The sequence below is a fragment of the Legionella bononiensis genome, assembly GCF_016786215.1.
Lineage (GTDB): Bacteria > Pseudomonadota > Gammaproteobacteria > Legionellales > Legionellaceae > Legionella > Legionella bononiensis.
Map to the genome: position 1 here is coordinate 519,043 of NZ_JADOBG010000022.1, position 57,671 is coordinate 576,713.

The window sequence follows — 57,671 nt, forward strand, 5'->3', positions numbered from 1 at the left end:
CCCGTAGCCCTAGTCAGTTACTCTATATACATTAATCCAATAATTGTGACTTTGGTGGCCTATGCTCTTTTCTCACTAGATCAAATCGGAGTCGAACTACAAAACCCGTTCTCAATTGACAATTTGAGTCATCTGCCCCTGAATGATATTTGCAAAACCATTGAAAATAACGTAATCGAACTTAAAAAGAGCACGATAACTCATGAAACCATTGGATTGGAGTATTGATAAGGGAATTGAGGAGCAGATCCTGAATACGTATCAATAGGGCCAGAGTAAATTGATTTTACATTGATCTCATTAGCCTAACCAAAATCAATTTTTATATTAGAAATTATGGGGGAGTTTACTTTGGCTTGACATTTGAGTAAATGCACACGCAGGTTGAAAAATACATAGTCTATATGTTAAAATATTAAGCATATCTGGCCGTTTTAATTAAAGACTATAATGACTCAAGAATATTTATTAAAAACCATATGCAAAACATTGCCCTCCAAAGATGCTTGTAACGTATCATTCATATACTCTAAAGAGCAAAATGTAATAGACTATTCTGTTCTCTCTCACCAAAAAAAGGAATTATTGGGTGATGGTCAAATTCGAATCAAAGATGGGTATGTTGTCCTGCAAGTAATAGTTAATCAAGAGCCAGATAAATATTGTTATGTAGGAACTGCACTTGTTGAAGCGTTATTAGAGATATTGATAATGGAGCAATTACCTTTACACGTAAAGCTAGTTTCCCTTGAGCCTAGTTCTGGTTTTTTCACAAAGTTGGGGTTTGAGAAAGATTGTTCTGTAGAATATAACACCCCTAAAGGATCTAAATCGCAAAATATGATGATAGCAGGTCAACGACTTGAAGAGCTGCACCAAAACTTGCTCACACCAAACGCTAAAAGTGAATCATTAACAAAACAATTTGCTGACCGAAATAAACTCAGACACCACTCTATATTTGTTGTTCGGCATTATGATAATCCGCCAACATATTTTGCTTCTGACTTTGGTCCAAAATAGTAGATGTTGTTTTTGTTACACACTCAGGTACGCGCTTTGTGCACGTTCAGGGTCTGACCCCATTTGTTGGTACCGCCTGGATAAATACCATGAAAAAAGCTAGAGTTCATTTTAGAAATCCTTATCAAACCAGACACATTATTGAGCCAACAGAAACCCACACAGAAAACTGGCTTTAATTCCCTAATTTAAATGAGTTTGTCATGGTTTTTGCTGGTCTGAAATGGTTTTATTGATTTGAGTTAGGGCGGTGGCTATTTAACTTGTTAATTAAGTTATTGCTATTTAATAATTTTTAGTTTTTACACATTTTTGCTTCATCAAAGTCACCATACAGTGCATCGTGACGATAACCTTCACCTGTTTTTTTTCTATTAGCTCTCGTTCTTTACTTGGGCGAAGTACTCTCACAATAAATGTACTTGCAGGAAATCCAGTTGAACCTAATACAAATATTTCGGCTCCAGCAACCACATATTCTGAATTTGGAAATCTCGAGTGCATCCCGGCATCTTCTTCAATGAGGATCCGATATCCTAGATGAGTTAACAGTGCAACTGCTGGAGGTGTTAATGCAACTCGTTTTTCATTTTCTCAAGTCTCTTTAACTACTAAAATTTGATTAAAATGCATCATATTTATCTCTATGAGATGTCATTAATAAATGCAGGATATACAGCTAACGGTAGGGTATCAGGCCATCTTGCCTCAACAGCTACGAGTACATTCTTCGACATTTCTTTTAAATGAGGGAGGATATTGTTCTTGGTTGCCACATCCACAAAAGATTGAAGACGTGATAAAAAGCGTGGTCTAACGGTATTATCTTCTGCGTTCCACAATGAGCCTTCAGGCACAGGACCTGATGGTCCTATCCTTTCCTGAAGTAGAATGCCTTCAAGATAAGGTAAGGTTTGTTGTAGAACCCAAAAACCACATGCTTTAGTATAAGCATTGTTATATGCCAAATCGTCATGCGCCGCGGGAATAGTGCGTTTTAGTTCCGCCCTGTAAATGATCTCCAAGGATTCAATAACATCAATAGGGATTGCTTTAGCGCACCAACAGGTAGGCATGCTCATGCGCAAATAAGTGCCATCTAACAACGCATTTCGAACATAGTTCCACTCAAAATCAATCAATTGAAGGTCTTTGCCCTCATGGTCAAAAACATTATCAGGACAAATATCACCATGAGTCAAAACAGTAAATGGACTTGGGCCTACCATGGTAGTAATGATATCTACTGCTTCGTCAATTAATGCCTGTGTAACAGGTAAATTTAATTGCTTATTTGCTGACTCAAGTTTTGATAACAAGTCCTTTAAGATAAAATCAAGTTCCTCCTGCACTGTTTCTGCATTTACATGGATTCTGTGTAAAATCTTTTCATAAAGTTCTGTATGGCCAAACGTAGTTGCATGAAAACTACCTAATGCTTTCATAAACCGGGTTAATGCAGCAATGGCTTTCTTTTGATTTGGAGCAGTTAAAGAATCAACAAGGCTAACGTGCTGTTGGCCTAAATCTTCAATAAGAATAAAACGATGTTGTTTGCTTGCACCATAAAATTTAGGGACATTATGAGTTGGTTGAGGAATGTTACTGAGAAATTCAAGACCTGCCCAGTCACGAGCAAATCGAGCATAAGCTTCTTTGTCATCTGCATCGGTTTGCTCTGGCAAAGATTGTTTTAAGATAATACTGTCTGGAACTCCATTTTTTGGACTTTCAAGTGTTATTCTTAAAACACTATTTCTTCGTTCAGGTTCACTTAAAAAATCAATTGACTCAATATTTGGTTCTGTCGCAAATCGTGTTAGCAGTAAATTTTTAACTTCTCGTAAAACTTCAGGATTAATAAGTTGTTTAACCATAACTAAATAATTGGAGTCTTCACTAAATAAAGTGTTGATAAACCCAGATTTTTCATAACACCTTATCGCGTTAACATTAAGTATGTGAGGGTCGACAACTGCAGCAGAAAAACCAGTAAGAAAATCCTTGATAAATTGATTAATTATCCTACCTCCAAAGCTTTTCCCACGCATATTTTTTTCGGCTATAAATAAATCAATCCCCACTAATTCTGCTTGTTTGTATTGCTTAAAGAGTAAGTTATGCTGTCCATGAATCCCTTCAGGAAAACCATGTTCCAACGGGTAGTATTGAATGAAGCCAATAGGAATTTCATCCTTATAAATAATAAAGCTTGGTACATTTACCTGGCCTAAAATTCTTGGCTCATATTTTTCTCTAATTGCTTCTAAAGACCAATGTTGTCCTCTTGCGTACCATTGGTTAACACACGGCTCTTGAAACCACTGATAGATAAGAGATAAATCATGTTGATTGAGCGTTTTAAATTTGAACATAATTAATTGGTTCCAGCTCATGGGTAGATTTATTCTAACATCGCCTACAAAGAATCAGGCTCTTTCAAAGAGTTTTCTTTTCAGAAGTAGGTCTACACCCCACCCTTTTCACATCTTCTGCAGCAAGCAGATTGGGTAGCGATTCAACCTGCTAAAAATAGTTAAGATCAATGAATGATATCGGGAAGGTGTCATCCGAAAAATGTTCCATCCCAACCCAAGTTCTTTTCTAAGTCCAGGTTAGTCGTTTGCGGGTTAGTAAAAAAGAAATTTCTATTTAATTTTAAGGGACTATAAAAAAATGGGTTTTGATGTCCAGATTCTTTTATTTCTAAATCAGAAGTAATAATCAGTTCCTGTCCATTTTCGAACATACCAGGCTCAAAATATGATTCTAAGAGGAGAGAAGATGTATTAATTGATTTTTCTTTGATTTCAATCTCGGTAATAGATGCTGATCCCTCAAACGAATCATGATTGGTATAAAATGGTTGTTCTTTAACGGGTGAATAAATGTTCTCATTAAATGAATCTGATATATGAACCTCTTGATTAAAAGCTAGTTGAAATTCAATATCGATATTTGTATTTGTATTTGTATTTGTATTTGTATTTGTATTTGTTATCAGACTTTGGTTATTACTAGTACCAAAATCAATGTTGCTAACAAAATCCTCTCCATTTGATGCGATATGATTCACTTGACAGTCGACCATTGAATTTGCAAATATTTCAGGACCATAATATTGAAGTTTTCTTAAAGCACTTATGTATAATTGATTGTTAAATAGTTTCACTTCATAAGTTGGATTATTTATCAATTTAGTAATCGTATGAATTCCAAATTCATTTAAGATTGTTGCCGGGAGGTTTTTTAAATCAAATGCTAATGATTCGCAAACGCTAAAACTTGATGCATTCGTTAAAGGTAGTTGAGTAATAAGATCCCAATTAATGACTGCTGCTTTGTGTTTTTTCATATTGTTTATAGGTTGAGAGATTGAATTTTTTCTCTTCTTGGTTTCTAACTCAAGCTCTTTCTTGTTAACCTCAGCTAGTTCGGGATTGATTTTTTTCATTTCATTAAAAATAATTTTATTAGATGATGCACGTGAAACAGATTTATTAAGGTCTTCTGAAGAAATAGTTTTCATAACAGGCTGCTGTAAAGATCCGAAATTGACAGCTAAACCACAGAACCATGCTTTAGTTCCTGGCGATTGGTTTGCCCATATATCTTTTGCTATATAAGAATTATTTTTCAATGCTGAAAAGAAGTTATTTTGAAAATCAACAAACGTGATGCATAAGTTTGGTTGCTCTCCAGAGCCAAAATTTATACTGTTTCCACACAACCATTGCTTAATAAGAGGTGTGTTTCTCCATATAAGAGATGCGATAGCACTGTGTTTCTCTAAAATGAAAGAAAAGTTATTAATTAATTCTGCAAGTTCAGGCTCACGAATGATGATTTGATTTGTCACATGGCATTCATAATGGACAGATTGACCTTGATACCATGCTTGTAAGGCAGGATTTTGGTTCCAAATTTCATTGGCTATTTTGGTAGACCCGTTGTTACATGCCTCCTTAAAAGTCAACAGAACAACCTCTGTTAAAATATGATGATTTGTTGCTTGGCCACCCACATTAACTGGATGACTTTGATATAATTTTTGTAAAGCAGGATTTCTTTTTAACATTTGATGGGCTATGTAATTATTATTATGCTTTATTGCCGAAAAGAAATTATTGCTAGCTGATTCAGGGGAGATGGTATATATGTCATCTCCGAAATAGATAGGCAAGCCACTATACCAGTCTCTAAGACTGGCTATGTTATCCCACATATACTTAACGAGGTATGTGCTTTGTTGTTTTATACTCGATTCAAAATTAGCTACAATTTCATCGTGTGAAGGAAAAATAGTCTGTTGTGTATCGTCAAACGTTATTATGCCACCTTGGTACCAGGTTTGTAGCATAGGGTTTGCATTGAACAATGCTTTAGAAATGAATGAAGGTCGAAGATTAGCTAATTTAAAAATGTTGAGCAGTTCATCAAATCTAATACAGCGCATTTCCGGAATGTGATCGTTTTCACTGATATTAACGAATTCGCAACTAAACCATGCACGCAAAAGTGAATGTTCATTCCATAGTTTATTACTCAAGAAAGTTGCATGTCCAGTTATGCTTTGTCGAAAGATGCGAATTGCCTCATTAAGTGAAATTGTAAATATTTTATCTGCATTATTATCACGTATATTCACAGGCTGACCAGTTAGCCACATTTGTATTGAAGCGTTCTTTTCTATTATTATTTTTAATGAGGCATTATTTTGATTTATTAAAGCAAGATTGAAATTATTTAAAAGTTCTTGGAATGAAATTATTTTAGTTGTCACATTTTTTTTAGGTTTAATTGATATTTCTTCACCGCTCAACCATGATTTTAGCGACGAATTCGCCTCGAGAATTTCATTTATAATAAAATGGCATCTGCTGTTTTGTGCTGCTTTATAGAAAGATTTTGCTTCTTGCAATGTAATCTTGTATTTCTTTGATTGTTCTTTGCTATTTGTGCTTGTACAGATTTCTTCACCATTAAACCATTTTTTAATGAGAGAGTGATTCATCCACAGTTCTTTAATTAAGAAAGCGCATTTACTTTTTATAACTAAATACATAAAATCCAGCAGTTTTTCAAAACGAATGCTGTCAGATTTTTTGTTAGTCCCGTCAGACAAATCATCAACTTCTGGACAGTACCAACTACGTAACGCGGAATTTCCCTGCCAGACAGCTTTTATGATAAAGGGGTTGCCAATCAAGATATGTTCTTCGAAAAAATTAATCGCTTTTTTTAAAGATTGAGTTTTTTTAACTTCTGTTCCATTTTCAATAAGAGTAATTTCTTTACCAGCTAACCAATCACGTAAAATAGGATTAATTTCCCATAATTTTTCTACAAAAAAATGTATTTGATTAGAAATGCCAGAATTAAATGAGTCAATAATTTGATTGAATGAAATCCTTTTGTGTTCCGTTTCACTAAAAGGTACCAATTTATTTCCATACCATTCTGCGAGAGATGGATTTGCATCCCATAGAGCTTTAGCAATAAAAGATGATTGATAAAAAACATGTTCAAAAAAGTGAAGCAGTTCAGTAAAGGAAATAGTTTTAGTTATAACCTCCCCATTGAAATCAATGCCTAAATTAGTTTCCTTAGTACTAAACCATGAATATAAAGTCGGATTTTTTTCCCAAAGTATCTTAATAATATAAGTACTGCGACTCGCTAAAGTGGATTTAAAATTTGTAATTTGATCATCAAATGAAAGAGAGGACAGACTAGGAGTTGATTCATCACCAAAATTTATGGTTTCACCGCAAAACCAGGATTGCAAAAAAGTGTTCTTCTCCCATACTGCTTTAATAATTTCTGTTCGCTGGGTCGTTAAAATAGATTTAAATCTTTGAATTAGTGTATCGGCGGATAATTTTATTTCTTCTGGGGTTCCATTCATATCTATCGAATGGTCACCAAAATATTCCTGTATATACAGATTATTATTCCACATTTCCATAACGGCTTTAATTTTACGTTCATTCAGGAGTAATTTGAATTGAGTAATCAGCTCATGGCGCTCATCTAAAAAGTCATCCTCACTAATAACCTGATACTCTTGACCTGTATCTTCAAAAATTTCATGGGGACCATTATTATTAAGTGATTTATTGATGACTACTGATTTATCTTGCATACAAGCCTCGATTGTTTAAATAAATGATTTTTTCGTACAATGAGCCTATTGCAAAATTAAAAAAACAGTGATCACATGACTCTCATCATGCCTTTTTTAAAATTTCCCCTTTGCCTCAGTGGCCAACTATACAGCAATAAATCTTTTTTTTCTCCAAAATAACTTTTTTCGAAGCAATGCTAACGCCCTGATTTTTGGAAACAGGTAAGAAATAGAGGTTTGAGGTGACCAGAAACCAAAGATCAATGGGGCCAAACTCTGACCCGATTGATCTCTATTAGTCATAAAAGATCCAGATCAGTTTTTGAAGTCAATTTAATATAGAAAATTCTATTATCTATGTGAACTTTTATATCTTGGGGTTTTAGAACAACAAAAGGGCTTCAAATTACATATCAACATCAGACAAATTACCTACGATTAATCTCACTTGTCCATGTATTCTGTTTAATTTTTGTTCTTCAAATCGAAAATAAGCGATTACTTCTGCTTCAACTAAGAGGCCTTCATTATTAGTACCTCTTGGATAGTATAGTGCAAATACTTCATCACCATCTTCAAGAACATGCTTATAGTCAATTTTATTGATTTGCATATTTTGCTTTTGTTCTTTGACGTGGGAAATATAATCATCATAACTCATTTCAACACCATTGATACATTGAGTGTAATTAGGATGAAAATATTGTTTTATAACCGTACTTACATCGTTCCTAGGGTCGTAGACTGATTCCCAAATGTTTTTAAGTAAATCAATATTAGACATAAATGATTACCTTAATTTGAAAAGAATTTATCTTTGGTTATTCTTAGTGATTTTAAACTATATTGTCAAATCAAGTAGCATTCTTTGATGATGGGTTTGGGAGACAACTAACTTATTACGAAATTAAATTTCTGTTTTATATGATCTAACAGCTCAATTGTGTCATTAATAACCATATTTGGCTTCGAGTTAACAATCCAATTACGATGTTCATCATTTTGAGCATGAGTAGAACCTAAAAAACCGATAACATTCATGTGAGCTTTTTTTGCAGCCATAATTCCAAAAGCATGATCTTCAATAACAAGACATTTTTCAGGGGTTACAGACAACTTATTCGCTGCTTGCAGAAAAACGTAAGGTTCCGGCTTCCTATGTGATTGTTCCTCAACGCCAAAAATTACCTCATCATTAAAATACTTATCCAAACCAGTAATATTTAATGTTCTTTTTATGTATTCAAAGTCACCATTTGATGCGATACATTTTTTTAATTTATTGTTCTCGATAAAATCTAAAATTAGTTGAATGTTATGGACTGGCTTTAGAAGCAATGGATAATTTGCCTCCGTTTCTTTTCCTATTTTAGGAAAATCTATTTCCATATTAGATAAACCAAATTCATCTATAAGAATAGCCTCGAGTGTTGTTCCGTGGCTTACTCCTGATAATAATTTTAAAGACTGTTCAATGCTCATTTCATGACCAAGGCGAGTCATTTCGGCTACAAAAAACTTATGCCATATAATCTCGCTATCGACAAGAACCCCGTCATTATCAAATATAATTAGTTCTATTTCATTATTCACTCAGAACGCCCCTCTTATCAAATAATCTAAGCATTATAGCTGGTAGCAGCTTCTTTAGATAAAATTGAACTTTAATGAATTACAAAATAATAGGATTTTAGGACATCAAAAATCAAAACAAATTTCTATAATAGTTTATAGTAGTGATCGGTTAGATCTACAATTTCTATGCTGATCGAGACACTATCAAGATCCAAATCATTTACAATTTTTTCTAGAAAATTGAGTATTTTTTTTCCAACCATATCTTTAACATCAGCTGTTCTCCCTGGCAGGATTTTTATTGTTACATGGATGAATACATTATTCGCAGTTTCACCAACCAAATACTCCCTATAAGGTAATACTCTACTTTTACAGCTAGAAATTTGAGTGGGAAGAAAATTCGACAATATACTATGCAACTCAAGAAATATTGATTCAAATGACAGTTTTAATTTAATTTCTTCACTACATTCAAAAATAAGATGTGGCATACTGTAAGTCACTATATAAAGTGTATCTATTCTACCAATAAACTAGCAACCTAAAAACAATGTGATTAAATCAAAGTTTGGGTTTTGGGACAAAGTACTCATCTCTACTAAAGTGGTTTTAATTTAAACATAACAGGTTACCTGACTCCTTTTAAAATTGAATTGAAATAAAGAAATGATAAAAACTGAACGACTTATTATTCGACCACCTCAACAAGGTGATGCTAAACCTCTTAACGATGCAATTAACCGATCTCTAACAGAAATTTCTCGATGGATGCCTTGGGCTTCAGATCCCAGCTTAAAACCAACAGAAGATTTTATTGAAAGAGGCATTAAACAATGGAGTAGAAAAGATCAAACGGAGTTTCCGATGATCATTGAACTCAGATCGAATAACCAAATAATTAGTGCCAGCGGATTCAATGAAAAAAGTCAACCTGATGTACCTATGTTCGAAATTGGTTACTGGATAGACAGCCAATATTCAGGAAATGGTTATATAACTGAAGCCGTTAATGCAATAACACAATTTGCATTTGATAAGTTTAAAGCTGTTCGCGTACAAATCTGTACACAATCAGATAATAAAAAAAGTATATCTGTTGCCAAACGATGTGGATTTATTCAAGAAGCCATTTTAAAAAATTATCGCTTAGACTGCTTAAGTAAGAAGGCATGTGATGAGGTCATTTTGGCTTGCTTTTCGAAAGAGCAACTTTCTTTTTTAACACAAATGGTAATTGAGTAGTCCAACTATGAGATTTTGGAATGCTGATCTAGACATTGGGGTCATTATTGAAAGTGCGAAAAGTGATTTACATAAATTATTAATGTATTTTTATCTATAATAACGCAATATTCAGCTTTATCTTAATAAGATATCTATATGACAAAAAAGAAAAAATCATTAAATAAAGATACCGTTCTTCAATCAATAGTTGATGAATTAACTTCCGCTTACCATTGCCATACGATTATTTTATATGGCTCACGTGCTCGAGGAGATTCAACCGCAACCAGTGATTATGATGTTGCAGGGATTACAAAAACAGGCGAAAAACAACGAATCGCTCGTTTTGACGAAACACATCGAGTTTATCATGATATTTTTGTCTTCCCAGAAAGTGCTTTTGATGAGATTTCCGATGAACATTTATGTATGTCGGATGGCGTCGTTGTTATTGAAAATGACTCTTTTGGCACAAAGTTGTTGAAACAACTCGCTGCTGCTATCACATCACCTGAACTTATCAGCCCTGATGAAATCGTAGCACGTAAGGTCTGGTATCAAAAAATGTTAGCAAGGGCATCCACTAGAGATTTAGAAGGTAAATATCGGCACATCTGGTCAATTTTTACAATTCTAGAAGATTATTTTGTTTTTAAACAATTGCGTTATCAGGGACCCAAAAAAGCATTTAAATATTTAGAAGATCACGATCCGGAGACTTTATCATTATTTAATGAGGTTCTATCTAATACTAATGATATTGATATCCTGGAAAAATTGATTAAAAAAATAACTCATTAAATCTCATTGCCAGTTTAGCTCAATATACTGGGTCCATAATTACGGGGTTTTTAGACTTTATTAAATTCGTAGATCAATTATTTTTAAATCTAGAATCTATAATGAAAACCATATAATCCAAGCACCTTGGTTAACCACAAAACAAGATCGTCATCAACTGGATAACTATTGCCGGGTTCAACATATTTATATCTATAAGTTACCCCTTTACCATCTGGGACATAGCCTCGTTTCACATAAATTTTCTGTGCAGCACCATAGCCACCATCACTCCCTGCATAGAGACCAACTCCTATACCCACTTTTTCATTTCTTTCTGAGGCTGCTTTTTCAGCCTGATCAAGAAGCAGATTTCCTATTCCTATATTTCTAAATTGCGGTAGTACATTCAAATCCATAATTTCAGGGATTTCAGATTTGGAGAAAAATTCGTATTTAGATTTCCAACTCAATGTTACATATCCAGCTAAATCATTATCCACATATGCCACCCATACTAGACGAGTATTCTTTGTTTGTTCGCGAAAATAGTTATCAAAAATACTTATGGGTTTGAACCAATTTGCTTTTGAAAAAGCGTCAAAAATTACAGTAATTTCCTCTTTTTTGAATTGTCTAATTTTGATATTCGGTGACATTCATTTAGTCCATTTATTAATTGCTAATCTAACTGATTAAGAGGGCAATGAATCTTAGCAAATATACTTATTAGGAATAACAACCTAAAGATTATTTTTAAATAATGGGGTTTTGGGACACATACTATTGGCACATTGAACTGCAAAAAAATCGGGGGGGTTGTGTTCCGTCCTACCCACTCTTTACAAATAACTGAACATTATCCAATGTATATTGCGGTATAATTTATGGCTTCTTATGGGGCCAAGCCTTGAATTTTGAATTGATATCACACCCCTCAGATATCTTTCAACTCAAAACTCAAGGCCTGACCCTCTGTGTGTTCTGATATTAATTACAATAAGACGAACTATCCAAGTTCTCATTGATTTTGCAATTCTTTTTTATTTCACAAGGCTTTGTCGCATGGACAATGAGAAGCTCAGAATGAAATATTCGATCCCATCACACAACTTAACGAAGCCCTGTGTACTACAATTAATTATGAGGTAACTTTATGGACTGATAATGAGCGTGCCAGAAAATAAGGAGGCACATTTCGGTTATACGGATCTTAAAGGTTTCGAACAAGACCGTTTGATTGACATGATGACTGCTTATTTAACGCAAGAATCCGGAAAATATAACTTAGAAGTAAATTCTGGCGGTATTTGCCATGGTTTAACAGCTGTTTTTTGTAAGTATAGCGCTGAAGGAAAACAAGATGACTTTATTAAAACAATCTTGGCTATTAATAAAAAGGGAGAAATAATTGAAGCATTAAAAAACGGTCGCGTTGATGATGCTGTTCGACTGAATGTCGAAGCAAATAAATACATTGATGATAGCCAAATTAATAAATTTATACGTGATGTATTATGGACATTTTCACCGGAATCATTTAATAAAAAATACTCTCAAGATGACTCACTAGGTCTATTAACCGTTCAGACACCAGTTAAATCAGAACACTTACATGAAGGTATGAGTGCTGCGACAACGCCTAAACCCTTACAGCAGCTTTTTAAGTTAGGTTTAGTTGCTAAAACAGAAGATTGGGGCCCAATATTCGATAAAATGAAAGCACCAAATACACAGTGGACCATTAGTTATCCGTTGCATACCATTGCTGTTTCAGTAATTGATAATAAATTTCATGTTTATGATCCAAATAGCAGAAAAATTGTGGTTTGTGATGATGGACAAGCAATGGCCACACTGCTAGCTAAAAGTTTTAGTTTTAGTTTGAATGAAAAGGATGCATTAAAACAAATGCCATTAACCGTCAATATCGTAGCTCACCCTGATAAAAAAATTGATTTTCAGTTTCCTGATAAAAGCAAAGATATCTTAGATAATTGGCTTAAAGATGAACCTGCGCGCGTCAATCAAATTGATTACGTAGAGGTTACCTTAGAATATAATTCCTTAACAATGGCTGCCATGCAAAATGATAAGGAAATGATTGCTCACTTATTTGAACATGGTGCGACTGACTCCTCTCTTGCTTTAAAAATTGCGGCAGAACATAACCGACTTGATTCTTTAGACATTTTATTAAATGATAAATACCGTACCCAGTTAAACGGAATAGATATTCGAACCACCTACTCTAATGCTTGTAAAGCTGCATTACGAAGTGGGCGCATTGAAGCATTTGAGCGCCTTTTGGAAGATCCAGAGATAAATAAGTACTTTATAAATGGTATAACAGTTACAAGTACATGTACTGAATCTGAGCGTAAAAGTGCTGAATTTAATCGCGGTATTTATTTAGAAAAAGTGGCTTGCTCTGGCAATCCACAATGCATTGAAAAGTTAATTAAGGTACTAAAAGAAAATAAGGTAACGGAAAACGAAATTGCTGATACAATAAAAAATAATCAAAAAAAAATATTTAAAGCAGCTGAAGAGTCTAAAAATTCACAATGCATTCAAATGCTAAAGGAACTTGCAGGAATCAGCCCAAAATCAATACCAGCTGTGATAAAAAATCCAAATTTTTTAATTGAGTCCTTAAACTCATTTTCTGTTTTTTTTAAAAAGGAATTTGATAAACTACTGGATTTAATATCAACAACAAGATGGCTTAAAAAACCTGAAAAACCCGATCCCATTACGCCTGAAAAATTAGAAGCTCAAAAAATTTTTAAAGCAGAAGCTAGATGGATAAGTACAGATGCTCAACAAAAATTAACCCCAGAACAAAGCGATAAAGAAACTGCTACTACTAGTTCGAAAATGTCTAACTCTTAACTGTAGGGTGCAAACAAATAAATCCGAAAAATTTCCAATTGGCTATTAATAGAATTAAAGTCAATCTATTATATCCCATACTCTAAATAATATTGTGAATTATCATCGACTGTACACAATAATGTCATGGAGAATAAATGGGAACTTCTTGCAACCCCTCTTAGAAAATAGTACACCCACTCCGTCTATGAGATTTTACATTTTTCATATCACCGATACTTTCGTCATTGGCTTTTGCGAGACAATTATTAAACGAGTCCATGCCTGAGAGATTTTGATAGGCTAGATACTGAACGTCATGTATTAGAGTAAGGAGCTTATCATTAAGCAACGATCTTGCTGTCCCAAGATCGTCAATCTGTTCATCGTATAGACTCATAAAGTCCGTTTTTATACTCTCATTCTTGACATTGATTGAATCTGCAGAGTTGTCTAAAAGATAGTTTTTTACTAATTTACTCATTCCATCTGCATATTTATGACCATCCCTGATTTCGAGCAGTTGATAGGCATCCAATATAAAATTATAAAGTTCACCAATATAATAACTAGTAAAAATTACTTTTAATTCTTCTGTCTTATCTTGTTTAATAGCCATTTCCAAATGGTGACACAAACAATCAGAGGAATTAATGCACATGTTGAACCCTATTTAAAACATATGAGAACCAATTGTATCTAAAACAAGCCATAATGGCAAATAATATTCCAGATTATCGTGTAGCAAACAGGTTGAGTTATGAGCCAACATTAGCCTCACACGCCATCTGTTCGATCATTGAAAGCATGTCAATAAGCCCAATGTTCAGGGTTTTTATCAAAAGATGAATGCTTGAATGTGGCCTGGTAGATGCCGCCCTCACATACCCATGCCTGACTGGATTGTTGTATATAATTTAGGTGATACTCATAATCTTATTCATCACAAATAAGATGCTACCAAAACCAAGTTGCCAGATACCTTTTTCGTTTTTTTCATCCTGATAGGATTAATATATTCTTTAGAATTAATTTGCTGCGAGAAATATCCTTTTATTAGTCGTAGCCGTAAAGAATAATTCCTATTGTTCTCTGGTAAGGTCATCATCATGTGGAACTGATCGGGAAGAACAACTATTCCATCGATATCATTTGAGGAGCGTTTTATGGAAGACTATAAACTGCTTAAACATTGAATCATGGTATCATTTTACGATTAATTGGTTTTGGGTGTTTAGAAATGCAAAATTATTTTGAATTAGCCATAAAAGAAGCACTACAAGGTGTTGTTAATGGCGAAGGCGCGCCATTTGGAGCATGCATCGTAAATCAAGATCAGGTTATTGCCCTGGCGCATGATACTGTTTTAAAAGACAATGATGCCACATGCCATGCTGAAATAAACGCGATAAGACTCGCTTCAAAAAAATTGGGAACTTATAATTTGGGAACAAGTGCTATTTATTGCACCTCTGAGCCTTGCCCTATGTGCCTCTCCGCCATTCATTGGTCTGGAATAAAAAAATGCTATTTTATCGCGGACAGGAAATGTGCGGCTGAATATGGTTTTGATGACGATTTTTTGTACGATGAATTAATAAAACCAGTTCATCAACGCAAGATGTCTGTTAAACAGGAATTAAGTCATTATCATGAAGTAAAACATTTGTTTGAGTATTGGAAAACCACAGGATTGCCAATTTGTTAACATTCATTAGGCTACAAAAAAATCTTATCTATCTCAAAGATTGAGTTTTTACGGTTCAAAACGCCTAAAAAACGACTCCATGAGCCTGACAAACCGACACATCGAGAAAGATAAAGTACGTTATCAATCTGATTAAAATCATGTCTTAATTGATCAATTACCTACAAGTATAAATGTTATGAACACCTACATTTTAGGCATAATCTGGGTACATTTAAAGGTTTTTGGGAAGCTTTTGAGACTTTCAAAGATCAAATGAGGTATTGTTATAATAGCTTGTTTATAAGTTTGTTTGCAGTCGATGACTGTCTTTAGCGGTCTTTGAATTGGTGGGGCGGCGGGAATCGAACCCGCTACTATGGGTTTTTGTCGTTCTCATGAAATACCACCAAAGACCATGAGAAACCACGTCATTTCTGGGCTATCGTCTCTTTTCTAAAAAATACTAAGTTGTCTTTCAAAGTCTTTAATTGTCTACACATGGTGCCGTTTTGGTGCCGATGATTATGCCGCTTCTAATTCAATATGAACACGTTGCCCAATAGCCGCTGCAATATTGACCAAGGCATCTAATGAAAATCGAGAAATACGGCCGCGTAACATATCATTCAAACGTGGTTGGGTGATTCCGCAATGTTGAGCGGCTTCAACTTGTTTCCAACCATTTTTTTTAACAATCGCTACAATTTGGCGCATCAATTCGGCTTTCGCTTGCATATTAGCTGATTCTCCGGCGGTATCAGCGATGGCATCCCAAATATTATCAAAGCTTTCTACTTTACTCATCTCTATTTGCTCCTCATCAGTTCAGTAAAACGTGCTTTTGCGAGATCAATATCCCGTTTTGCTGTGGCTTGGGTTTTCTTTTGGAATGCATGTAAAACATATACCGCATCCACTAGTCTTGCTGTATAAATGACACGATACGTTCCTGATTCATCCCAAATTCTAATTTCTTCAACACCCTTTCCAATTGAAGGCATGGATTTAAAATCATCTGGTTGCTCACCACGCTGTACTTTATCAAGTTGATAACCAGCATCTTGTTTTGCATCAGCATCAAATTCTCGCAGGCGACTTAGCGAGTCACCTAAAAATCGTATTGGTTTCATTTATTATTTTTATATCTATTTTGATATAATTATATCTGATTTGATATAAATTGCAAGTTGGTTTAGGCAACTCCAGATTTGACAATAACTCTTTTCTATCATCTTGTAATACCACTCAGTAAGTGGAATTTCAGCGTGAATATTACTGACGTAATAATCACGTAGTTTTTTCTTAGATATAATACGCAAGTTTTTCACTAAAGGAGTATTTAATAAAAATATATGTCAATTTGATATATATGCGAGATGGAAGCTCTTTTGAAATTCGAAACTTATCGCCATATTTCTAATTCGTAGCGAAGTAGTCTAGTTGCTTAAGATAGCTGAAATAACATGAACGGGTTAATAAATCTCTTATAAAATTTGAATGTTAAAGCTATTTAGCTCTTTTAGGTACTCCTCTAAAAGAATTAATCCAAAACAAGGTATTGCGCCTGTGAGATTAATTTTATTTTGTACTAATTTTTTCGCTAAAATAATAGCCGGTATTGTTGGAATATGTGGGCCATCTCCATCTTTAGCTATAAGAAACCATTTAACCATTTTTTCCCTACCATTGTGATCCTTCCCAGATACAACCATATGCATGCCACCATCTTTTGAACCAAAGCAATCAAATAAGTGACTTAACTTTAATAGCATTTTTGCATGATTTTTTAACTTGATTGGCAGCCCTAATCGCACAAACCAGGATAAAGCCCATAAACTTAGATGCAAAACACTGTTTTCTATCCCAGCAGAAAATCGAATATTTTGAATACCATAATATCGTGGTAATAAATCAAGATCAGGAATCTCACAATTAGCCATCCAACGTTTCCCAATTATAGGATAAGGCTGTCTATATAGGTTTTGCCAACCATAAATTGTGTGCGATGCTCCAGGAATAGGCTTAAATGGTTTTCCAACATAGCTTAAAATAGCTTGGGTTGTGGCCAATCCACGTTCAGTTTTTTGGCCGGGAGTTATACCAAAAATTAATGAATCCATTGACGAAAATTGATTTTTGTAATGCTCCAGTACTGCTGAAGATAAGCATGGAACAGTGCTTGCACCACTCACAACCAAACAATTATTTTCTTTTGCTAACTGATCTAATGCATTATGAATTCCATTCACAAAATCTCTATCATCAGCTAAATCAATATAATGAATACCTGCATTAATACAGTTTAAAGCAATAGAATAATCCGCTGATTGAAATGGACCACAAGTATTAATTACCACATAAGGTTTTAAATTAACGAGCTGCTGTATTAATTCCTTGTGTATATCAAAACAGGCAATTTCCACAAACACATTTGGATTAGATTGATGAATTTCATTTTTTAAAGAAATTAAAAGCTGTATTTGTCTCCCAGCTATAATGATGGGAATATTATTTTTGGCTAATCCTTTTGCAATTTTACTTCCAAAATTTCCTGAAGCACCAAGAATTAAAATTTTTTTACTCATAGGTCGCTATTCTAAAATGGCCATTGTACTGAAATATGGTCCCAAATAATGGATGAACCATTTTAACTTGCATAGCAAATTCATCATTGGAAACAACTTCTTCAAAGGCAGAAAGCCTTCCAATGAGAAACCCTAATGAGATAGGAACCAGCCGTTTACCTATACAAATAACATATCCGCCATAATCCATAATAATTTTTGTTTTATCAAAATGGTAAATTAGCTTGGATGCAAACCCAAAACGCATTAGCTCAATAACAATATTGTCTTTAATATGTTTTATACGAGAACAAAAGTGGTAAGGCGGCCTGTCCGGATAATAAAAAATTCGATTCATAAGGATTCGATCTGATTTTTCATCACTCACAAAATTAACGGTTACTGGAATTTTTTCTGCGGGATAAGGCACAAGTGCCCCCACTAATCGAAACAAAGGTGACATGATGCGAAATATTTTTGACATAGCAATATTCATTTCACCTTTTAACAAAAGTGTATCTTGCGTATAAACTCTATTTGAATAACGCTGTTGTAGAACTTTCGGTTTTTTTTGAGCCTGATCTCCAAATATACGCTGAATTAATGGTTCCTGATCTTGGTTTATAATTGGCGGGATTCGTCTAAGCATTAGTATTGTATTTCTTACTATTACAAATAAAGGATAAAAACATTGGGACAGCCACTTATATTTAAATAGAAATGAATTTACTTTATTAAAAACATCTGAAGAGGTACCGATCAAAGCAAGAAAGTTGACAGCAGCGGCTCCATAAAAATACTGATCATTGTATTTTACTAAAATTCCTTTATTTAAATCATACCCTTTTTTCATGGCCTCTTTAACCAGTGGGTGTTCCTCTCTTGCATTAATTATTTCAAGATTACCAATAGATTTCTTAATTTTCATTGCTTGCGCACTATTTTTACACAAAATACAATCGCCATCATAAATTAAATAAACAGTAGTTGTAGCCGAATTGGTTTTTCTTGTCATAATGTTAAAAAACACCTATCAATTGAATCAAAATTTCTATTGTAATTAGCATAGCCCGAATTACACGGAATAAAAATACAATGCCGTGATTAGAAATGATTGATGCTTTAAAACAAAATCCCTTTAAAGGATTAGCTACTTTGGGTAAAACACTGGATTCCTGGAAAGAAGAAATTTCATGTATGTAGCGATTTAATAAATCAAATGGGATTACATTGAAAAATGAAATTGATACAACGTAGAGCTTATGGATTTAGAAATTTTGAAAATTACCGATTAAGAATATTATGTGCTTGATGAAGTGCCCCGTAATTGGAAAAGACTCGAGTTTGGTGCCGCTATGGTGATGATAGAAAAATCATCAGTGAAATATTATTATAAATCAATAAGTTATGGTGGAGGCGGCGGGAATCGAACCCGCGTCCGCAAATCCTCTGCCTTCAGCTCTACATGCGTAGCCTTGTCAATTGAATTTAACTGTGGACACTCCGACAGGCAGGATGGTACACAGCGATTCCCTGAATTTCGCATCGTAACCCGGGATGGATTAGGACACTAGCTTATCTCTTATGACCGTTGATTCGATACCGATAAGCGGGCTCGGTCGAACGGGGCACCGGGGTTAAGGCCGGTACACGTTGCATCTACCAAGATTGATTAAGCTGCAATAGCGTCATCAAGGTTAGCTTCTGCGAAGTTTGCATCGTTTGCATTTATATTTATTTGAGTCTGATTTACGAGAGTTCTCATTCTCGGCATGCACCTCTGGTTTTGCAACCCACGTCGAAGCCAGGTCGCCCCCAATTTGTACACTTTAATTATAACATAAAATCACACGGTATAATCACTTGACTATGAAATATTATGTCATGGAATCCCGCTTCGCGATTACTGAACAATTTTGTATGTATCGCGAAGCAGTCGTTCTTAAATCATCTTTATATAATGTTAATATAAAGCGATTCCATTCGGTGAGTTAAATCCACTTCCGGTGAGTGTACAACTACCAAAAGCACCATTAGGTGTTATTGAACAATAATAAACCGAATTACCTACAAAACTGGTAACATATGCAAAAGTACCTGTCGTATTTACTGCGATAGCATATGGATTTTGGATTGGCGTGTTCAACTGAGAACACGAGAGTATGGTTCCATTGGACGCACTGATTGAACAGGAAAGAATACTATTTGCTGCAGAACTGGTAACGTAGACAATCAACGGATTAGCAGGGTTGATTGCTAGAGAAGTAGGCGCATTGAAAAAAGCATTCGTATTTATTATACAGTTGGTCAAACTGCCATTACTGCTGATTTGGCATGAAGAAACTGCGCCGCCCAATGCAGGGTACACATTATCAAGAAGGTATGCATAAGTTCCTGCTGGATTAATTGCAATTGAAATCGGGTAACTAAATCCAGAGCCTGTCTGTTGACATGATTCAGGTATATTCGAATTAGTTAGTGAACAGTATGTGACAATACTACTAGAGTTATTAGCTATATAAACGTATTTCCCAGAAGGATGAAACGCGACGGCATAAGGCAAAGATATATTTAAAATATCACCACAAGCAGTAAGGTCTCCATCATTTTTAATAGTACAACTCGTTATAAAATTACTACCATTTTCAGGGAACCAGACTATTGGGCCATTAGGTATGAACGCAAGTCCCGAAGGCGGATTCACTATGGAGCCCGCTTTTGAGCAGGAACTAAAACTTCCATTAGATTGAATTGGGCATTTAGTAATATCTTTATTGTTATACCCTGTAATGTAAGCTGTTAAATCCTGAGACACACTTAATTGATATTGAGTTCCGGCGCAGGTTATCCCCCCTGGAAAACAGACAAAAAGATGATGATGTGGATCGAGATCATCTTTATTAACAACACCAGAAATTCTAAGTTGTAAAGTACAACTGCTTCCCGCCTGACCTTTTCCATTCAGATTGAATAATGATCCGCAAGTATCAGGATAAGTTCCGTTGCTAGTCACTTGAGTCACATTTACTGGTAAATATTTAACAAAGTTACCATTTCTTGAAGACAAGGTGTTGTTAGATACAGTGTAATATGCAAATACCGTTTGTCCATTTTTGAACGAAGTAGGTAATTGTGTACCTGCCTTTGGAACGATGTTAAATGGAAGTGCGAAACTTAGTGTACTGGTTATAAATAAACCTGTTGCAAGCAGGCTTAATAAAATATTCGACATTAATTTTGACCTATCCTTATACATAACAATTTCCTTGATGATTATTCAAAATGCCAAAAATCCTACGCAGAGAGAATGCCATTATGTCTGAGTAAGGCATCTACCGTTGCAGCACGACCTCTGAATTCCTTATACGCCGACGCTGCTTTTTTGGAGCCACCTACTTCCAAAATAAATTTAAGGAAATCATGGCCGGTTTTAGGATTGAAAATCCCCTCTTCTTCAAAACGTGAAAAAGCATCACTGGATAATACTTCAGCCCAACTGTAACTGTAGTAACCTGCTGCATAGCCTCCACTGAAAATATGGTTGAAGCTGTGCTGAAACCGATTATAAGGAGCAATTGGGATGATACTGGTTTTACGACGTACATCAGCAAGAATATCAGCTACCAATGTACTTGTATTTTCTTTAAATTCCTGATGAATACGAAAATCAAACAAAGAAAATTCGATTTGTCGCAACATGGCCATAGCCGATTGAAAGTTTTTCGCAGCCAACAAGCGCTCAAATAATGAAACAGGGAGCGGTTCACCTGTATCGACATGTGATGTTAATAAAGAAAGTGCGCTCTGCTCCCAACACCAATTTTCAAAAAACTGGCTGGGTAATTCAACAGCATCCCATTCGACACCATTAATTCCAGAAGCACTTAAGTAATCCACTTGAGTCAAAAGATGATGCAAACAATGACCAAACTCATGAAACAGAGTAATGACTTCGTCATGCGACAAAGTTGCAGGTTTATTCGTTGAGGTTTTTGCAAAATTACAGGTTAATGTTGCAATGGGAAGCTGCAAGGCCCCATCTTCCAGCCTTCGTCTGCTTTGAAGTGAATCCATCCACGCCCCACCGCGCTTATTAGGTCTGGCATATAAATCGGTATAAACATAACCGCGAACTTGATTGTGTTCATCGATAACACCGAAACATTGTACGTCTTTATGCCATACATCAACACCTGGAATTTCTTCTATAGTCATTCCATAAAGCTTTTTAACTATAGTAAATAAACCCTGCATCACTTTAGGTTGAGGAAAATAAGGACGTAAGTCTTCTTGAGATAAAGTAAATAAATCCTGTCTTCTTTTCTCAGATAAAAAAGCCACATCCCAAGGTTTCACTGGCACCAGATCAAATTGTTCTGCAGCAAACTGTTCTAACTGAGCAAATTCATGCTGAGCCTGCTTTCGCGCTTTATCAATTAAATCCGTCATAAATTCAATAACCTGACTGGTTGATTCAGCCATTTTAGTCGCCAGGGAGAGTTCCGCATAATTATTAAATCCCAAGAGTTGGGCTTTTTCATGCCGCAATGCCAATTGCTCATTGATCAAATCAGTATTATCAAAGGTTCCAGCATTGGGTCCCTGATCTGATGCTCTCGTTATATAGGCCTGGTAGATTTCTTCACGTAAGGCTCTATCCTGTGCATGCGTAATAACTGCTTGAAAGCAAGGATACTCTAAGGTCAGAACATAACCTTCCAGGCCTTTTTCTACAGCCAGTTCCCTTGCGGTATTCATAGCATGATCTGGCAATCCTGCTAATCGATTGGCATCAGTGATGTGTATGGTAAAAGCCTGTGTTGCATCCAGTACATTATTACCGAACTGATTTGACAACTCGGCTAACCGTGCCTGAATTGCTTCAAAGCGTTTTTTATCTTCCTTGGACAAGGCAACGCCAGACAACTCAAAATCCAGGAGGCTGTCCTCAATGATTTTTTGTTGCGCTGAATTTAAAGTATGTTTGTCTATGGATTTAATTGCTTCATATAACTGATGATTATGACCTATAGCTGCTTCATAGGCTGACAATAATGGCAGACACGCATCATAACATTCACGTAAAGCCTTGGAGTCCATCACTCCATGAAGATGGGACATTGGCGACCAGAAACGCTCCAGGGAATCAGCCAAATCATCCAAAGGATACATCAGATTGTCCCAAGTATAATGTTGATTTTCCTTGAGTACCGTATCTATTTGTTCCAAATGATTTTTTAATAATGCTTCCAGATGAGTCTTGAATCCGGCAACGTCTAAATGACTAAATTGTGGCAATCCAATTGGCGATGACATGTTATACCTTGCTCTGATAATTAATGCGTGAAAGCATAGCATATCAATTGATTAACACTCTATCCACAATTCAATAAAGTCTGTCCATCCTCTGGAGGTTCAAGTGAATGTTCCGGATCAGGAATAGGCTGGTTGGGTCGTGACCCATAGATGTCAGACTAAGGTAAGAGCCCGGATGAAGTGCGAAGCGCGTAATCCGGGAAGTCCCGCGAAGCGGGCACCTATTTAAAATGTACCATGCTGCGCATAGGCTTCCCGGATTTCGCTATGCTGCATCCGGGCTACTTATGATTTTCTCCTTAGCCTGAAACTATGGGTCTCGAAGCAGTCTTTCTGCGGACACCTCTGTGTAATTTTAATACAAAGCAATTCCAGCTGGAGAGGGAAAACTATATCGGGTGCTATTACAATTACCAAAACTGCCATTAGGGTTTAATGCGCAATAATAAACCATATTATTTTCAGTACTGGTAATATAAGCAAAAGTTCCTGTAGTATTTACCACAATAAAGAATGGAAAATGAATACCCGTTATTATCGCACTGCATGAGATTAACGTTCCATTGGATGGACTGATTGAACAGGAAAGAATGCTGTCGCTTTCGTTACTTGTAATGTAAGCAATCAACGGATTTGCCGGATTAATTGCTATAGAATCGGGCACTTTGATAAAGGCATTCGTATTTGCTGTACAATTGGTCAAACTTCCATTGCTACTGATTTGACATGAAGTAATCGCGCCAGCGAACGTGCCATAAAAATTATCGACAATGTACGCATAAGTTCCTGATGGATTTATTGTAATAGAAGCAGGGTAACTAAATCCGGAACCTGTCTGCTGACATGACCCGGGAATATTCGAATTGGACAAGGTACAGTAGGTGACGATATGACTAAATACATTAGTTATATAAACATATTTCCCCGAAGGATGGAACGCAATTCCAAAAGGAAAAGATATATCTAAAACATCATTACACGCTGCAAGATTTCCAACGTTGTTAACCGTACACGCAGTTATATTATTATTAACCTCTTCTGTAAACCAGACTTGTGGAACATTAGGAATGAAAGCAAGCCCCGAAGGTGAAATCGCTGTCGCTCCCGCTGCTGAACAGGAATCAAAATTGCCATTAGAGAGGATTGGGCATTTTATAATTGAACTAAAGTTATACGTTGTAATATAAGCTGTTAAATCCTGAGATACATTTAATTGATATTGAGTTCCGGAGCAACCTTTCCCTTCCGGAAAGCAGACAAACAGTTGATGATGCGGATCAGGATCATCCTTATTGACTGCTCCAGAAATTCTAAGCTGTAAGGTGCAGCTGCTTCCCGCCTGACCTTTACCATTCAAATCAAATGATGCTCCGCAAGTATCAGGATAAGTTCCGTTGCTAGTAACTTGTGTCACATTATAGGGTAAGTATTTAACAAAATTACCGTATCTTGTAGACAGAGTATTATTGTAAACAGTGTAATATGCAAATACTGTTTGCCCATTTTTAAATGAGGTGGGTAATTGGGTACCTTCTTTTGGAACAATATTAAATGCAAGGGCGAAACTGAGTGTGCTGGTGAGAAACAACCCCAGAGCAAGCAGGCTTAATAAACTATTCGGAATTAATTTTGTCCTATCCTTATTCATAACAATGTCCTTGTTGATTGTTCAAAATGCTAAAGACCCTACTCAGCGAAAAGCCATTATATCTGAGTAAGCTATCTACCGTTGCAGCATGACCTCTAAGTTCTTAATAAGCTGATACAGTTTTTTGGATCAGGCAACGTCTGTATGACTACATTTTGACAATGCAATTGACGATGACATGTTATACCTAGATCTGAAAATTCATGCGGGACAGCATAGCATATCAATTGATTAACACTCTATCCACAACTCAATAAATTTTGACCATCCTCTGAAGGTACAAGTGAATCGTCCAAAGCAAGAATAGGTTTAACCTGCTCATTATTTTTTCTGGCAAACAGTCCGAATTGAACAACGCCGGAAGGTTTCTCAACAGTATCATTAGGTCGGTACTGCTCCACGTTGCGGGTTAATACAAATGTAGCCACCCAAATCGCGATTAATAATACAGCGCCAAGAAAAGGAAGAACCGGGTTTACAGCCAGAACAGGTATTGCAAGGCACATGGCTAAAAATATGGCCAAAGTACCAGCCAGGCTCAAGCCTAAACGCAATTTTTCAAACTCAATGCGATGATTGATGTAATTCTGATACTCTTTAATTGCCTTCTTACTTTCTTCATCATCCGTTGCAAGAAACATCTTTTTATAGTCATCTTGCAATTTATAGAGTCGGTTTAATTCTATGTACGTTCTTAAACTCGCATTTGCGATATCAAAAGCAAAAGCAAACAAAGTGAAATAAATAGAAAACGGGGCTAAAGTACCTACCAATACAAAGCAATTAAGTAATCCCACACTAACCCATACCAAATCGTTGCCTAATTCAAACCAACGGCGTTGCAATTGAGCCTGGAGACGAACATACCAATCCAGCGCCTTTTCTTTTTCATCCATGTCAGGCCAGGAAATGGTATGTTTTGCGATCAGAAAAAGATTGGTGGTTAAACGCGGGATAAAGAAACACCAGGCAAGATAAGCAAAAAATGGATTCGTGTAATTATCCATTAATCCGACAAAATTTCTGTATGTCGCTGAACCTGTTCCTACAAGATCTAAAAAATTCAATACACGTTTGGTACGGGTAACAAGGAGTCTGAACCAATTAATCTGTGCCGTATTATCCCGAATGTATTGAGTTAATGAGAATTCAGGCTGACGCGGTTCAATTATTGAGTTTTTGAGAGAAAACTTCATTCCCGTCATTTCTTCAAGTAGCGTTCTATACACGTGTTGATGGCGACGTAATCTCACCACTTCACGAGGAACAACCAGATAATGCAAATGAACGTGCTCTAATAACTCAGCAAGCATTAAGGCAGCCTGTAATTGCTCAATAACCTGATCTTGGCGGATTTGATTAGGAAAAGAAAAATTATGCCTGATCTGATGACATAAAATGCTGTATTCCATGTTTAGGGTAGGATGATTAAGAACAATTTTCTTATAGAAATCAGGTCCAAGAAGTTTAATACGCTCATCAAAAGACCAAAGCAGGGAATTACTTTCTGCCATTTGAGGCAAATCTGGGAAACTGCTTCGTAAATGCAAGATAACTGGCGTCATGATTTCCTAAAAATATCTATTGGATATCAAATTAGTTTCTTTTTGGCCTGAATCATTTGGTGCTGTGTAAACAAATCCCGTTTGTATCTGAAAGGATACAAAAACAGGCACATTATGCCAAAAAATAAACAATAAGTAAAATTTTAAAAACATTAAAGTATGGAATTTACATTAGTTACAACTAAAAATGAATGGTTTTCTTGCTGATTTATGCCTTCTGAGCGACAATAGCGCCTCAGTTAAATGCATAAGAGTTCGCATGAATCTTTCCAAAGAATTAGCTAATGCCGTGCGCATATTAAGTGTTGATGCCGTAAATCAGGCACAATCGGGTCATCCTGGAATGCCATTAGGTATGGCAGATATCGCAACCGTTTTATGGAAAAAATTCTTAAAATATAATCCCAAGAATCCTCAATGGTTTAACAGAGACCGTTTCGTGTTATCCAATGGTCACGGCTCAATGCTGCTCTACTCTCTTCTTCATCTGACAGGATATAATTTATCCATTGAAGAACTTAAAAATTTCCGTCAATTAAACTCTAAAACACCGGGTCACCCCGAACAAGGGCATACACCTGGCGTAGAAACGACAACAGGACCATTAGGGCAAGGATTGGCTAATTCCGTTGGTATGGCCTTGGCTGAAAAAATACTGGCGAGTCAATTTAATCGCGAGCAATTTGAACTGGTAGATCATTATACCTATACCTTTGTTGGTGACGGTTGTCTGATGGAAGGTATTTCGCATGAAGCCTGTTCATTAGCCGGAACTTTGGAACTCGGAAAACTGATAGTATTTTATGACGACAATGGAATTTCCATTGATGGTAAGGTTGAATCCTGGTTTACAGATGATACAGCTTCCCGTTTTAAAGCATATAACTGGCATGTAATTGAAGCGGTTGATGGTCACGATATGAAGGCCATAGAACAGGCGATTATTGAAGCTCAAGCGAATAAAACTCAACCCACTCTAATCATGTGCAAAACGGTCATTGGACTTGGGTCTTCCGTTGCCGGAAGTGAAAAATCACACGGATCGCCACTGAGTGCGGATGATATTGTCAATGTAAGGAAGTTTTTTAACTGGCCTCATGCTCCTTTTTTCATTCCTGACTCCATTGCGCACCAGTGGAATCATATAGAACAAGGTGAAAAGGAAGAGCAACAATGGTTGCAATTGCAACATGAATATCAGCAATGTTTTCCTGAAGAAAACGCTGAATTTTTACGTCGAATTAATGGCGATCTGCCCGATAACTGGCAAGAAGCTTCAGCTGCATTTGTCAATCAATGCCGCACCAATGAAAAAGCCATAGCCACAAGAAAAGCATCTCAACAGTGCATTGAGTATTTTGCGGCTTTGTTACCAGAACTGTTCGGAGGCTCGGCCGATCTGACCGGTTCCAATAATACCGATTGGTCAGGAAGCAAGGCAATAACGACTAAGGATTATTCAGGTAACTACCTCTATTACGGAGTTCGGGAATTTGCAATGGCGGCTATTATGAACGGTTTTGCTGTTCATGGTGGATTCATACCTTATGGAGGAACCTTCCTGGTATTTTCGGATTATGCACGAAATGCCGTTCGCCTTAGCGCCTTAATGAAACAACGTGTGATTTACGTATTTACCCATGATTCAATAGGACTGGGCGAGGATGGTCCAACCCACCAGCCTGTAGAGCATGCTGCCATGTTACGCATGACGCCAGGCATGACTGTCTGGCGCCCCGCAGATTTAATGGAAACGGCTGTTGCCTGGCAACACTCTTTAGAGCATCATAATGGACCGGCATCGTTACTGCTTTCACGACAGAATGTACCAGCCCTGCCTCACAGCGAGAATGCTGCCGAATTAATAAAAAAAGGCGGGTACATTATTAAAGATTGCGCCGGAAAGCCTGACGCTCTCTTAATAGCAACCGGTTCAGAAGTACAGTTGGCCCTTCAAGCTGCAGAGCAGGCTAATTCAAAAGGGCTAAAAGTACGAGTAGTATCCATGCCTTGTGGCGAGCGGTTTTTAGCTCAGGATGCTGCTTATAAAAATCAGGTATTACCTAATGATGTTCGGAACCGTATAGCAATTGAAGCCGCAAGTACTGCGTACTGGTATCAATTTGTTGGCCTGGATGGAGCAGTGATAGGTCTGGATAGTTTTGGTGTTTCAGCACCAGCAACACAGGCTTATAATTTCCTGGAAATTACCGTAGAACATATAATGATTACATTAGATAGATTAACAAAACAAACACTTGTGTAACCCGCACCTTTTAAAAATCAAAAGGATATACTTGTCACAGACAAGTATTAGTAGGGCACCTTAACTCGGAGAAGTAGCATGGCAATACGAGTCGCAATTAATGGCTATGGCCGCATTGGTCGTTGCATTTTAAGATCGATTTTTGAATACAACAGACAGAATGAATTTGAAATCGTGGCAATCAATGATTTATCAGGTATTGATGTCACAGCTCATTTAACCCGTCATGATTCAACACATGGTCATTTCGGATCTGATGTATCAATCGAAGGCAATATGCTCGTCGTTGATGGACACAACATCCAGGTCATTGCGGAACGCAATCCATTAAATCTTCCCTGGAACGATTTGAATGTTGATATTGTATTTGAATGTACTGGTTTCTTTACCAATAGAGAAGCAGCCATTCAGCATATTACTGCCGGTGCTAAAAAGGTATTGATTTCAGCACCAGGAAAAGGGGTTGATGCAACCGTAGTTTACGGTGTAAACCATCAGGTGATTAAAGCAAGTGATACTGTAGTTTCCAATGCTTCATGTACCACTAACTGCTTGGCTCCAATTGTAAAACCATTAAACGATGGATTAGGCATAGAACACGGATTGCTTAACACCGTCCATGCGTATACTAAAGATCAAATGCTGTTAGACGGTAGCCATAAAGATCTGCGTCGTGCCCGTTCAGCTACTCAATCAATTATACCAACCAAGACTGGTGCAGCGGCTGCAGTAGGTCTTGTTTTACCTGAACTGGCGGGCAAACTGGATGGTTTTGCTATGCGTGTACCTGTTCTTAACGTTTCCGTGATTGATTTAACATTTACAGCGAAACGTGACACTACAGTTGAAGAAGTGAATAATCTGGTTCGCCAGGCGAAAAGTCGAATTTTACAAATCAATGATGACCCCTTGGTTTCTTGTGATTTTAATCACAATCCTGCATCAGCAATTTTTGATGCAACTCAAACTAAAGTATTGGGTAATCTGGTAAAAGTAGTTGCCTGGTATGATAATGAGTGGGGATTCTCTAATCGTATGATAGATACAGCACACCAAATGATGAATTGTTAAAGGATAACGAATGAATCTGATTAAAATGAGCGATATAGACCTTGCTGGTAAACGGGTTTTAATTCGTGAAGATCTCAATGTGCCGATTAAAGATGGAATGATCACCAGTGACCAAAGGTTGCAAGCAGCACTACCCACTTTGAAATCTGCTCTGGATGCAGGTGCTGCGGTGATGGTTCTCTCGCACCTTGGCCGCCCTGAAGAAGGTCGCTTTGAAAAGCGCTTCTCCTTAGAACCTGTTGCTGATTATTTAAAGCAAAATCTCGACTATCCAGTCCGGTTTGTCAGTGATTATCTGAACGGGATTGACATTAAACCCGGTGAATTAGTCATTTGTGAAAATGTACGGTTTAATCCTGGTGAAAAAAGTAGTGATGAACAACTGGCAAAAAAATTAGCCAATCTTTGTGATGTATTTGTTATGGATGCATTTGGAACTGCGCATAGAGCTCAAGCGTCTACTTATGGTGTAGCAAAATACGCACCAGTGGCTGCTGCAGGCCCATTATTAGTGCGTGAGCTTGAAGCATTGCAACTGGTACTCAAGAACCCGAAAAAGCCCATTGTGGCTATAGTAGGCGGAGCAAAGGTATCCTCCAAGCTGAGTTTATTGAAACAATTGGTAGGTATGGTGGATTACCTGATCCCTGGTGGCGGAATAGCGAATACTTTTCTGAAGGCACAGGGTTTTGAAATTGGTGTTTCTTTGTATGAGCCAGACCTACTGGATGAAGCACGCCTGATTCTCAAACTTGCTGAAGAAAAAGGATGTAAAATTCCTCTGCCTAACGATGTAGTGGTTGGCAAAACATTCAGTGAAAACTGCCCTGCCTTTAATAAAACACTGGCTAATGTGGCTACAGATGACATGATACTGGATATTGGTCCAATGACGGTCAGTGATTATGTCGATATTATTGATGAAGCAAAAACCATCATCTGGAATGGACCCGTTGGTGTGTTTGAGTTTGCCCAGTTTGCATATGGAACCCGGGCCCTTGCGATTGCCATTGCAGAAAGTGATGCGTTTTCCATAGCGGGAGGTGGCGACACTTTGGCCGCAGTGGATCTTTATGATTTGAATAATCAAATTTCTTATATCTCCACCGGAGGTGGAGCATTTCTTGAATGTCTGGAAGGGAAAACCCTGCCAGCAGTAGCCATTTTGCAGGAGCGGGCTAAAGATGTTAAGACGAACTAAAATAGTAGCAACCCTTGGTCCAGCCAGTAAAGATCCCGTCACCTTGCGCGCAATGCTTGGTGCCGGGGTCGATGTGGTTCGAATTAATTTTTCGCATGCTGATGCCTCAGCCATACAGCTTATTGCTCTCGTGCGAGAAATTGCCCGGGAAATGAATCATCCCGTGGCCATTATGGCAGATTTACAGGGTCCTAAAATTCGAATTGGACGTTTCAAAGATAAGTCCATTACTTTGGTTGATGGCCAGAATTTTATTCTGGATTGTCAGTCCAAAGGAGAATTGGGTGATCTGCAGGGAGTTTCAGTTGCCTATCCGAATCTGGCAGATGAACTGGATGCAGGCGATCATTTATTACTGAATGACGGCTTGATTGAATTGGAAGTGACCGACATTGCTGGCTCAAAAATCCATTGCCACGTCATAGAAGGCGGCGTACTCACCGATTTGAAAGGATTAAACAGAAAAGGTGGTGGACTTGCTGCAAGAACCTTGACAGAGAAAGACGTCAACGATTTACGCACGGCAATTCAGGCTGAGGTAGACTATATTAGTTTATCCTTTGTAAAAGATGCTCAGGATATTCGCAATGCCAGGGCATTAATGACCGAATTTGGCGCTAAAGTTACGCCTATAATTGCCAAGATTGAACGAACTGAAGCTCTGGATCATTTAACTGACATTATCCAGGAAGCAGATGCCATTATGGTAGCCAGAGGCGACCTGGGAGTAGAAGTTGGCGCAGCTGAAGTTCCAGCCATCCAAAAACACATTATTGAACAAACCCGTCTTTTGGATAAAGTGGTAATCACCGCAACTCAAATGATGGAATCAATGATAACCAATCCTCAGCCTACCCGCGCTGAAGTATCCGATGTAGCCAATGCCATATTGGATGGAACAGATGCCGTCATGCTCTCTGCCGAGACTGCAAGTGGACAATTTCCTATAAAAGTAATTACTATGGTCAATAAAATTTGCTTAAGCGCTGAAAAGCACGCCAGCTTTTTTTATCATGCAGATCCCGAGTCATGTCATTATCAACGCGCTGACCAGGCCATTGCAATGGCAACCATGCACGCGGCTAATCACTTTCCGATCCAGGCAATCATTACTCTGACAGAATCCGGTGATACGGCACTATGGATATCCAGACAACACAGTACCGTCCCTATTATCGCAGTATCTGCCAATAAGCGAACCGTAGGACGCTTATGTTTGGTTAATAATGTATATCCCATTTATCTTGATTATCATAATCTGGATCATCAAAACCTGAATCAACAAATTATTCAGGAGTTAGTCAAAACACAACTCATTGATAAAAATGGCTATGTTTTATTAACCCGAGGCAGAACTATTGGAACGCCTGGGGGAACCAATTGTATGGAACTAATTTCGGTTGAAGTTTAAGCTTTAGTTAATTGAAGATAATTCATTGTGAAATCCTCCTTGTATCCCCCGTTTTTCTTATGCGAGATCAGCTGATCTCGCAATAAAGCTCCATAAATGACAGACAACTTTCCTCGTCATTCATGACACGTGTGGCTCCTAATAAACATTCTATTTAAAAATTGAAATCACATTTATAGATCTAAATGTAACAACTCTACTTAGAGTAAAATTTGAGCAAATCAAATTGTATTGGCTATACTGAAAATAATAGCTACCAAAAGAAGTCATTATGGGAAATACCATTGAAGAATCCTCTCCTCTTTACAAATATCAGGAGAAATCAGCCTGGTTAGGAGTGAGTGAGAAACAATATAAAAAAATCGCGGAAGAATTAATTTCTCTTAAGAAAAAACAACCAGAGGCAGTAACTGAATTTTTAAAAAATGTCAGTGCTTTTGATTATGTCAATTTATGTGATGCAAAAAAAGATAAAGATGGAAATTTTATGAGTGAGACCCTATTCTTGCTAGATAAGGATACTCAAAACAAATATATAAAAGCATTAGATTCATCAAAACATGGTACCTATAACATATTGGCTCGCATCCTTAATTTTATATCAATTAACTTCATCCATTTTTCCCAAACAGCCTTTGCCAAAAAAACAAATTTACTGGATCCCACTGGAGAATGTATGGGATTAACGGGTACCTGGCTGGTTACTGATAAGTTCCACAATAATTTACGCCAGGAGGTAAACACTGGCGTAGACTACAGTGAGATGCCCATGGTACGCCAGATCGCGTTTCTGCAAAGAAATGCAGAAGTAAATGATAGACATAACGCGGCATTTAAAGATAAAAAAGAACCCTATGATAAGGAAGGAAAATCAAAGATAACTCAAAATATTGTTAACGATATTGTTAAAGGTATGAAAGATGAACCCCCAAAAGATCGCATCCAATTCTTTATGAAGGATCTGGAACAAGGTTCTGGCCATACAACCGGCATGAGAATTACACATCTGGAGGGTGGGCAGTTCAAACTGACTTACTACGATCCTAATTTTGGTGAAAAACGCTCCAGCGCCTTTAGTAATGATGAGGATGGATGTTTGAAAGCAGCACAGTTCATAGAGAACGCCTTGAACTTTACTGAAACTCTATCGATGAAAACAAAAAATGTAGTTCATGTATCTTATAATATTGCATCCAGAGCTGAATTAAAAAAAGATTACGATAAAGACGCAAACCCTGGACCCGCAGATTGTAAAAAGCACGCTGAATCAATTAAAAAAGAATTACTCGATATGAAACATGCTCAGAAAGAGTCAAAAGATCTTGATAAGACAGAGGCTGCTTCCGATTCAGCTGCTCCTCGAGTTTAATCCATAACGATTATTTTTTAATTATATCGTTTCAGTTACATTAACAATCATAGGGTTATGAATGAATTATGGGATATCATGAATTCCTAATTAAAACGATAAAATCCTTTTCATTTAACACGCACCTGTCAAAGAAGATTCATGTTTTTGTATGGAATTTAGTATTTTTTATACTATATTTTAATAAACGGATTAACACGCGAGTTTATAATGATTAAACAAATATTACTTGGTGTAGTTATTCTAGCGGTTATCGCTGTGATCATTAGAGTAATCACCTGGCCTACCAATCCCTATCCAGAACAACAAGTCCCAACAGATATTCCTCATTTCAAAACGGCAGATATAGATTTTACTCATGAATTCGATTCCAAAAATTCTTTGCCTTTTATGGGCGCCGCACTGTTTGATTTACTAGGAAATGGTGAACAGTACCTTTTTGTCGGAGGTGGATACAATCAGCAGGATAAACTGTTTGTGTATCGAAAGGGTTCATTTATTGATGTTTCGAAAGAAGCAGGTATTACCAAGCCCAAACAAGATACGACTTATGGTGTTGTTGCAGTCGATGCTACGGGTGATGGAAAGCCTGATTTATTTGTCACACGAGACAGCGGCATCTATTTTTATGAAAATAAAAATGGCGTGTTTACTATCAAAAAGTTAGATGTCGCCATAGATGAACGATATGCACCTATCTCAATAGCCATAGCAGACCTGCAGAAAAAAGGAACTGTTGATCTTTTTGTAGCAACCTACGTTAAACCGCCCTACGTTGAAGGGCAATCCATTTTTAACAAAAAAAATTACGGTTCCAAAAGCATGCTTCTAAAAAACAATGGCGATAACACGTTTACTGACATTACTAATGAGGCTGGTCTGGATTACATTCATAATACCTTCCAGGGCATGTTCGTCGATTTGGATAATGATAATCAGCTGGATCTGGTTGTAGCTCATGATACAGGCCAGGTTAGAACCTATAAAAATATGGGAAACCTGAAATTTAAAAACATGCCAAATCCAACATCCGATGTGTACTCCTATCCAATGGGAATTGCAGTCGGTGACTACAACAAAGATGGGAAACCCGATCTGTTTTTTAGCAATATAGGGCCCTTTTATTGGTGGAATTTCGGATCTGCCCCACCCAATTTTATTGTCCGCGGGGACTTAACCAAAGACCAGACCTTGTTACGTGAGAATATATTTTTGCAAAATAATGGTAACTTCCAGTTCGAAGACGTGGCAAAAAAAACTAAAACAGCAAATTATGAATTTGGCTGGGGCGTTTTATTCCAGGATTTTACTAATGAAGGCTATCAGGATTTGGTTATTGCACAAAACTACATTTCCTTCCCTCTGCATAAACTCTTTCGTTTGCCAGGCCGTTTACTAAAAGAACTTCCTGACTTTACCTATGTATCAGTGGAAAAACAGTCTAATGCAGAAGATCCATTCTACAGCATATCTCCCTTAAGTACTGATTTAACTGGTAATGGATATCCCGATTTAATCTATACCAATCTGAATGGTCCTTTAAAAGTATTTATTAATCAAGGGGATAAAAATAATTATTTAAAAGTTATTATGCCTTATAAACCTGAGGCATTAGGTGCTGTATTAACATTAAAACTGGCAAATGGTGAAACTCTGACCCGATTTTTTGTACCAACCCAAGGTCTTTGTGCCTATCAAGGAAATCAAATCGTATTTGGTTTAGGCAAAGTAGATAACATTGTTTCTCTGTCCATACATTACATGAATGGAACGGATAAACAATTTGATAAACCTGAAATAAATACAACCCTGATAGTTAATTAGAATGTGTTAACAACTCGATTTAGACGTCCCGTGGACAAGACACAGGACGTCTAAACTATTGATGCGTGCCATTTTTGACTTCTGAATAATCAAATTTATTTGGTGCATTTAAATCCTTCCGCACTCGGGAATCATTCATTTACTTTTTTTAATTTCAGGGCAATGCATGTAGATATTGAAAAAAATACAGCATAGGCCACATTCATAGCTATAGGCATAATGAATTTACCGACCATTGGCAGCAGAAGATAAATGGAAAAAACTGCTAATAAAAGAAAAAATGGATTCAAGAAACTCATCCATACTGGATAATTGGTTTTACCTTTTAGAACCAAATAAAAAAAACCTAAAGACAACAACAAAGTAGTAAGACGGATAATCTGCAATAAGGTTTCATCATAAAACTGATAAGAACTGATGAGGAGATTTACATTAGCGGCATCACTATTTAATTGCACAATAGACGCGATCATCGACCGTGAACCGATCCAGACTATCCCCATAATAAAACCATATCCGCCCAAAATAGCTATAGCTGCAGGAAGTTTACCACCAGCGGGTTCGAGCATTTTATACATATGCCAAAATCCAATTAAATAGAGCGGAGCAGATAATACGGCAATGAAGTGCCCAAAACTCAATCTTTGCGTGGAGATATGCATCATAAATTGGTAAGGGATATCAGAACCATAACCTTCAGAAGTGTAATGCAGGAGAAACTCGCCGGTTCCAACCAACAGTGCGGCCACTAATCCGACTAATCCAGAAAGAACTATTTTATCGTTTGTCATATCTACCATCCCTGGTTACCAAAATTAATTTGCTTTAACTACCGGTCTTTAATTTAATTACTCATCTTTTAAAATCATAATATAAGCTTCAACGTAATCTGGCAAATGTTGAGTCTCTTGATAAAAAGCTTCTTTACCCGGATAACTTCCTGCAAGATAATCAACTTGATATAAATTATCAGCAAATGCGCCGCCTGTATCTGCCATTATCCCTGCTCTTGAGATTAACTGACCAGACTTTTCACGATACTGAACCATTAATACTTTACCCAGACCAAATTGCTTCAAGTCAGCAGCAAAGGTTACTTTGGGATTGACGGTAATTTTATGATCAGCGTCTTTACCATAACCTTTGATCCCATCGACCTGCTTAAAATACCAATAACGTTCTTGAAGATAAGGCGCTTTAGTCCGATCATAAGCAATGTTATTAGTTCTGTGGACATTAAAAATGTTCGTTTTATTATTGCCAAAATCAGCCACGACAGTACCTTGTAACAAAGCAGCCTCCAAATCCTCGCGGCTTAAATAGGCCAATACCGGCACGGGCTTGTTTTTAAGTGCGCCGGCCAATATAGCCTGTTTTCCATACTTCAAGCGAATTATTCCAGGCTTCAAATCTGCTTCTTCAAGTGTTAAACCTTGTTCATCTGCCGGCAACCCATAAAGAGCATAAGGCATTCTGGATGTTTTCATTGAACTGGCCTTAGCTAAATGAACATAATATTTGGTCATTAAGATGCGATCATTGGGCAGATTTTTTAATAAGGGTTTATTGGATGACAATTGTTTCGCCTGATTTTTATCGGGATACCAACGGATAAAATCGAAATGTTGCTTAACAAAAGCAGGATCATTTAATCGTTCCTGATTTCGGCAAATAAATTCCAGAGTCGCTTTTACTCGAGTCAATGAAATGGTGACTGCCTTACCGCCATGAATCACTTGCGGATCATAACTCGAACCTTTATTCAAATAAGCTAAGGTTTGTTTGGCAGTAGCACATAATTCAGCCCCTTTAAAATCATAAGTACCGTTAAACAACGGGGCTGATTGAACAAAATGCGGCGCAGCGAAGGTTGATTGAACGAATAGTAAACTTAGCCATAAAGTTCGTATATTCATTTATTCGGCTGTCTCCTTTTTTTCCTCGGCATTGCGGGATAAGCCCAGTTTTTCCTTAAGACGAGCCACTGCATCGGGATCATACTGTCTTGTGGTTTTGTGTTTCACCACTACAGCAGCTGTTCTGACCGGTTGGGTCGTTGCATGTTGCGTACTGTAGGCTGGAGCTCTGACAGGATAGGTTGGCAAATAATCTTCACTGGAGGCTGTTGCTACCGGATTCGCTGGTTTATTATATCCATTTGTCTGTTGATGAGTCGCACTGACAGGTTGTGAAGATGATTTAGCGGCCACAAGTTTTCGCGCATTTCTTACGCTTTTTTCTACTCGTTTCTTTATTTTGGCTGCCGCATGTTCAGACTCCTCTTCAGAAACATCACTGACTGTATTCCCATTCAAGTCAATTCGTTTTTCACGAGCTTTCAGGCAAGCCAGGTAGTCAAGACGACGAGTAAATACCACAACCGCTTCTCTTAGTTTACTTTTAGAAATACCAGCCTCAGCAGCTTTATCAGCATACTGTAAAATGTCATCCATTATGCCTGTTTTCAAAGGACGAATTCGTAACGAATTATCAAATGCACTGGGAAAATTAGCAGCCAGCCAAATCAATGCTTCAGATCGAGCTCGTTTGGATTGATTTTTCTGGGATTTATTGATTACAGCGGTGCGTGGATGCAGCTCCTGTTTTCTCATTATGGTACCTTTGTTGTAGAAAGTATTATAGGATGAAAATAACTCAAGTTATTTGATTGGATAAAGTCTATTGACCGTGCATTGTTGGTTTTCATGTCCGAAATTAGAAAATGGAATAATACGGTTATTCGCTTTAGAAATGAGCGCACAATGTACAATGTTTAACGGTTGTTTGCAAGTACTATGGAGCAATTCAGGGTACTAAAATCAAGACTTAAAGACTTCTTAATTTGTATCCGATTAGAAATATGCATTAAGATAAGCCTATAATTAATAATTTAACAAATGGTGGATTCATAATGAAACGAATAATTATGTCAATTCTTGCGATTTTATTTCCGTGGCTAGTCCTCCTGATTCGTGATAATCCAGGTGGTGCTATTGTCGCGTTAATCATGCAGGCTACGGTCATAGGATGGCCCTTTGCAACAATTTGGGCCTGGCGTACAGTTCATCCAGCAAAATTAGCGTCCAAAGATGAAGTAGAAGAATAAACTATTGCGGATTTTTAGTGTTTCAAGCAGACCAATTGGAGAAATAATGTTGACTCGTGTTATTGTTAATGGAGCGAAAGGTAAAATGGGCTCCCTTGCCTGTGAAACGCTGGCGAATCATGATGATTTTGAATTAGTAGCCCAGTTAACAAAACAAGATAATCTGGCTGAAGCCATAACCAGCACTAATGCTCAAATTGTCGTTGACTTAACTCGAGCAGATTGCGTCTATGAGAATGCTCTGACCATTATCCAACATGGTGCCTGTCCAGTTATTGGTACATCAGGATTAATTACAAACCAAATCAAAGAATTATCTGCAGAATGTGAGTCTCGACATCTTGGGGGAATAATTGTTCCCAATTTTTCAATTGGCGCAGTGTTAATGATGACGTTTGCAGCCAAAGCTTCTGAATATTTATCTGAAGTAGAGATAATAGAAACCCATCATCAACAAAAACTGGATGCTCCATCAGGTACGGCATTAAAAACGGCGGAAATGATAGCCGCAGCAAGAAAAAATAAAAAAAACACGCTTGAATTAAAAGAATTAATTCCCGGTGCTCGAGGTGGTTCTCACCATGATATCAATATTCACTCGATACGACTGCCTGGGGTACTCGCTCGACAGGAAGTGATATTCGGCAACCTTGGAGAAACACTGTCAATTACTCACGACAGTATTGATCGTCGGTGTTTTATGCCAGGGGTTTTGCTTGCGTGCCAGAAAGTAAGGGGATTAAATACCCTGATTTATGGCCTGGAGCATTTGTTGTAACACGCACACCCCGTGTAAAAAAAGAAGCATTTTTCATTTGGTTGAAAAGCCGTACCGCCGCCAAGCCCTGAACGACCTTCACTTTTTATACTTCATCCTCGCGAAAGCAGCGATGACGTATAAAAAGTGAAGGTCGTTCAGGACTTACCTCCGGCTTTTTTATAATATACGTGTACTAAACTTACTAATAAGCTAAAGCGGTACTATTAGCTCGTTTGGAAGCTTCAAACAACTCTGACCACTCAGCCACCGCTTTATCAGCAAGAAAATCAAGCTTTTCATCAGCTACGCTAAAAATACATGATAATAAATCGCGAAGACGATCATAGATTGAATTCGTTTCTTTTGTTCGTGTTGAATCCGATACAGGTCGACTTATTACTACTGAAAATATTTTTTCCAATCGTAATATATTATCGTTACCTGCGTTCTTATCTTGCATTAGGCCTCGAATTTTATTGATACCAGTGGGTGAGGCAGTAGATTTTTTCCCATCAAACAACCCCAAACCCCACGAATCTTTTTTAGGTTTATGAAATCGGCTTTCTTCATTGATTAATGAGGTTAATGCATCATAAAGTTTGGTACAAACATCTTCGCCTAACTGCCTAGCAGTTAATTTACAGAGCAAATCATTCCCAGATAAAAAATAAGACTTCAAGTTTTTACTAATATTTTTAACTTCGTTGTCTGTGGCCATCACATCATCATATTGCACGCCTTTTCCCGTACCTAAACGAGCATTAATCGCCTCGATAATATCTGCTGGCAAATACATATCCGGGGTTTTTATACCGTCAGACCCTGGAGCGTTTTGTCCCGCATGCTCATGCTGATGTCGGGTCATATAGATGTCTGCAAATATATTAACAAAATTAATACGCTCTACTTTATCACTCGGGATACCAAATTTAGGCCATACACCATATTTTTCTTTAAATAAAATCATGGCATCAGTGTGCATTAACTCTATAGCTTTTCTATCCTTTCCGCTGACACAGGAACCATAGCTATGACCATCTACGGTCAGGGTAATCAGCTGCTCTAAAGATGTTAGAAACAGCTCTCTTCCAACATAATCCCTAAAAGTCGCTGAAAAAAGAGGGGATTCAAGTACTCGTTTATACTCGTCTAAAAGATCCTGTAATCCTGGAGTATTAGCCACATAAGTTTGTGCGGTCTTTAATAAATGGAGACTATCAGGATCATCCGAAGCAGTATAATAGAAATACTTCGCATAATTAAAAGGATGATTATGTTGTAAAATATCGGGCGCTTTTCCGCTTTTTTGAACAGTCGCTCGCGCGTATTTAAATAATTCCAGATCAGGTGGAAGAGGCAAATATTCCAAAACCATTGAAGGGATATAGTCCACCCCGTGAAGTGGGCTGATGAGGGTCTGCAATAAACACAGCTGTCCTGGTTTTGCATGCTCCATAACTTTGGCAAAATTTGCATCGCTATGTCGCTGTTGAACTGATTCTGGTGCATCCAAAACATCACGACTGACTATATGGCTGGATCTAAAGCGTTTACCAAATAAAGGTTGTACATCAAAAGTTTGATCTTTTTTTACAACTTGGGGATTAATTTTTAATAGGCTATGAGCTGCATAGTTTGCTGGAATGGGTAATGTCCTATGGCGACTGGATAAAAAGGACATCACATCCTCCACCCGATCCGCTTTTTGCAAAACGTGTGCTAAAAAGCTCTGTTGTACCTTGGATAATGACCAATACCACAAGGGAAGATTAGCTATATTATCGAGAGAATTCCTGAATGCGACACTGTCTTTTTTATTCAGTATATACTCTTTAAATTTAATTAAATTCGCATCAAATTTATCGGGTTGAGCCGCTAATACTTTGATCATTTCCTTTTGAGCTTTACTAAACCCCTTAGCCCGAGGATCCTCAGATTTATCTTTATACCAGGTAGGATACGGTTGAATGTCTTTATAAATTTGGTCTAATTCAGCAGCGATGTTAAGCGAGGCTCCCTTTATCTCATCCCAGCTGGCAATGAAAGAATTGATATCCTGCATAATTGACGTGGGTTGAAGGGGACTTAACTTCAGATGAGTAAAATAAGCTTTTTGATATTCATCAATATTCTTAAACCATACCGGAGTTTTGGGATAATTTCTTGATTTTAAATCTTTTAATTCGTTTAAAAATTCTTCGGAATAAGGTGGAAGAGATTCATCATATTGTAAAATATACTCTGTACCATGCTCCATTTGCATGGGCATTAATGTTGCCAGGTCGGGACGTCCTTGACTCATTAATACATACTGCTCTGCTTCATTCAAACAGGCGACACCCTCATGAATCGCAGTACCTTTCGGCCAATCCCAGGAAGTTGCTATTACTTCAACCAATCTGGCAGTATAATTTTCCAGTTCTTTTTGTAACTCTTCAACAGAGTCTTTTGTTAAATCGCAGGATTCTTTAACTTCTTCTGCATAAGCTTTTAATGTTTTAGCTGTCAAGGCCGTAAATTTGGGGTCGAGAGGATATGCATCCAGCATGAACAAAAAAGCATCATGGAGACTGTTTATCCGTCGTTCATAACTTCGTTTGTAATCGGGTTTTTCCTGAAAATATTCGATTTTATAATTGGGTATGAGAGTATCTAATGTACGAGATAACTCAGGCGATATTTCAGTACCTTCCAAAACACGTAAAATTATACCTTTTCCCATAGCTTATTCCCTTACTGCTTTTTGTTTTCATTATTGTATAAATAATTCAATGAAACAATCGTATGTTTCGTCATTAAAATTATTTTCTCAGATAAGATATCAGGAAGTTGAGTACCTTAATAGTTTTACTTCATGCTAAACTATATTTTTTTTTTGGATAAATAATAAAGGGATGTCTATGAAAAGTATAGAGGATTTTGTAGGGTTTTCTGAGTCAGGTATTGATGATGCCGTACAAAATGCGCTGGAAAATGCAGGGAATCCAATGCATTATGAAGTGGTGGAAACACTCGGCTCGCAAAATAATAAAACCAGGCGCCAATATCAGGTCACCTTAAAAACAATAACTGAATAAACAATTGCGACTATAATGTTAAGTTAACGGTTCACTTTAAACCAGATGACGCTCAGATACATGTCAAGACCGTTTAATTATTCGCCAGTTTGAACGAATTCAGCAATAAACCATGTGATTAAGTTAAGCACCGACATACGGCGCTCATTACACACAATTAAAAAAGGAGTTTAACAATGGGATATAACGTACCGCATTTTATAGGTGGTCAACTGATCAATGAATCCAATACTGAAGCCCATCCTATTTTCAATCCAGCCTTGGGCGAGACCATTGGTCAGGTTCATTTTGCCTCTAAAGCGGTCTGCGATAAAGCAGTAGCAACGGCAAAAGAAGCGGGAATTGAATGGGCGCAGACCCCAGCAATCAAAAGAGCACGTATCCTTTTTAAATTCAGAGATTTATTAGAAAAGCATCAAATGGACCTGGCACGTATTGTTACTCGCGAGCATGGTAAAACTCTGGATGATGCCAAAGGTTCGGTTGCACGTGGCATAGAAGTAGTTGAATTACATTGTGGACTGGTCAATCAGCTTAAAGGTGACTTCTCTGCAGATGTAGCTAGCAATATAGACTGTCATACCTTCAGACAACCCCTGGGTGTATGCGCTGGCGTTTCACCCTTTAATTTTCCAGTGATGGTTCCTATCTGGATGATGATTCCAGCCATTTCCTGTGGCAATACCTTTATTTTAAAACCATCAGAACAAGATCCCTCTGCTCCAATACGTTTAATGGAATTATTAAATGACGCTGGTTTACCCCCAGGAGTTGTCAATTGCTTGCAGGGTAATAAAGTCACAGTCGAACACTTATTGGCTCATCCTGATATAGCCGCATTTACTGCAGTAGCATCTACACCAGTTGCCCAATCCATTTATACTACCGCTACAGCCTATGGTAAACGCGCTCATACTTTTGGTGGCGCTAAAAATCATTGTGTCGTCATGCCCGATGCTGATTTGGATCAAGCCGCCAGCGCCATAGTCGGTGCAGCATATGGTTCTGCTGGTGAACGATGCATGGCTTTGTCTGTAGTCGTTGCTGTGGGTGATCAGACCGCCGATGCGTTAATCGCCAAAATGGCACCGCAGATTCGTGCAATGAACATTGATGCCGGAGATGTTGCTGGCACGGACATGGGTCCGTTAATCAGCAGTGCTCACCGTCAAAAAGTTCTGGCCGCGGTTGACAAGGGCGTCAGTGAAGGCGCTCAATTAATTATTGATGGCCGTTCTTATAAGCATCCACAATATCCTCAAGGTTTCTTTATGGGGCCCTGTCTATTTGATCAGGTCACTGAACAGATGTCAGTATATCAAAATGAACTATTTGGACCCGTACTCGTCATAGTCCGGGTTAATCATTTTGATGAGGCTCTGGCTTTGGTCAACAGGCATCAATACGGTAATGGTACTGCCATATTTACTCGGGATGGATTTACCGCTCGTGAATACAGTCAAAAAGTACAGGTTGGCATGATAGGAGTGAACATTCCTATACCAGTGCCCATTGCCAATCATCCCTTTGGAGGCTGGAAACGTTCCTCCTTTGGAGATACCAACATGCACGGAGATGAAAGCATCCATTTCTACACGCGTCGTAAAACAGTTACCAGTAAATGGCCCATCACCAAATTAAAGGGAAGTGCTTTTGCTATGCCAACTCATTAACATGACCAATTAAACGGAACACTATTAATTATTATGGAGTTAGAAATGGCTAGAATAGGATTTATAGGATTGGGGCATATGGGTTTGCCCATGGCTATTAATCTGCTCAAAGCGGGGCATAAAGTCACCGGGTTTGACTTGCAAGAGTCTGCCCGGGCTCATTTTGCTGAAGCTGGTGGCTTGGTTGCGCTCACTCAGCAAGAAGTAGCAAACCAACAAGATGTCCTGATTACTATGCTGCAAACAGGGGAACAAGTCTTACGCGTGTGTAAAGGAATAGATGGCTTATTCAGCAAGGTACAATCAGGCACTTTATTCATTGATTGCTCTACCATCGATGTGTCCTCTGCTCGCGAGTTTCATCAGATGGCAAAGGAACACCACATGCGCACTGTGGACGCGCCGGTATCAGGCGGTGTAGCCGGAGCAGCTGCCGCAACGTTGACCTTCATGGTTGGCGGTGATCTTGATGCGTTTAATGCCGCCCGCCCTATTCTCGCCAATATGGGACAAAAAATTATTCATACTGGTGGCCCTGGAAGTGGTCAGGCTGCAAAAATATGCAATAACATGATTCTTGGTATTTCAATGGTCGCTGTCTCCGAAGCGTTTATTCTGGCAGAACAACTGGGCTTAACCGCTGAAAAACTCTTTGAAGTGGTCAGTAACTCATCAGGACAATGTTGGGCAATGACCAAATACGTTCCTGTTCCAGGAGTATTAGATAATGTTCCGGCCAACAATGAGTACAAACCCGGTTTTGCTGCTGCAATGATGTTGAAAGATTTAAAATTAAGTCAGGAAACTGCCCAGTCAGCGCATGTTAAAACTCCCTTGGGAGCCCAGGTAACCAAATTGTATCAACACTTTATCGATCAAGGACTCGGTGAGTCCGATTTCTCAGCAATTATCAAACTGATTGCCAAAGGCGACGAGGTATAAAATGAACCCTGTACATTTATCACACCCTAAACTGAGTAACACTCTGGAATCATTAACTGAATTCTGGTCTGAAATCGCGAGTCAGACCCTTGATTGGATTCGCCCCTGGGATACAGTGCTTGAAGGAGGCTTTAAAGACGGTGATGTCACCTGGTTTAATGGCGGCCAGTTAAATGTCAGCGCCAATTGCCTTGACCGACATTTACCGCAAAAAGCAAATCAAACGGCCATTATTTGGGAAGGTGATATTGAACAAGAACACAAAACGCTGACGTTTGCTCAATTACATGACGAAGTCTGTCGAATGAGTAATGTACTGAAACATTTGAATGTACAAAAAGGGGATAAAGTAGGTATCTACTTACCGATGATACCCGAAGCAGCTATTGCCATGCTGGCCTGTGCTCGAATTGGAGCAGTCCATACCGTAGTTTTTGCCGGTTTTTCACCTCATGCCTTAAGACAACGTTTAATCGCCTCCGAGTGTAAATGTTTGATCACTGCTGACAGCTTTAAACGCGGTGGGAAGAATGTCAATTTAAAGGAACAGGCCGATGAAGCCAGTGAGAATCTGAACCTGCAAACCCTTATCATTAAAAAAGACAATTCACCTGTTTCATTTAATGCCAAGACCAATCATTGGTGGCATGAACTCAAACAGAAGGTATCTGCTCAATGTGAACCTGAACCCATGAATGCAGAAGACCCTCTATTTATATTATATACCTCGGGGAGTACGGGACAACCTAAAGGGGTAGTTCATACTACTGGTGGATATCTGGTACAGGCAGCCTATACCCATCAATTGATATTTAATTGCCAAAGTAATGAAGTATTTTGGTGTACTGCCGATGTTGGCTGGATTACTGGGCATAGCTATGTGGTTTATGGTCCCTTATGTAACGGAATTACTACCCTGATGTACGAAGGAATACCTACCTGGCCGAACCCGGCAAGAAACTGGCAAATTATTGATAAATATCAGGTGAATGTGTTCTATACAGCGCCTACGGCCATTCGTTCATTAATGCGTGCTGGTGACGAATGGTTAAATACAAGCTCCAGAGCGTCCCTTCGCCTGTTAGGAACTGTTGGTGAGCCCATTAATCCGGAAGCTTGGAATTGGTATCATCAAAAGGTAGGACAAGGAAGATGCCCGGTTGTTGATACCTGGTGGCAAACTGAAACAGGTGCCATCATGATTAGTCCCAGAGCTAATGATTCAGTAATTAAACCAGGTGCAGCGAGTCACCCAGTCCCAGGAATTGTTCCAGTCTTATTAGATGAACAAGGACATGAAATACATGAAGCAGGAGCAGGATCTCTGGCTATAAAATATCCATGGCCTTCAATCGCCAGAACTATAGCAGGTGATCATCAACGTTATCGTACGACCTATTTAAGGAATGGCTATTACATAACCGGCGATGGGGCCAAACGAGATAAAGATGGCGATTACTGGATTACTGGCCGCATCGACGATGTATTGAATGTTTCAGGGCATCGCCTCGGTACCGCTGAAATTGAAAGCGCCCTCGTCAGCCACCCCAGTGTAGCAGAGGCTGGTGTAGTGGGTATTCCACACGACATAAAAGGACAGGGGATTTTCGCATTTGTCATCTTAAAACAGGGTCATGTTGGCGACGATCGGTTAAAAGCAGCATTAATCGAGCGGGTTAAAGAAGAGATCAGTGCTATAGCCAAGCCGGATGAAATCTATTTTGCTATTGATTTACCTAAAACCCGTTCGGGTAAAATAATGCGCCGGATTTTACGAAAAATAGCCTGCCATGAGGTGGAAGACATATCCGAATTAGGCGATTTATCGACTCTATCCAACCCTCATGTTGTTGAAGAGCTGATGAAGGATCTCTCTGAACGGGACAAATTTTAATTAAATAACCGATCAATAATTTCGGGAATTTCGTCAGCACTGTAATCCTGAACTCAGTGCTTACTCTTCACCTGAAATTTTTGCGGACTCCATTTCGCGGATGGGTGTGTGATTTCTAAATAGAAATCAATCATCCATTCGCTACCATTAATGATTTATAATTTTACGGATTCAGGAACCCAGGATAATCCAGAAGAATTAAATTCCATTTGATTCAGATCATCTTCCTGCGTTCTCCATGGCGGTATATTATCAGATATAAAGTCAGTCATCCCATTGGAACAGGCGTAGCCTTCTAATGCCCTAATCGGTATTGATGGCATCATTCGTGCAGGACGATATTCACCGCTGGTGAATAGCTCATCACCACCTAAAGCCTGATAAATAGCTCCCGGACCGGAAATTTCTTCAACCAATGATTTAAAGTATTTTTGTAATACTTGTTTTATTTTCAACTGGGGATCACGTCCATTCATGAATAAGAACTTGGGATTCGTATTGGCATATTTGATTGAAAAATAAAACTCAGCAACCTGATCCTCTGATAAATGAAATATCTTGGCAAATAAGGTCTCGCCAACAAATTTATAAAAATCTACAATTGTCTTACATTGTTCGACTTCTTTTCTTAAGTCAAAAAGAGTTCCTTTTCGCATTTGAATTTGCTTAAATGCCTCCGTTTCACAAATTTCAGCTTTAGCGTCAATTAATGCAGTAAAAGGATCCTTATATATTTTGATTAATTGTGCAGCAACTTTACTCATAAAGACTGCAGTATCATTACAGTCACTGTAAGCAATAATGTCTGTATTTATCGCACATCGTTCAGTACCTGATTTTTGACTTGGAGGTGTGACAATCGATCCCATATTTACAACTACTGGAATACCTGCTTTTTTAATAGCATACATTTTTTCGTTGTCCTGATATTTCAAAGGAAGATCAATATCCGCATAAACCTTACCTCTCACCAATTCGGGTATCCAGCGAACCAGATCTGAAGCTGCGGCAGGATTACCACCTTGGCCTAAGTTTTTTAATTCGAGTCTGATTAATTGAAGCAACTTAGCTGAAAGTGGAGATAAAATTAGCTTAAGATTATCAATATCAACCAAGACAATAGAATAATCTAATGCAAATGTTTTTAATTCGGTGAGGGCTTGTGAATTCAATAAGTTAGAACTATAAATCAATGTATTGGTCACAGTTGATGGATGATCGCTTCTATCGATCAAACATTGTTGTTCCTTCTCCCGCAATGCAACGGTTGATTGGGTACTAAACCAGACAGCTATTGGATGATGGGTATTAAAAACATAGGGTAAGGTATCATCCAGTTTAATACCACATATGGATATACTGGCAAATTCCGGATCAATCTCTGGTTTTCGATCAGGATTTTCAAATAGATAATTGACCCAAGCTTTTCTTATTGGATGCGTGTATGCCAAACTCCATACCGGAGTAGTTTTCAACAGCTGATGATTGATCCACTCCCATATATCATCTGTCACATCAACATGAAATCTCTTGCATATTTTAATTAGGTGCTCAATTTTTAACGAACTTGCCGATACAAGTTTCACCAGTTTTGAACTCAATGTGGTTCTGTTCGTCTTATGAAACAACGCGGAAAGTTGCTCCATAGCCAGTGGACTATTTACAATATGATTCAATACATTCACTTTATATAAATGCCCTCTGAGTTTTACCATGGGATGCATACTGAATAGATTATGAAATAGATCAAAGAATACTGAACCATTTTTCATGCCCAGTTTACTTTTTATGATAAATTGAAGTTTTACCTTGTAGTGATCTGTATAATAATTGCTAAAAAGTTTAAATCTACTCATGCCCGAGCTGAACTATATTTGAACCGTGTGAAATAATAACATCCAACAGGATGGTAAATCAATACAAATAAGGCACAAAACAACCAAACCATCCATGATTAAAGCAAAATGATCTTTACATGAATAGCCGATGCTAAAAGAAGACAAATCAATTATGAATTATTGCTAATAGGGAGGAAGATGGTGAAAAAAGACCAGAATTGACTCTGTACCCAGGTCACTATAAAAACAACTCGTCTTGAAGCAAAGCTTAATCCAATGCAAACCAGGAATTTAATACTGCGACCAATTCATTAATCCCGTCTTTTTTCAGAGATGAAAAGGATTGAACAGAAATCAAATGATCAGCCAAATCATAATGCTTACGCACTTTAAGCACTGTATTTTTTACATCGCTACGACTTAATTTATCAGACTTAGTCAATAAAATATGTACTGGAAGCTGGCGATTCAAAGCCCAATCTATCATCATTTGATCGAGATCCTTTAAAGGATGGCGTACATCCATTAACAGAATCAAGCCTTTAAGACTCTCCCTGACCTCAAGATAGTGCGCCAGATTTTTTTGCCACTCCAACTTCACTTGCAGGGCTACTTTAGCATAACCATAACCCGGTAAATCGACCAGTCGACGTTGTTCATCCAATGAAAATAAATTGATTAATTGTGTACGGCCTGGTGTTTTACTGGTTCTGGCAAGACTTTTTATACCGGTTAAACAATTTAAAGCACTGGATTTACCGGCATTTGATCGGCCTGCAAATGCGACTTCATACCCGGAATCTTCAGGTAATTGGTCTACTCGGGCTGCACTTTTTAAAAATACTGCTTTAGAATATAAATTTACTAACATGGGATATAATTTCATTTTGGGATTTTGACCTAAGCAGTGTACCATTAAAATATCAATTTTTTATGAGATAACGATGAAAAAATTAGCACTCACTCTAATCTTGTGCTTCCCGGCAGTTATATATGCACAGGAAAATCCACAAACAGGGCAGAATAAGGCTCAAGTGTGTGCTGCCTGTCATGGTCAACAAGGTATAAGTCCTACACCAGAATGGCCTAATCTTGCAGGTCAACATCAACAATACCTGGTAAAACAATTAAAAGACATGAAAGAAGGAACTCTGCGTATCGCCCCTACCATGACAGCGATGATTGCCAATCTTAATGAACAAGATATGAATGACTTGGCATCATTCTATGCTAAAATGCCACTCGCTGAAGGGTCTACTCCTAAAAAATACCTGCAGCGTGGCGAGCAAATTTATAGAGGCGGTGATTTTAATAAACACATCACGGCGTGTATTGCCTGCCATGGCCCCAAAGGCACAGGTAATGCCCAAGCTGGTTTTCCGGTCCTTTCTGGCCAGAAAGCAGCATACACAGTGATGCAGTTACAGGCATTTAAAGACGGTAAACGAACAAATGACTTAAACCATATCATGCGAGATATCAGTAACAGAATGACTCAGGATGATATGGAAGCAGTAGCCCATTATATTGAAGGTTTATACTAAGGAATTAACCATGTTTAAAAAATTAATCTGTATTCTATTGTTGTTACCTGCTATGGCACTTGCAGCCGAATTTGTAGAGGGTAAAGATTACCAACTGGTCAGCAATCCTCAACAATCGGTAAATAAAGGCAAAATACCCGTGATTACCGAATTTTTCAGCTATGGTTGCCCGTGGTGTTATAAAATTGATCCCTCAGTAAGTGAGTGGGCAGGTAAAATGGGAACCAATGTGCAACTGGATCGCGTTCCTGTAGTATTCAAACCCGAATGGGAGTTATATGCCAAAGCATACTATACCGCTAAAACCTTAGCTTTATCTGATAAATTAAGCCCCCAATTATTTAAAGCCATCCAGGAAGAGAAAAAACCTTTGTCAACAAAACAATCAATGATAGATTTTTTTACAGCTCATGGTGTTGATAAAGAAATTGCCAAAAGTGCTTTTGAAAACTCGCCGACTATTGATATGCGTGTGCAAAATGGCATGACGTTAATGGCCGGTTATCAAATCAATGCCGTACCTGCGTTTGTGATAAACAACAAATATAAAACCGATTTGCAAATGGCTGGCAGCCAGGAACGTTTATTTCAGATCCTCAATTACCTGATCCGAAAATCAGTTTAATCCATCCAGATAACTGTTCTGTTTGTTCCCCTTATCAGCTTCGCATGATATGGGCAACAAACAAAGCACACAAATCCATGATTTCGATATATTGTTAATTTGGTGAGGATACGTCGGATTGTTGAATCTTGGTCGAGCAGCCAGCTTTGAGTTCAGCTTGAATGAAACATGGCCGTTCCCTGATAGGGGCCGACCGTGTACTTAACGTGACTCGCGTCCTTATAAACCCTTACCAGGGTTTTCCAGACTTAAAATTCCCGTATTGAAATCATAGGCAAATATTTCAGCATATCGCCCCCAGTCAATCATTGTACGTAAAACGCGATCCGCTTCTTTCTCACTCAAATAATCTTCCAACTTACTTAAAAAGCGCTCTTCAGAAACACGATGTCCTACTTTTTCATCTAAAACCCTGCGTATATAGCGGGCAAGGGGAACTTTTTCCAATAACCTTTGAGCAAATAACTGCTTTCGCTCTTGCAAATCAGCTTCGGAAAACTGTTTCCCCAAATCACTGAGTTGTATGTCACCTGCCGATACCTTGGCAAAACCAAGTATTTCCAAAGTTTCAAGAATAGGAAACAAATCATCAATATTCATCATGAGCTCATCAGCAAGCTCAGGTAAATCGATGCGTTCCTCAAATGATTTCATGGTTTCAATCAATCCTGACAATTCTGAAGGTTCAACATCAGGCAATCTGTACCCTAAACCAATCTGACGCTCTCTTTGCGCACGTTTAGCCTTTTCTTTAGGACCCGTAGTCATTAAGGTATAAATCTTATCAACCAAAGCACGAAACTCTGGAGTTTCAGGATCTCGGGGTTGAGGTAAAGTCACTGGTAATTCAGCTCGAATATACCCAGGATCATTACCAAAAATCACAATTCGGTCAGCAAGAGTAGCCGCTTCCTCGATATTATGGGTTACCAATAATATTCCATTAGTGTTGGTTTTCTTTTCTTTCCACAATTCCAGCAAGTCAGACTTTAGGTTTTCTGCAGTTAATACATCAAGTGCCGAAAACGGTTCATCCATTAACAGAACGTCGGGATTAATTACCAAAGCACGAGCAAAACCAACCCTTTGCCGCATCCCTCCAGACAGCTCTTTTGGAAATGCTGATTCAAAGCCGTCAAGACCAATAATATCAATGGCTTCAATTGCTCTGTGCCTGCGTTCATCACGACTGATCCCTTGTGCTTCAAGGCCAAGTTCTACATTTTCCAACACATTAAGCCAGGGCATCAGTGCAAAGGATTGAAATACCATGGCAATTCCTGCCACGGGTCTGGTAACCGGTTTCCCTCTATAGGTGACTGTTCCACTGGATGGGGCTACCAATCCAGCAATAATCCGTAACAAGGTGGATTTACCCGAACCTGATTTACCCAATAAAGCGACTATTTCACCTTCCTGTAGTTTGAAATTAACGTCCTCAAGAACCAACAAATCCTGAGAAGAAGCCTTTTTAAAGGACTTCCTCAGATTTTCTATGGCAATAATGGTTTCAGACATAAGTGCCTCAATTAAAATTAAAACGCTCTTCAGCTAATCGATATAGTGGACGCCATATGAGGTGATTAAAAGCCAAAACATAAACGCACATCATTGCAGTCCCTAGAGCAATTTTTGGAAAATCACCCGCAGTTGTACTGGCCTGTATGTATTCTCCCAGTCCAGTCGCTTTAAGAGTAATATTCCCCCAACTCACCAATTCAGCCACAATACTGGCGTTCCAGGCGCCGCCTGCAGCTGTGATGGCACCCGTGATATAAAATGGAAAAATACCGGGTAAAGCCAATCTTTTCCACCAGTTCCATCCTTTCAGGCCAAAATTATCTGCAGCAAGATATAAGTCTCTGGGAATACTTGATGCTCCAGCAATCACATTAAATAATATATACCACTGAGTGCCCAGAATCATGAGTGGAGTGACCCATATTTCTACACTTAAATGAAACTCAACTATCGCTATGACAAATAGGGGATAAAATAAATTGGCTGGGAAGGCAGCAACAAACTGTATTACAGGCTGTATCTTCTGAGCAATTCTCGGTCTTAAACCTATCCATACCCCAACCGGTATCCAAATTAATGAACTGAGTATAATTAATACGATAACCCTGGTACCTGTAGCAGCTCCAAGTAAAAAGACATGCAAAATATCGCTGACTTTCAGCTCAGCAAGAATAAATCTCAATAATAACCAGCCACCACTCACTATAGATAACAGCACCAAGGCTCCCCATAGCCTATCCAGACGTTTCTGTCGTTTAAAATCAATTTCCTTAACTGCTTTAGGCTCACTGATTCGTAACCATCGGGCATTCACAAAACCATCAACCAATACTCCAATACCTTTGGTAAATCGTTTCATCAATCGACTTCCGCGTATCAAGTCAATCAGCCAGGATTGATACTCGGATTCATCTGGTGATTGTTCCACTTTAAATTTTTCCGACCAGGCAATTAAAGGTCGGAATAAAATTTGATCGTATAAGAAAATAACAATCATCATCGTCAAAATGGCATAACCCACTGCATGTAAATCTTTCTGTGCAATAGCCAAGGCGATATACGACCCAATTCCAGGTAATCGGATGTTTTGATGCGCAACCGAAATGGCTTCGGATAGAACCACAAAGAACCAGCTTGCTGACATGGATATCATCATATTCCATAATAATCCGGACATGGAGAATGGAACCTCCACTTTCCAGAAACGCTGCCATGCCGAGAGTCGGAACATCGAGGAAACTTCTTTTAAATCATGAGGCAAGGTTTTTAATGATTGATAGAAACCAAAAGTCATATTCCAGACCTGGGCACAAAAGATTGCAAAAATGGAAGCACATTCTGGGCCTAACAAACTATTGGGGAACAGATGGATAAATCCAGTAACCGTAATGGATAAAAAACTGAGTACGGGAATGGATTGTAATATATCAATGGCAGGAATAATTACCTGCTCTGCCCGACGATTTTTGGCAGCCAGAGCACCGACTACAAAAGTAAATATAATTGAAAAAATTAACGCGATAAATAAGCGTAGTACGGTACGTAAGGCATAAAAAGGAAGATTGGAAGGAGCCAGAGAAATAGGGATCTGATCGCCCAATTGATAAGGTGTGGCCATTTGTGATCCGGCCCAGCCTAAAAAAAACAAAACAGAAAAAATTAAAATCAGTAACAGCATATCCCAGCGATTAATAAATCGGCCAACTGTATCAGGATTAGCAAAATAAAAACGACTGTTACGTACCATGAATTATATACCTTAATTTTAGACAGGGATTAGTAAGCTTTTCGTAAGTCCCAGTCAAAATAAAATACCACAAAATGGCCTTAATCTATATACGTCATGCGCTTTACAAGGACAAGTTCAGCTAAAATTTAAACAGCATGACCTCGATTTTTGTTCAGATAGGTTTAATTTATCCGAGCCGCGACCATCAGGGAGCGGTATCTTATAAACCTTCAAATTGTTCCGCTCCCTGACGGTCGCGGCTCGGATAAATAAATATTTTTTGAACAAATATTGAACTTTATTGCAAACCCAGTGTCTAAGTATATGAGTATTCCCCCCCGAATACTCTGCCCCGCTTTCCCCTCTTTATGCGGGGTGGTGTCTGTATTTATCCAATTCAGACACATAATTTTCCCCGGTACTTTAACCGGGGTTTTTTTTATATTAGACTTTTAATCACTTTTTATTGAACTATGATTCATCACAATTTTTAGGTCAGTCCTCTAAAATAGGACTACAATGAGGCTATACCACTATTGAGAATACAGCTATGAATAAACTGATCACTCTTGCTGCAGGCATAGTATTGTTTTTGGCAGCACATACAGGAATCGCAGCACCGGATAGAACTCAATTGGCTGTCTGGGCTAATGAAGCCATTATTGCAACGTATACTTTTGATTATAAGAACTACCTGCAACAACAAAAGGAAATTGCCAAGTATTTTACTTCTGATGGCTGGATAGCCTATACCAAAGCATTGAATGAATCCAAATTACCGGAGGCGGTGCAAAAAAATTCATATGAAGTAACAGCAGTAGCAACACAACCACCTGTATTGACAACCCTGGATCCTACTCACTGGCAGGCGACCATGACCGTGCTAGTCGTTTATAAAAATCCACAATATCAACAGCAGCAAAATTTAAAAGTCGTATTAAGTTTCATCCAGGCACCCGCAGGGCAGGGAGTAAGAGGTTTTGCTGTTACCAGTTTGCAAGCCAGGGTTACAGAACCTCCATGTGAATGCAAAATCCCGGAAAACGAGAATTCTACCCAAAAATCCGATAAACAATGAAGCCAATATGAAAAATGATTAAGGAGCTGATAAAAATCAGGATAAAATTTAATTTGACCGGAATAGTAACATCTAAAGCCGACTGTTCCGGATCATTAGGATTATAATAGACATCAATTTCAGAGTTTTCTTTAAAAGCCACCGCGGCTTTATAGGCAATCAGACGGGAATATTTGGAATGTGGATTGTTATGTGAGGTATCTAAAAAAAGATACTCGCCAATCAATTCCTTATCTTGGACCTGGTAGATGTATTCAATTTTAGGCCAAAGGCTATGACCAACCTTGGTCCAGTCACAACGGGTAATGTGGCCTTTAACTTTTAACCAGGATTTTGATTTTACCAGAACTAATCTGCTACACCAGAAATGCCTGAAAAGTAATAAAAGAAAACTCAACCAACCTAAATCCAGCACCCATCTCCCAGAGTGAAGCCAATTCATTATAAAAATCCCTTAAATTTAAAGTATATAGCTATTTCTTCTAATTATGCGAAAAATCAAAAGCTAAATCTCGCAAAATTAATCGCAACGAGTATAATCACAAGCATCAAGGTGATAAATAAAGGATATGCAATGATTGCTAAAACCCCTCTTCATGCCACTCACCTGGCAAGTGGCGCAAAAATGGTTGATTTTCATGGTTGGGAAATGCCCCTGCACTACGGTTCACAACTCAACGAACATCATTTTGTCCGCAACGATGCGGGTATTTTTGACGTCTCGCATATGACCATAGTTGATATTCTTGGAGCTGGTGGCCGTCAATTTTTGCGCAAATTACTGACCAACGATGTCGATCAATTACAGCATAATGGCAAAGCATTATACAGCTGTATGTGCAATGAACATGGCGGAATTATTGATGATTTAATCGTTTATCAACGCGCATCAGACAATTATCGAGTAGTACTCAACTCCGCAACAAGACAAAATGACATCAACTGGATTCGACAGAAAAGTGAGGGATTTGCCGTTGGTTTACAAGAACGACGCGAATTGGCCATGATTGCGGTACAAGGCCCTAATGCCATAGCTAAAACCTTGACTATTCTTAGCCCTGCTCAAATCGATGCGGTTTCAACCCTGACGAACTTTGAATGTGTGGATGTAGATAACTGGTTTTTTGCACGCACAGGGTACACAGGAGAAGACGGATTTGAAATCATCGTTCCCAAGGAGCTTATAATTCAACTATGGGAAGATTTAATAAAAGCCGGTGTAAAACCCTGTGGCCTTGCCTCCAGAGATACTCTGCGACTGGAAGCCGGAATGATGCTTTATGGTCAAGATATGGATGAGACAACGACTCCTCTTGAATCAGGACTTGCCTGGACCGTCAAATGGGAACCACAAGATCGCGGCTTTATTGGTATGGGCGCCTTATTTTCCCAGAGACAACAAGGTGTTAAACGAAAAATGGTAGGTCTCACTTTATTGGACAAAGGCATTATGCGTCATGGCCAAAAAGTGATTATTGAAGGCTGTACTGATGGGGTAATTACCAGTGGCACTTATTCTCCGACATTGGAACACTCGATTGCTCTGGCACGTGTTCCAGTAGAAACCGGCGACAGTGTTATGGTAGACATACGGGGTAAACTGGTTCCTGCAAAAGTAGGAAAACCACGTTTTGTTAAACAAGGAAAGGCCATATAACTCAATTCCATTTAAATAAAAGCTCTATACATAAGGATAAAATAATGAATGATTTAAAATTCACAGCAACACATGAATGGTTAAAATCAGGTCAAGACGAAGTTACTGTAGGAATTACCGATCATGCTCAAGAATTACTCGGAGATATGGTGTTTGTTGAAATGCCTGAAATCGGTGATGAAGTCATTGCGGGACAGGAGTTAGGTGTTGTTGAATCAGTAAAAGCCGCTTCTGATTTTTATGCGCCAATCAGTGGTGTTGTAACCGCAGTCAATGACGCGGTGGTTGAGAATCCAGCCATTGTTAACACGGATCCTTATATCGCTGGATGGCTGGTTAAGCTCAAACCCAGTAATCCAAACGAAATTAATGAATTATTGAGCGCTGATCAATATCAAAACGAGATAGCTGAGGAAAATTAATCATGCCTTACATTCCACACACTCCTGAAGATACCAAAGAAATGTTGGCGTCAATTGGCGTCAACGAAATCCAGGCCTTATTTGATGAAATTCCTTCATCATTGCAATATGCCGGATTTCAAAACATGCCTTCCGGCATCAACGAAATGGATATGCTGAAAGAAGCTCAGCATTTAGCAAATAAAAACCGAAATGGTATCTGTTTTATTGGCGCAGGATGTTATGAGCATCACATCCCTGCTGCGGTGTGGGATATTGCTTCTCGTGGTGAATT

48 protein-coding genes, 1 other RNA gene and 2 pseudogenes (2 of these 51 only partly in view) are annotated in these 57,671 nt (G+C 38.1%); 25 read left to right on the forward strand and 26 right to left on the reverse strand.

Annotation, left to right across the window (positions count from 1 at the left end; all coding sequences use genetic code 11):
* Positions 1-228, forward strand: partial view of a bestrophin family protein gene (locus tag IZU94_RS15755; protein ID WP_203112821.1) — the end only. Its footprint begins 696 nt before the window's first position; the window shows 228 of its 924 coding nt (coding positions 697-924); the start codon falls outside the window, past its left edge; the stop codon is at positions 226-228.
* 222 nt (positions 229-450) lie between these two features.
* Positions 451-1,023: a GNAT family N-acetyltransferase gene (locus IZU94_RS15760; RefSeq protein ID WP_203112824.1), complete on the forward strand. Its 573-nt coding sequence runs from the start codon at positions 451-453 to the stop codon at positions 1,021-1,023.
* 285 nt (positions 1,024-1,308) lie between these two features.
* On the opposite strand, the pseudogene IZU94_RS15765 reads toward IZU94_RS15760, so the two are convergent.
* From IZU94_RS15765 to IZU94_RS15795, 6 genes and pseudogenes are all read right to left on the reverse strand, one after another.
* Positions 1,309-1,602: pseudogene (locus IZU94_RS15765) on the reverse strand (hypothetical protein); the annotation flags it as partial.
* Between the two features lie 65 nt (positions 1,603-1,667).
* Positions 1,668-3,398: a GNAT family N-acetyltransferase gene (locus tag IZU94_RS15770; RefSeq protein ID WP_238400511.1), complete on the reverse strand. Its 1,731-nt coding sequence runs from the start codon at positions 3,396-3,398 to the stop codon at positions 1,668-1,670.
* Between the two features lie 191 nt (positions 3,399-3,589).
* Entirely contained in the window at positions 3,590-7,168 is a 3,579-nt protein-coding gene (locus tag IZU94_RS15780; protein WP_203112826.1) for a hypothetical protein, read from the reverse strand.
* A 388-nt stretch (positions 7,169-7,556) separates the two neighbouring features.
* On the reverse strand, positions 7,557-7,934 hold the full coding sequence (locus tag IZU94_RS15785) for a nuclear transport factor 2 family protein (RefSeq protein ID WP_203112829.1): 378 nt from the start codon (positions 7,932-7,934) through the stop codon (positions 7,557-7,559).
* Positions 7,935-8,041: 107 nt separating this feature from the next.
* The gene (locus IZU94_RS15790) at positions 8,042-8,743 is read right to left on the reverse strand and encodes an HAD family hydrolase (RefSeq protein ID WP_203112832.1); all 702 of its coding nucleotides are present in this window, start codon (positions 8,741-8,743) and stop codon (positions 8,042-8,044) included.
* A gap of 125 nt (positions 8,744-8,868) precedes the next feature.
* Complete coding sequence (locus tag IZU94_RS15795; RefSeq protein WP_203112835.1) at positions 8,869-9,219, reverse strand: 5-carboxymethyl-2-hydroxymuconate Delta-isomerase; 351 nt, start codon at positions 9,217-9,219, stop codon at positions 8,869-8,871.
* Positions 9,220-9,394: 175 nt separating this feature from the next.
* Between IZU94_RS15795 and IZU94_RS15800 the strand changes: the two genes are divergently transcribed.
* Both IZU94_RS15800 and IZU94_RS15805 read left to right on the forward strand, forming a co-directional pair.
* Positions 9,395-9,970, forward strand: a complete 576-nt coding sequence (locus IZU94_RS15800; protein ID WP_203112838.1) for a GNAT family N-acetyltransferase — start codon at positions 9,395-9,397, stop codon at positions 9,968-9,970.
* Positions 9,971-10,108: 138 nt separating this feature from the next.
* Complete coding sequence (locus IZU94_RS15805) at positions 10,109-10,753, forward strand: nucleotidyltransferase domain-containing protein (RefSeq protein WP_203112840.1); 645 nt, start codon at positions 10,109-10,111, stop codon at positions 10,751-10,753.
* A gap of 89 nt (positions 10,754-10,842) precedes the next feature.
* On the opposite strand, the gene IZU94_RS15810 is transcribed toward IZU94_RS15805, so the two are convergent.
* The gene (locus IZU94_RS15810; RefSeq protein WP_203112843.1) at positions 10,843-11,391 is read right to left on the reverse strand and encodes a GNAT family N-acetyltransferase; all 549 of its coding nucleotides are present in this window, start codon (positions 11,389-11,391) and stop codon (positions 10,843-10,845) included.
* Positions 11,392-11,899: 508 nt separating this feature from the next.
* Here IZU94_RS15810 and IZU94_RS15815 point away from each other — a divergent pair.
* Entirely contained in the window at positions 11,900-13,627 is a 1,728-nt protein-coding gene (locus IZU94_RS15815; protein ID WP_203112846.1) for an ankyrin repeat domain-containing protein, read from the forward strand.
* Positions 13,628-13,787: 160 nt separating this feature from the next.
* On the opposite strand, the gene IZU94_RS15820 is transcribed toward IZU94_RS15815, so the two are convergent.
* The gene (locus IZU94_RS15820; protein WP_203112849.1) at positions 13,788-14,267 is read right to left on the reverse strand and encodes a hypothetical protein; all 480 of its coding nucleotides are present in this window, start codon (positions 14,265-14,267) and stop codon (positions 13,788-13,790) included.
* 579 nt (positions 14,268-14,846) lie between these two features.
* On the opposite strand from IZU94_RS15820, the gene IZU94_RS15825 reads away from it, so the two are divergent.
* Positions 14,847-15,314, forward strand: coding sequence for a nucleoside deaminase (locus IZU94_RS15825; RefSeq protein ID WP_203112851.1), 468 nt, complete (start codon positions 14,847-14,849; stop codon positions 15,312-15,314).
* A gap of 504 nt (positions 15,315-15,818) precedes the next feature.
* Here IZU94_RS15825 and IZU94_RS15830 read toward each other — a convergent pair.
* From IZU94_RS15830 to IZU94_RS15845, 4 genes are all read right to left on the reverse strand, one after another.
* On the reverse strand, positions 15,819-16,100 hold the full coding sequence (locus IZU94_RS15830) for a helix-turn-helix domain-containing protein (protein ID WP_058481822.1): 282 nt from the start codon (positions 16,098-16,100) through the stop codon (positions 15,819-15,821).
* Between the two features lie 2 nt (positions 16,101-16,102).
* The gene (locus tag IZU94_RS15835; RefSeq protein WP_203112853.1) at positions 16,103-16,426 is read right to left on the reverse strand and encodes a type II toxin-antitoxin system RelE/ParE family toxin; all 324 of its coding nucleotides are present in this window, start codon (positions 16,424-16,426) and stop codon (positions 16,103-16,105) included.
* Positions 16,427-16,780: 354 nt separating this feature from the next.
* Complete coding sequence (locus IZU94_RS15840; RefSeq protein WP_203112855.1) at positions 16,781-17,881, reverse strand: saccharopine dehydrogenase family protein; 1,101 nt, start codon at positions 17,879-17,881, stop codon at positions 16,781-16,783.
* Entirely contained in the window at positions 17,874-18,890 is a 1,017-nt protein-coding gene (locus IZU94_RS15845) for a DUF4166 domain-containing protein (RefSeq protein ID WP_203114016.1), read from the reverse strand. The genes IZU94_RS15840 and IZU94_RS15845 overlap by 8 nt, the downstream gene beginning before the upstream one ends.
* Before the next feature lie 74 nt (positions 18,891-18,964).
* Between IZU94_RS15845 and IZU94_RS15850 the strand changes: the two are divergent.
* Positions 18,965-19,172: pseudogene (locus IZU94_RS15850) on the forward strand (transposase); the annotation flags it as partial.
* Between the two features lie 96 nt (positions 19,173-19,268).
* Here the strand turns inward: IZU94_RS15850 and ssrA are convergent.
* From ssrA to IZU94_RS15875, 5 genes are all read right to left on the reverse strand, one after another.
* Positions 19,269-19,677, reverse strand: a transfer-messenger RNA (tmRNA) gene (ssrA, locus tag IZU94_RS15855).
* Positions 19,678-19,823: 146 nt separating this feature from the next.
* Positions 19,824-21,116 carry an NHL repeat-containing protein gene (locus tag IZU94_RS15860; RefSeq protein ID WP_203112868.1) on the reverse strand — a complete coding sequence of 431 codons (1,293 nt, stop codon included), beginning with the start codon at positions 21,114-21,116 and terminating at the stop codon, positions 19,824-19,826.
* A gap of 38 nt (positions 21,117-21,154) precedes the next feature.
* Positions 21,155-23,176 carry a M3 family metallopeptidase gene (locus tag IZU94_RS15865; protein ID WP_203112871.1) on the reverse strand — a complete coding sequence of 674 codons (2,022 nt, stop codon included), beginning with the start codon at positions 23,174-23,176 and terminating at the stop codon, positions 21,155-21,157.
* A 355-nt stretch (positions 23,177-23,531) separates the two neighbouring features.
* Positions 23,532-24,824 (reverse strand): beta-propeller fold lactonase family protein, encoded by a 1,293-nt coding sequence (locus IZU94_RS15870; RefSeq protein WP_203112874.1) that lies wholly within the window; start codon positions 24,822-24,824, stop codon positions 23,532-23,534.
* A gap of 239 nt (positions 24,825-25,063) precedes the next feature.
* A complete protein-coding gene (locus IZU94_RS15875; RefSeq protein ID WP_203112876.1) occupies positions 25,064-26,389 on the reverse strand; it encodes a hypothetical protein in 1,326 nt (441 codons plus the stop codon).
* Positions 26,390-26,648: 259 nt separating this feature from the next.
* Here IZU94_RS15875 and tkt point away from each other — a divergent pair, with 259 nt between their 5' ends.
* The 6 genes from tkt to IZU94_RS15905 all read left to right on the forward strand — a co-directional run bounded on the left by tkt (position 26,649) and on the right by IZU94_RS15905 (position 35,531).
* Entirely contained in the window at positions 26,649-28,655 is a 2,007-nt protein-coding gene (tkt, locus tag IZU94_RS15880) for a transketolase (RefSeq protein WP_203112878.1), read from the forward strand.
* 78 nt (positions 28,656-28,733) lie between these two features.
* Positions 28,734-29,726, forward strand: a complete 993-nt coding sequence (gene gap / locus IZU94_RS15885; protein ID WP_203112889.1) for a type I glyceraldehyde-3-phosphate dehydrogenase — start codon at positions 28,734-28,736, stop codon at positions 29,724-29,726.
* A 10-nt stretch (positions 29,727-29,736) separates the two neighbouring features.
* On the forward strand, positions 29,737-30,927 hold the full coding sequence (locus IZU94_RS15890) for a phosphoglycerate kinase (protein ID WP_203112891.1): 1,191 nt from the start codon (positions 29,737-29,739) through the stop codon (positions 30,925-30,927).
* Positions 30,911-32,338 carry a pyruvate kinase gene (gene pyk, locus IZU94_RS15895; protein WP_203112893.1) on the forward strand — a complete coding sequence of 476 codons (1,428 nt, stop codon included), beginning with the start codon at positions 30,911-30,913 and terminating at the stop codon, positions 32,336-32,338. The genes IZU94_RS15890 and pyk overlap by 17 nt, the downstream gene beginning before the upstream one ends.
* 271 nt (positions 32,339-32,609) lie before the next feature.
* Positions 32,610-33,707: a hypothetical protein gene (locus IZU94_RS15900; RefSeq protein ID WP_203112896.1), complete on the forward strand. Its 1,098-nt coding sequence runs from the start codon at positions 32,610-32,612 to the stop codon at positions 33,705-33,707.
* Between the two features lie 210 nt (positions 33,708-33,917).
* Positions 33,918-35,531, forward strand: a complete 1,614-nt coding sequence (locus tag IZU94_RS15905; RefSeq protein WP_203112898.1) for a CRTAC1 family protein — start codon at positions 33,918-33,920, stop codon at positions 35,529-35,531.
* Between the two features lie 131 nt (positions 35,532-35,662).
* Here IZU94_RS15905 and IZU94_RS15910 read toward each other — a convergent pair whose 3' ends face one another.
* From IZU94_RS15910 to IZU94_RS15920, 3 genes are read right to left on the reverse strand one after another with little or no spacing between them, the layout of a single operon-like run.
* Entirely contained in the window at positions 35,663-36,322 is a 660-nt protein-coding gene (locus tag IZU94_RS15910; RefSeq protein ID WP_203112900.1) for a DUF6796 family protein, read from the reverse strand.
* A gap of 57 nt (positions 36,323-36,379) precedes the next feature.
* Complete coding sequence (locus tag IZU94_RS15915; RefSeq protein ID WP_203112903.1) at positions 36,380-37,447, reverse strand: hypothetical protein; 1,068 nt, start codon at positions 37,445-37,447, stop codon at positions 36,380-36,382.
* Entirely contained in the window at positions 37,448-38,143 is a 696-nt protein-coding gene (locus IZU94_RS15920; protein ID WP_203112906.1) for a ProQ/FinO family protein, read from the reverse strand. It lies immediately after the preceding gene.
* Positions 38,144-38,442: 299 nt separating this feature from the next.
* Between IZU94_RS15920 and IZU94_RS15925 the strand changes: the two genes are divergently transcribed.
* On the forward strand, positions 38,443-38,637 hold the full coding sequence (locus IZU94_RS15925; RefSeq protein WP_203112909.1) for a hypothetical protein: 195 nt from the start codon (positions 38,443-38,445) through the stop codon (positions 38,635-38,637).
* Between the two features lie 46 nt (positions 38,638-38,683).
* Positions 38,684-39,415, forward strand: a complete 732-nt coding sequence (gene dapB / locus IZU94_RS15930; RefSeq protein WP_203112912.1) for a 4-hydroxy-tetrahydrodipicolinate reductase — start codon at positions 38,684-38,686, stop codon at positions 39,413-39,415.
* A 184-nt stretch (positions 39,416-39,599) separates the two neighbouring features.
* On the opposite strand, the gene IZU94_RS15935 is transcribed toward dapB, so the two are convergent.
* Positions 39,600-42,119, reverse strand: coding sequence for an oxidoreductase (locus IZU94_RS15935; RefSeq protein WP_203112914.1), 2,520 nt, complete (start codon positions 42,117-42,119; stop codon positions 39,600-39,602).
* 178 nt (positions 42,120-42,297) lie between these two features.
* On the opposite strand from IZU94_RS15935, the gene IZU94_RS15940 reads away from it, so the two are divergent.
* From IZU94_RS15940 to acs, 4 genes are all read left to right on the forward strand, one after another.
* The gene (locus IZU94_RS15940; protein ID WP_083501243.1) at positions 42,298-42,474 is read left to right on the forward strand and encodes a dodecin domain-containing protein; all 177 of its coding nucleotides are present in this window, start codon (positions 42,298-42,300) and stop codon (positions 42,472-42,474) included.
* A 176-nt stretch (positions 42,475-42,650) separates the two neighbouring features.
* Positions 42,651-44,147 carry a CoA-acylating methylmalonate-semialdehyde dehydrogenase gene (locus IZU94_RS15945; RefSeq protein WP_203112917.1) on the forward strand — a complete coding sequence of 499 codons (1,497 nt, stop codon included), beginning with the start codon at positions 42,651-42,653 and terminating at the stop codon, positions 44,145-44,147.
* A gap of 45 nt (positions 44,148-44,192) precedes the next feature.
* Positions 44,193-45,089, forward strand: coding sequence for a 3-hydroxyisobutyrate dehydrogenase (mmsB, locus tag IZU94_RS15950; protein ID WP_203112926.1), 897 nt, complete (start codon positions 44,193-44,195; stop codon positions 45,087-45,089).
* 1 nt (position 45,090) lies between these two features.
* The gene (gene acs, locus IZU94_RS15955) at positions 45,091-46,983 is read left to right on the forward strand and encodes an acetate--CoA ligase (protein WP_203112929.1); all 1,893 of its coding nucleotides are present in this window, start codon (positions 45,091-45,093) and stop codon (positions 46,981-46,983) included.
* A gap of 155 nt (positions 46,984-47,138) precedes the next feature.
* Here the strand turns inward: acs and IZU94_RS15960 are convergent, their stop codons facing one another.
* Both IZU94_RS15960 and yihA read right to left on the reverse strand, forming a co-directional pair.
* Complete coding sequence (locus IZU94_RS15960; protein WP_203112932.1) at positions 47,139-48,839, reverse strand: glycosyltransferase family 88 protein; 1,701 nt, start codon at positions 48,837-48,839, stop codon at positions 47,139-47,141.
* Positions 48,840-49,089: 250 nt separating this feature from the next.
* Positions 49,090-49,692, reverse strand: coding sequence for a ribosome biogenesis GTP-binding protein YihA/YsxC (gene yihA / locus IZU94_RS15965; RefSeq protein WP_203113432.1), 603 nt, complete (start codon positions 49,690-49,692; stop codon positions 49,090-49,092).
* Positions 49,693-49,765: 73 nt separating this feature from the next.
* On the opposite strand from yihA, the gene IZU94_RS15970 reads away from it, so the two are divergent.
* Together IZU94_RS15970 and IZU94_RS15975 are read left to right on the forward strand one after the other, a co-directional pair.
* Entirely contained in the window at positions 49,766-50,365 is a 600-nt protein-coding gene (locus IZU94_RS15970) for a c-type cytochrome (protein ID WP_203112935.1), read from the forward strand.
* Between the two features lie 10 nt (positions 50,366-50,375).
* Entirely contained in the window at positions 50,376-50,990 is a 615-nt protein-coding gene (locus IZU94_RS15975; RefSeq protein WP_203112938.1) for a thiol:disulfide interchange protein DsbA/DsbL, read from the forward strand.
* A 219-nt stretch (positions 50,991-51,209) separates the two neighbouring features.
* Here the strand turns inward: IZU94_RS15975 and IZU94_RS15980 are convergent, their stop codons facing one another.
* A complete protein-coding gene (locus IZU94_RS15980; protein ID WP_058472937.1) occupies positions 51,210-52,508 on the reverse strand; it encodes an ABC transporter ATP-binding protein in 1,299 nt (432 codons plus the stop codon).
* A 7-nt stretch (positions 52,509-52,515) separates the two neighbouring features.
* Complete coding sequence (locus IZU94_RS15985; protein WP_203112939.1) at positions 52,516-54,258, reverse strand: ABC transporter permease; 1,743 nt, start codon at positions 54,256-54,258, stop codon at positions 52,516-52,518.
* Between the two features lie 532 nt (positions 54,259-54,790).
* Here IZU94_RS15985 and IZU94_RS15990 point away from each other — a divergent pair.
* On the forward strand, positions 54,791-55,318 hold the full coding sequence (locus tag IZU94_RS15990; protein ID WP_203112941.1) for a DotI/IcmL family type IV secretion protein: 528 nt from the start codon (positions 54,791-54,793) through the stop codon (positions 55,316-55,318).
* Here IZU94_RS15990 and IZU94_RS15995 read toward each other — a convergent pair.
* Positions 55,293-55,760, reverse strand: a complete 468-nt coding sequence (locus tag IZU94_RS15995; RefSeq protein WP_203112943.1) for a DUF3592 domain-containing protein — start codon at positions 55,758-55,760, stop codon at positions 55,293-55,295. The two genes, IZU94_RS15990 and IZU94_RS15995, sit on opposite strands and share 26 nt — an antisense overlap.
* A gap of 132 nt (positions 55,761-55,892) precedes the next feature.
* Between IZU94_RS15995 and gcvT the strand changes: the two genes are divergently transcribed.
* The 3 genes in view from gcvT to gcvPA are tightly spaced (at most 44 nt apart) and all read left to right on the forward strand, a layout consistent with a single transcriptional unit that may run on beyond the window.
* A complete protein-coding gene (gcvT, locus tag IZU94_RS16000; RefSeq protein ID WP_203112945.1) occupies positions 55,893-56,975 on the forward strand; it encodes a glycine cleavage system aminomethyltransferase GcvT in 1,083 nt (360 codons plus the stop codon).
* A 44-nt stretch (positions 56,976-57,019) separates the two neighbouring features.
* Entirely contained in the window at positions 57,020-57,397 is a 378-nt protein-coding gene (gcvH, locus tag IZU94_RS16005; protein WP_203112947.1) for a glycine cleavage system protein GcvH, read from the forward strand.
* A 2-nt stretch (positions 57,398-57,399) separates the two neighbouring features.
* Positions 57,400-57,671 carry the 5' end (the start) of an aminomethyl-transferring glycine dehydrogenase subunit GcvPA gene (gene gcvPA / locus IZU94_RS16010; protein WP_203112950.1) on the forward strand. 1,099 nt of this gene lie beyond the right edge of the window, so only the first 272 of its 1,371 coding nucleotides appear in the window; its start codon is at positions 57,400-57,402; its stop codon lies off the right edge, out of view.

What these genes read in the sequence shown, in the direction of transcription:
- IZU94_RS15835 (WP_203112853.1), bottom strand. Translation starts at nt 16,426, where the DNA reads ATGAAACCAATACGATTTTTAGGTGACTCGCTAAGTCGCCTGCGAGAA.
- IZU94_RS15945 (WP_203112917.1), top strand. Translation starts at nt 42,651, where the DNA reads ATGGGATATAACGTACCGCATTTTATAGGTGGTCAACTGATCAATGAA.
- IZU94_RS15870 (WP_203112874.1), bottom strand. Translation starts at nt 24,824, where the DNA reads ATGAATAAGGATAGGACAAAATTAATTCCGAATAGTTTATTAAGCCTG.
- dapB (WP_203112912.1), top strand. Translation starts at nt 38,684, where the DNA reads ATGTTGACTCGTGTTATTGTTAATGGAGCGAAAGGTAAAATGGGCTCC.
- IZU94_RS15900 (WP_203112896.1), top strand. Translation starts at nt 32,610, where the DNA reads ATGGGAAATACCATTGAAGAATCCTCTCCTCTTTACAAATATCAGGAG.
- yihA (WP_203113432.1), bottom strand. Translation starts at nt 49,692, where the DNA reads ATGTTAGTAAATTTATATTCTAAAGCAGTATTTTTAAAAAGTGCAGCC.
- IZU94_RS15825 (WP_203112851.1), top strand. Translation starts at nt 14,847, where the DNA reads ATGCAAAATTATTTTGAATTAGCCATAAAAGAAGCACTACAAGGTGTT.
- IZU94_RS15840 (WP_203112855.1), bottom strand. Translation starts at nt 17,881, where the DNA reads ATGAGTAAAAAAATTTTAATTCTTGGTGCTTCAGGAAATTTTGGAAGT.
- IZU94_RS15915 (WP_203112903.1), bottom strand. Translation starts at nt 37,447, where the DNA reads ATGAATATACGAACTTTATGGCTAAGTTTACTATTCGTTCAATCAACC.
- mmsB (WP_203112926.1), top strand. Translation starts at nt 44,193, where the DNA reads ATGGCTAGAATAGGATTTATAGGATTGGGGCATATGGGTTTGCCCATG.
- IZU94_RS15995 (WP_203112943.1), bottom strand. Translation starts at nt 55,760, where the DNA reads ATGAATTGGCTTCACTCTGGGAGATGGGTGCTGGATTTAGGTTGGTTG.
- pyk (WP_203112893.1), top strand. Translation starts at nt 30,911, where the DNA reads ATGTTAAGACGAACTAAAATAGTAGCAACCCTTGGTCCAGCCAGTAAA.
- IZU94_RS15975 (WP_203112938.1), top strand. Translation starts at nt 50,376, where the DNA reads ATGTTTAAAAAATTAATCTGTATTCTATTGTTGTTACCTGCTATGGCA.
- IZU94_RS15805 (WP_203112840.1), top strand. Translation starts at nt 10,109, where the DNA reads ATGACAAAAAAGAAAAAATCATTAAATAAAGATACCGTTCTTCAATCA.
- IZU94_RS15780 (WP_203112826.1), bottom strand. Translation starts at nt 7,168, where the DNA reads ATGCAAGATAAATCAGTAGTCATCAATAAATCACTTAATAATAATGGT.
- IZU94_RS15890 (WP_203112891.1), top strand. Translation starts at nt 29,737, where the DNA reads ATGAATCTGATTAAAATGAGCGATATAGACCTTGCTGGTAAACGGGTT.
- IZU94_RS15985 (WP_203112939.1), bottom strand. Translation starts at nt 54,258, where the DNA reads ATGGTACGTAACAGTCGTTTTTATTTTGCTAATCCTGATACAGTTGGC.
- IZU94_RS15815 (WP_203112846.1), top strand. Translation starts at nt 11,900, where the DNA reads ATGAGCGTGCCAGAAAATAAGGAGGCACATTTCGGTTATACGGATCTT.
- IZU94_RS15980 (WP_058472937.1), bottom strand. Translation starts at nt 52,508, where the DNA reads ATGTCTGAAACCATTATTGCCATAGAAAATCTGAGGAAGTCCTTTAAA.
- gap (WP_203112889.1), top strand. Translation starts at nt 28,734, where the DNA reads ATGGCAATACGAGTCGCAATTAATGGCTATGGCCGCATTGGTCGTTGC.
- IZU94_RS15970 (WP_203112935.1), top strand. Translation starts at nt 49,766, where the DNA reads ATGAAAAAATTAGCACTCACTCTAATCTTGTGCTTCCCGGCAGTTATA.
- IZU94_RS15910 (WP_203112900.1), bottom strand. Translation starts at nt 36,322, where the DNA reads ATGACAAACGATAAAATAGTTCTTTCTGGATTAGTCGGATTAGTGGCC.
- IZU94_RS15795 (WP_203112835.1), bottom strand. Translation starts at nt 9,219, where the DNA reads ATGCCACATCTTATTTTTGAATGTAGTGAAGAAATTAAATTAAAACTG.
- IZU94_RS15960 (WP_203112932.1), bottom strand. Translation starts at nt 48,839, where the DNA reads ATGAGTAGATTTAAACTTTTTAGCAATTATTATACAGATCACTACAAG.
- IZU94_RS15935 (WP_203112914.1), bottom strand. Translation starts at nt 42,119, where the DNA reads ATGGGAAAAGGTATAATTTTACGTGTTTTGGAAGGTACTGAAATATCG.
- gcvT (WP_203112945.1), top strand. Translation starts at nt 55,893, where the DNA reads ATGATTGCTAAAACCCCTCTTCATGCCACTCACCTGGCAAGTGGCGCA.
- gcvH (WP_203112947.1), top strand. Translation starts at nt 57,020, where the DNA reads ATGAATGATTTAAAATTCACAGCAACACATGAATGGTTAAAATCAGGT.
- IZU94_RS15830 (WP_058481822.1), bottom strand. Translation starts at nt 16,100, where the DNA reads ATGAGTAAAGTAGAAAGCTTTGATAATATTTGGGATGCCATCGCTGAT.
- IZU94_RS15865 (WP_203112871.1), bottom strand. Translation starts at nt 23,176, where the DNA reads ATGTCATCGCCAATTGGATTGCCACAATTTAGTCATTTAGACGTTGCC.
- IZU94_RS15800 (WP_203112838.1), top strand. Translation starts at nt 9,395, where the DNA reads ATGATAAAAACTGAACGACTTATTATTCGACCACCTCAACAAGGTGAT.
- IZU94_RS15860 (WP_203112868.1), bottom strand. Translation starts at nt 21,116, where the DNA reads ATGTATAAGGATAGGTCAAAATTAATGTCGAATATTTTATTAAGCCTG.
- IZU94_RS15875 (WP_203112876.1), bottom strand. Translation starts at nt 26,389, where the DNA reads ATGACGCCAGTTATCTTGCATTTACGAAGCAGTTTCCCAGATTTGCCT.
- IZU94_RS15820 (WP_203112849.1), bottom strand. Translation starts at nt 14,267, where the DNA reads ATGTGCATTAATTCCTCTGATTGTTTGTGTCACCATTTGGAAATGGCT.
- IZU94_RS15810 (WP_203112843.1), bottom strand. Translation starts at nt 11,391, where the DNA reads ATGTCACCGAATATCAAAATTAGACAATTCAAAAAAGAGGAAATTACT.
- IZU94_RS15905 (WP_203112898.1), top strand. Translation starts at nt 33,918, where the DNA reads ATGATTAAACAAATATTACTTGGTGTAGTTATTCTAGCGGTTATCGCT.
- tkt (WP_203112878.1), top strand. Translation starts at nt 26,649, where the DNA reads ATGAATCTTTCCAAAGAATTAGCTAATGCCGTGCGCATATTAAGTGTT.
- IZU94_RS15920 (WP_203112906.1), bottom strand. Translation starts at nt 38,143, where the DNA reads ATGAGAAAACAGGAGCTGCATCCACGCACCGCTGTAATCAATAAATCC.
- IZU94_RS15785 (WP_203112829.1), bottom strand. Translation starts at nt 7,934, where the DNA reads ATGTCTAATATTGATTTACTTAAAAACATTTGGGAATCAGTCTACGAC.
- IZU94_RS15925 (WP_203112909.1), top strand. Translation starts at nt 38,443, where the DNA reads ATGAAACGAATAATTATGTCAATTCTTGCGATTTTATTTCCGTGGCTA.
- acs (WP_203112929.1), top strand. Translation starts at nt 45,091, where the DNA reads ATGAACCCTGTACATTTATCACACCCTAAACTGAGTAACACTCTGGAA.
- IZU94_RS15940 (WP_083501243.1), top strand. Translation starts at nt 42,298, where the DNA reads ATGAAAAGTATAGAGGATTTTGTAGGGTTTTCTGAGTCAGGTATTGAT.
- IZU94_RS15760 (WP_203112824.1), top strand. Translation starts at nt 451, where the DNA reads ATGACTCAAGAATATTTATTAAAAACCATATGCAAAACATTGCCCTCC.
- IZU94_RS15990 (WP_203112941.1), top strand. Translation starts at nt 54,791, where the DNA reads ATGAATAAACTGATCACTCTTGCTGCAGGCATAGTATTGTTTTTGGCA.
- IZU94_RS15770 (WP_238400511.1), bottom strand. Translation starts at nt 3,398, where the DNA reads ATGTTCAAATTTAAAACGCTCAATCAACATGATTTATCTCTTATCTAT.